The organism is Candidatus Blastococcus massiliensis AP3 (assembly GCF_000582785.1).
Taxonomy (GTDB): domain Bacteria; phylum Actinomycetota; class Actinomycetes; order Mycobacteriales; family Geodermatophilaceae; genus Blastococcus; species Blastococcus massiliensis.
Genome location: NZ_HG931173.1, coordinates 1,144,649 through 1,202,319 on the forward strand (window position 1 = coordinate 1,144,649; position 57,671 = coordinate 1,202,319).

The 57,671-nt window shown below is 73.1% G+C and carries 53 protein-coding genes and 1 tRNA gene (1 of these 54 cut by a window edge); 27 read left to right on the forward strand and 27 right to left on the reverse strand.

All coding sequences use genetic code 11. From position 1 onward, the window contains the following. From BN344_RS20160 to BN344_RS05755, 17 genes are all read left to right on the forward strand, one after another. On the forward strand, nucleotides 1–760 hold a 760-nt coding region (locus BN344_RS20160), incomplete at its 5' end, for a flagellar hook-length control protein FliK (protein ID WP_166518191.1). A gap of 16 nt (nucleotides 761–776) precedes the next feature. After that, a complete protein-coding gene (locus BN344_RS05680; protein ID WP_040337310.1) occupies nucleotides 777–1,235 on the forward strand; it encodes a flagellar hook assembly protein FlgD in 459 nt (152 codons plus the stop codon). A gap of 37 nt (nucleotides 1,236–1,272) precedes the next feature. Next, nucleotides 1,273–2,541 (forward strand): flagellar hook protein FlgE, encoded by a 1,269-nt coding sequence (locus BN344_RS05685; RefSeq protein ID WP_040337311.1) that lies wholly within the window; start codon nucleotides 1,273–1,275, stop codon nucleotides 2,539–2,541. Between the two features lie 214 nt (nucleotides 2,542–2,755). Further along, the gene (locus BN344_RS05690) at nucleotides 2,756–3,040 is read left to right on the forward strand and encodes a flagellar FlbD family protein (protein ID WP_040337312.1); all 285 of its coding nucleotides are present in this window, start codon (nucleotides 2,756–2,758) and stop codon (nucleotides 3,038–3,040) included. A 3-nt stretch (nucleotides 3,041–3,043) separates the two neighbouring features. Next, complete coding sequence (locus BN344_RS05695; protein ID WP_040337313.1) at nucleotides 3,044–3,814, forward strand: flagellar motor protein; 771 nt, start codon at nucleotides 3,044–3,046, stop codon at nucleotides 3,812–3,814. Continuing rightward, nucleotides 3,811–4,713, forward strand: coding sequence for an OmpA/MotB family protein (locus tag BN344_RS05700; protein ID WP_040337314.1), 903 nt, complete (start codon nucleotides 3,811–3,813; stop codon nucleotides 4,711–4,713). The genes BN344_RS05695 and BN344_RS05700 overlap by 4 nt, the downstream gene beginning before the upstream one ends. Further along, entirely contained in the window at nucleotides 4,710–5,171 is a 462-nt protein-coding gene (locus BN344_RS05705; RefSeq protein ID WP_040337315.1) for a flagellar basal body-associated FliL family protein, read from the forward strand. The genes BN344_RS05700 and BN344_RS05705 overlap by 4 nt, the downstream gene beginning before the upstream one ends. Before the next feature lie 155 nt (nucleotides 5,172–5,326). Continuing rightward, nucleotides 5,327–6,310, forward strand: coding sequence for a flagellar motor switch protein FliM (locus BN344_RS05710; protein WP_040337316.1), 984 nt, complete (start codon nucleotides 5,327–5,329; stop codon nucleotides 6,308–6,310). Continuing rightward, nucleotides 6,307–7,050 (forward strand): flagellar motor switch protein FliN, encoded by a 744-nt coding sequence (fliN, locus tag BN344_RS05715; RefSeq protein WP_040337317.1) that lies wholly within the window; start codon nucleotides 6,307–6,309, stop codon nucleotides 7,048–7,050. The genes BN344_RS05710 and fliN overlap by 4 nt, the downstream gene beginning before the upstream one ends. Continuing rightward, complete coding sequence (locus tag BN344_RS05720; protein WP_040337318.1) at nucleotides 7,047–7,505, forward strand: FliO/MopB family protein; 459 nt, start codon at nucleotides 7,047–7,049, stop codon at nucleotides 7,503–7,505. Before fliN ends, BN344_RS05720 begins: the two co-directional genes overlap by 4 nt. Continuing rightward, entirely contained in the window at nucleotides 7,502–8,359 is an 858-nt protein-coding gene (gene fliP, locus BN344_RS05725; RefSeq protein WP_040337319.1) for a flagellar type III secretion system pore protein FliP, read from the forward strand. The genes BN344_RS05720 and fliP overlap by 4 nt, the downstream gene beginning before the upstream one ends. 2 nt (nucleotides 8,360–8,361) lie before the next feature. Further along, entirely contained in the window at nucleotides 8,362–8,637 is a 276-nt protein-coding gene (fliQ, locus tag BN344_RS05730) for a flagellar biosynthesis protein FliQ (RefSeq protein WP_040337320.1), read from the forward strand. Nucleotides 8,638–8,640: 3 nt separating this feature from the next. Then, nucleotides 8,641–9,405 (forward strand): flagellar biosynthetic protein FliR, encoded by a 765-nt coding sequence (gene fliR / locus BN344_RS05735; RefSeq protein ID WP_040337321.1) that lies wholly within the window; start codon nucleotides 8,641–8,643, stop codon nucleotides 9,403–9,405. 16 nt (nucleotides 9,406–9,421) lie between these two features. After that, on the forward strand, nucleotides 9,422–10,588 hold the full coding sequence (locus BN344_RS05740; RefSeq protein ID WP_040337322.1) for an EscU/YscU/HrcU family type III secretion system export apparatus switch protein: 1,167 nt from the start codon (nucleotides 9,422–9,424) through the stop codon (nucleotides 10,586–10,588). 167 nt (nucleotides 10,589–10,755) lie between these two features. Continuing rightward, on the forward strand, nucleotides 10,756–12,792 hold the full coding sequence (gene flhA / locus BN344_RS05745; protein ID WP_040338011.1) for a flagellar biosynthesis protein FlhA: 2,037 nt from the start codon (nucleotides 10,756–10,758) through the stop codon (nucleotides 12,790–12,792). Between the two features lie 94 nt (nucleotides 12,793–12,886). Continuing rightward, nucleotides 12,887–15,667, forward strand: a complete 2,781-nt coding sequence (locus tag BN344_RS05750) for a hypothetical protein (protein WP_155858763.1) — start codon at nucleotides 12,887–12,889, stop codon at nucleotides 15,665–15,667. Then, nucleotides 15,664–15,927, forward strand: coding sequence for a hypothetical protein (locus tag BN344_RS05755; RefSeq protein ID WP_155858764.1), 264 nt, complete (start codon nucleotides 15,664–15,666; stop codon nucleotides 15,925–15,927). Before BN344_RS05750 ends, BN344_RS05755 begins: the two co-directional genes overlap by 4 nt. Nucleotides 15,928–16,016: 89 nt before the next feature. On the opposite strand, the gene BN344_RS05760 is transcribed toward BN344_RS05755, so the two are convergent. The 4 genes from BN344_RS05760 to BN344_RS05775 form a co-directional block, all read right to left on the reverse strand. Beyond that, nucleotides 16,017–17,312, reverse strand: coding sequence for a PhoH family protein (locus tag BN344_RS05760; protein WP_040337324.1), 1,296 nt, complete (start codon nucleotides 17,310–17,312; stop codon nucleotides 16,017–16,019). 266 nt (nucleotides 17,313–17,578) lie between these two features. Next, a complete protein-coding gene (locus tag BN344_RS05765; protein ID WP_040337325.1) occupies nucleotides 17,579–18,013 on the reverse strand; it encodes a hypothetical protein in 435 nt (144 codons plus the stop codon). Beyond that, nucleotides 18,010–19,236, reverse strand: a complete 1,227-nt coding sequence (locus BN344_RS05770) for a hypothetical protein (protein WP_040337326.1) — start codon at nucleotides 19,234–19,236, stop codon at nucleotides 18,010–18,012. The genes BN344_RS05765 and BN344_RS05770 overlap by 4 nt, the downstream gene beginning before the upstream one ends. A 23-nt stretch (nucleotides 19,237–19,259) precedes the next feature. Then, nucleotides 19,260–20,039: an isoprenyl transferase gene (locus BN344_RS05775; RefSeq protein ID WP_040338013.1), complete on the reverse strand. Its 780-nt coding sequence runs from the start codon at nucleotides 20,037–20,039 to the stop codon at nucleotides 19,260–19,262. A 115-nt stretch (nucleotides 20,040–20,154) separates the two neighbouring features. On the opposite strand from BN344_RS05775, the gene trhA reads away from it, so the two are divergent. Next, entirely contained in the window at nucleotides 20,155–20,970 is an 816-nt protein-coding gene (trhA, locus tag BN344_RS05780; protein ID WP_040337327.1) for a PAQR family membrane homeostasis protein TrhA, read from the forward strand. Between the two features lie 4 nt (nucleotides 20,971–20,974). Here the strand turns inward: trhA and BN344_RS05785 are convergent, their stop codons facing one another. Beyond that, nucleotides 20,975–22,225 carry a geranylgeranyl reductase family protein gene (locus tag BN344_RS05785; protein ID WP_040337328.1) on the reverse strand — a complete coding sequence of 417 codons (1,251 nt, stop codon included), beginning with the start codon at nucleotides 22,223–22,225 and terminating at the stop codon, nucleotides 20,975–20,977. 158 nt (nucleotides 22,226–22,383) lie between these two features. Between BN344_RS05785 and BN344_RS05790 the strand changes: the two genes are divergently transcribed. Next, on the forward strand, nucleotides 22,384–22,971 hold the full coding sequence (locus tag BN344_RS05790) for an AMIN-like domain-containing (lipo)protein (RefSeq protein WP_040337329.1): 588 nt from the start codon (nucleotides 22,384–22,386) through the stop codon (nucleotides 22,969–22,971). A 30-nt stretch (nucleotides 22,972–23,001) separates the two neighbouring features. On the opposite strand, the gene BN344_RS05795 is transcribed toward BN344_RS05790, so the two are convergent. Next, on the reverse strand, nucleotides 23,002–23,328 hold the full coding sequence (locus tag BN344_RS05795) for a hypothetical protein (protein ID WP_040337330.1): 327 nt from the start codon (nucleotides 23,326–23,328) through the stop codon (nucleotides 23,002–23,004). Then, entirely contained in the window at nucleotides 23,325–24,212 is an 888-nt protein-coding gene (gene mca / locus BN344_RS05800) for a mycothiol conjugate amidase Mca (protein WP_040337331.1), read from the reverse strand. The genes BN344_RS05795 and mca overlap by 4 nt, the downstream gene beginning before the upstream one ends. 246 nt (nucleotides 24,213–24,458) lie before the next feature. On the opposite strand from mca, the gene greA reads away from it, so the two are divergent. Both greA and BN344_RS05810 read left to right on the forward strand, forming a co-directional pair. After that, nucleotides 24,459–24,962 (forward strand): transcription elongation factor GreA, encoded by a 504-nt coding sequence (gene greA / locus BN344_RS05805; RefSeq protein WP_081788380.1) that lies wholly within the window; start codon nucleotides 24,459–24,461, stop codon nucleotides 24,960–24,962. A gap of 7 nt (nucleotides 24,963–24,969) precedes the next feature. Next, nucleotides 24,970–25,302 carry an RNHCP domain-containing protein gene (locus BN344_RS05810; protein WP_040337332.1) on the forward strand — a complete coding sequence of 111 codons (333 nt, stop codon included), beginning with the start codon at nucleotides 24,970–24,972 and terminating at the stop codon, nucleotides 25,300–25,302. Between the two features lie 46 nt (nucleotides 25,303–25,348). On the opposite strand, the gene BN344_RS05815 is transcribed toward BN344_RS05810, so the two are convergent. The 4 genes from BN344_RS05815 to ilvA all read right to left on the reverse strand — a co-directional run bounded on the left by BN344_RS05815 (nucleotide 25,349) and on the right by ilvA (nucleotide 30,706). Further along, nucleotides 25,349–27,406, reverse strand: a complete 2,058-nt coding sequence (locus BN344_RS05815) for a M3 family metallopeptidase (protein WP_040337333.1) — start codon at nucleotides 27,404–27,406, stop codon at nucleotides 25,349–25,351. A 147-nt stretch (nucleotides 27,407–27,553) separates the two neighbouring features. After that, entirely contained in the window at nucleotides 27,554–28,360 is an 807-nt protein-coding gene (locus tag BN344_RS05820; protein WP_040337334.1) for an ABC transporter permease, read from the reverse strand. After that, the gene (locus BN344_RS05825; protein WP_040337335.1) at nucleotides 28,357–29,358 is read right to left on the reverse strand and encodes a daunorubicin resistance protein DrrA family ABC transporter ATP-binding protein; all 1,002 of its coding nucleotides are present in this window, start codon (nucleotides 29,356–29,358) and stop codon (nucleotides 28,357–28,359) included. Before BN344_RS05825 ends, BN344_RS05820 begins: the two co-directional genes overlap by 4 nt. 133 nt (nucleotides 29,359–29,491) lie before the next feature. Further along, nucleotides 29,492–30,706 (reverse strand): threonine ammonia-lyase, encoded by a 1,215-nt coding sequence (gene ilvA, locus BN344_RS05830; RefSeq protein WP_197022238.1) that lies wholly within the window; start codon nucleotides 30,704–30,706, stop codon nucleotides 29,492–29,494. 61 nt (nucleotides 30,707–30,767) lie between these two features. On the opposite strand from ilvA, the gene BN344_RS05835 reads away from it, so the two are divergent. The 5 genes from BN344_RS05835 (at nucleotide 30,768) to BN344_RS05855 (ending at nucleotide 37,628) form a co-directional block, all read left to right on the forward strand. Beyond that, nucleotides 30,768–32,222 carry a sigma 54-interacting transcriptional regulator gene (locus tag BN344_RS05835; protein ID WP_040338016.1) on the forward strand — a complete coding sequence of 485 codons (1,455 nt, stop codon included), beginning with the start codon at nucleotides 30,768–30,770 and terminating at the stop codon, nucleotides 32,220–32,222. A gap of 2 nt (nucleotides 32,223–32,224) precedes the next feature. Further along, nucleotides 32,225–34,213 (forward strand): VWA domain-containing protein, encoded by a 1,989-nt coding sequence (locus BN344_RS05840; protein WP_040337336.1) that lies wholly within the window; start codon nucleotides 32,225–32,227, stop codon nucleotides 34,211–34,213. 45 nt (nucleotides 34,214–34,258) lie between these two features. Further along, nucleotides 34,259–35,080, forward strand: coding sequence for an alpha/beta fold hydrolase (locus tag BN344_RS05845; RefSeq protein ID WP_051515577.1), 822 nt, complete (start codon nucleotides 34,259–34,261; stop codon nucleotides 35,078–35,080). 172 nt (nucleotides 35,081–35,252) lie between these two features. Beyond that, nucleotides 35,253–36,272 carry an SGNH/GDSL hydrolase family protein gene (locus BN344_RS05850; protein ID WP_040337337.1) on the forward strand — a complete coding sequence of 340 codons (1,020 nt, stop codon included), beginning with the start codon at nucleotides 35,253–35,255 and terminating at the stop codon, nucleotides 36,270–36,272. A 135-nt stretch (nucleotides 36,273–36,407) separates the two neighbouring features. Further along, a complete protein-coding gene (locus tag BN344_RS05855) occupies nucleotides 36,408–37,628 on the forward strand; it encodes an acetyl-CoA C-acetyltransferase (RefSeq protein ID WP_040337338.1) in 1,221 nt (406 codons plus the stop codon). A 146-nt stretch (nucleotides 37,629–37,774) separates the two neighbouring features. On the opposite strand, the gene BN344_RS05860 is transcribed toward BN344_RS05855, so the two are convergent. From BN344_RS05860 to BN344_RS05910, 11 genes are all read right to left on the reverse strand, one after another. Then, a complete protein-coding gene (locus tag BN344_RS05860; RefSeq protein ID WP_040337339.1) occupies nucleotides 37,775–38,587 on the reverse strand; it encodes a Bax inhibitor-1/YccA family protein in 813 nt (270 codons plus the stop codon). 106 nt (nucleotides 38,588–38,693) lie between these two features. Continuing rightward, nucleotides 38,694–38,767 (reverse strand) — tRNA-Leu (locus BN344_RS05865). A gap of 42 nt (nucleotides 38,768–38,809) precedes the next feature. Beyond that, nucleotides 38,810–39,577, reverse strand: coding sequence for a uracil-DNA glycosylase (locus BN344_RS05870; protein ID WP_197022239.1), 768 nt, complete (start codon nucleotides 39,575–39,577; stop codon nucleotides 38,810–38,812). Between the two features lie 2 nt (nucleotides 39,578–39,579). Further along, the gene (locus BN344_RS05875; RefSeq protein ID WP_040337340.1) at nucleotides 39,580–40,530 is read right to left on the reverse strand and encodes a Ppx/GppA phosphatase family protein; all 951 of its coding nucleotides are present in this window, start codon (nucleotides 40,528–40,530) and stop codon (nucleotides 39,580–39,582) included. Then, the gene (locus BN344_RS05880) at nucleotides 40,527–41,030 is read right to left on the reverse strand and encodes a DUF501 domain-containing protein (RefSeq protein WP_040337341.1); all 504 of its coding nucleotides are present in this window, start codon (nucleotides 41,028–41,030) and stop codon (nucleotides 40,527–40,529) included. Before BN344_RS05880 ends, BN344_RS05875 begins: the two co-directional genes overlap by 4 nt. Then, complete coding sequence (locus BN344_RS05885; RefSeq protein ID WP_231486514.1) at nucleotides 41,027–41,533, reverse strand: FtsB family cell division protein; 507 nt, start codon at nucleotides 41,531–41,533, stop codon at nucleotides 41,027–41,029. The genes BN344_RS05880 and BN344_RS05885 overlap by 4 nt, the downstream gene beginning before the upstream one ends. A gap of 100 nt (nucleotides 41,534–41,633) precedes the next feature. Next, nucleotides 41,634–42,914, reverse strand: a complete 1,281-nt coding sequence (gene eno / locus BN344_RS05890) for a phosphopyruvate hydratase (protein ID WP_040337343.1) — start codon at nucleotides 42,912–42,914, stop codon at nucleotides 41,634–41,636. A gap of 50 nt (nucleotides 42,915–42,964) precedes the next feature. After that, nucleotides 42,965–43,876: a nucleoside triphosphate pyrophosphohydrolase gene (locus tag BN344_RS05895; RefSeq protein ID WP_040337344.1), complete on the reverse strand. Its 912-nt coding sequence runs from the start codon at nucleotides 43,874–43,876 to the stop codon at nucleotides 42,965–42,967. Between the two features lie 4 nt (nucleotides 43,877–43,880). Further along, nucleotides 43,881–44,894: a peptidylprolyl isomerase gene (locus tag BN344_RS05900; protein ID WP_166518192.1), complete on the reverse strand. Its 1,014-nt coding sequence runs from the start codon at nucleotides 44,892–44,894 to the stop codon at nucleotides 43,881–43,883. Between the two features lie 36 nt (nucleotides 44,895–44,930). Further along, entirely contained in the window at nucleotides 44,931–48,485 is a 3,555-nt protein-coding gene (mfd, locus tag BN344_RS05905) for a transcription-repair coupling factor (RefSeq protein WP_155858766.1), read from the reverse strand. A 156-nt stretch (nucleotides 48,486–48,641) separates the two neighbouring features. Then, nucleotides 48,642–49,100: an adenylyltransferase/cytidyltransferase family protein gene (locus BN344_RS05910; RefSeq protein ID WP_040337346.1), complete on the reverse strand. Its 459-nt coding sequence runs from the start codon at nucleotides 49,098–49,100 to the stop codon at nucleotides 48,642–48,644. Nucleotides 49,101–49,460: 360 nt separating this feature from the next. Here BN344_RS05910 and BN344_RS18925 point away from each other — a divergent pair, with 360 nt between their 5' ends. Next, entirely contained in the window at nucleotides 49,461–50,729 is a 1,269-nt protein-coding gene (locus tag BN344_RS18925; RefSeq protein WP_051515578.1) for a YveK family protein, read from the forward strand. On the opposite strand, the gene BN344_RS05920 is transcribed toward BN344_RS18925, so the two are convergent. From BN344_RS05920 to BN344_RS05940, 5 genes are all read right to left on the reverse strand, one after another. After that, complete coding sequence (locus BN344_RS05920) at nucleotides 50,726–52,006, reverse strand: O-antigen ligase family protein (protein ID WP_155858767.1); 1,281 nt, start codon at nucleotides 52,004–52,006, stop codon at nucleotides 50,726–50,728. The genes BN344_RS18925 and BN344_RS05920 overlap by 4 nt on opposite strands. Nucleotides 52,007–52,094: 88 nt before the next feature. Then, on the reverse strand, nucleotides 52,095–53,237 hold the full coding sequence (locus BN344_RS05925) for a glycosyltransferase family 4 protein (RefSeq protein ID WP_040337347.1): 1,143 nt from the start codon (nucleotides 53,235–53,237) through the stop codon (nucleotides 52,095–52,097). A gap of 119 nt (nucleotides 53,238–53,356) precedes the next feature. After that, the gene (locus tag BN344_RS05930; protein ID WP_040337348.1) at nucleotides 53,357–54,127 is read right to left on the reverse strand and encodes a 2OG-Fe(II) oxygenase; all 771 of its coding nucleotides are present in this window, start codon (nucleotides 54,125–54,127) and stop codon (nucleotides 53,357–53,359) included. Nucleotides 54,128–54,223: 96 nt separating this feature from the next. Further along, nucleotides 54,224–55,540 (reverse strand): MATE family efflux transporter, encoded by a 1,317-nt coding sequence (locus tag BN344_RS05935; RefSeq protein ID WP_197022240.1) that lies wholly within the window; start codon nucleotides 55,538–55,540, stop codon nucleotides 54,224–54,226. 73 nt (nucleotides 55,541–55,613) lie between these two features. After that, a protein-coding gene (locus BN344_RS05940) for a PKD domain-containing protein (RefSeq protein ID WP_231486516.1) crosses the window boundary here: on the reverse strand, nucleotides 55,614–57,671 show its final stretch. Its footprint extends 2,511 nt past the window's final position; 2,058 of the gene's 4,569 nt are visible here — the last part of the coding sequence; its start codon lies off the right edge, out of view — the gene reads right to left on this strand; it ends in the stop codon at nucleotides 55,614–55,616.

A 57,671-nucleotide genomic window follows, 5' to 3' on the forward strand; every position in this document is an offset into this window, starting at 1 on the left:
GCCGCAGCCCGCCGGGACCACGGGCCCCTCGACACCGGGCCCCTCGACACCGGCCACCGACCCGTCGGCCTCCACCGCTCCGGGAGGCGCGCCCGCGACCGCCCCGACGGGTACGGGCGGTGCGCCGTCGGCCGGATCGGGCGGCGCCGACCAGGGCGCCGGCACGGGCACCTCCGCCCCTGCACCGGCTCCGGCTCCGGCTGCCGACGGCGCAGAACCGACCGTCTCCACCGCCGCCGCGGCGGCCCCGGCGGCCGCCCCGACCGCGACGACCGCCGTCCAGAGCGCCACCGGTACCGCGGCGGCCCTGCCGGTCGCCGGGCAGGTGGCGCAGCAGGTCGCCGTCCTGCGGGGCGCCCCCGACGGCTCGCACACGATGACGCTCGTGCTCACCCCCGAGACCCTCGGCCCGGTCGAGGTCTCGGTGACGGTCACCAAGGGCACGGTCGACCTCCTCCTGCGGGGGGCGAACGAGCACGGACGGGCCGCCCTGCTCGACGCGCTGCCCGACCTGCGCCGCGACCTCGAGGCCGCCGGCCTGACCACGTCGCGCCTGGCCGTCGACCGCGAGGCCGGCGGCTCCTGGCTGGCCCGGCACGGAGCCGAGCAGCAGGCGCAGCAGCACGCCGGGCAGCGACCCGGCCAGCAGGAGCAGGGCGACGGACGGTCACGACCCTGGCTGCGCTCTGCCGATACCGGGAACAGCGCAACCGTTCCCACCACCCGAGCCGCGTCCTCGGGCGTGGACGTCCGCGTCTGAGAAGGAGAGCGAACCCATGCCTGACGCAGTCAGCGGATCCCCGGCCCCGGCCGCCAGTTTTTCGGCGACCCAGCAGGTCGAGCGCAAGGATCAGATGAACAAGGACACGTTCCTCAAGCTCCTCGTGGCCCAGATGCGGTACCAGGACCCGGCCAACCCTGCCGACACCAACCAGATGATGGCCCAGACCGCGACCTTCGCCCAGGTGGAGAAGCTCGAGGAGATGGCCAAGTACAGCGCCACCTCGCTGATCCTCCAGGAGCACGCGACGGCCGGCGCCATGGTGGGCCGCCAGGTCACCTACACCGACACCAACGGCGCGTCGGTCACCGGCGTCGTCTCCTCCGTCCGCCTCGCCTCCGGCAAGTCCGAGGCCGTCGCCGTCGTCGACGGCAAGGACGTGCAGGTCGGGCGCATCACCGCCGTCTCCCTTCCCACGCCGAGCTCAGGGACGAGCTCCTCCGCGGCGTCCTGATCCCCACCTTCCCCCGACACGCGAGGAGATCCTCCGCATGCTCCGCTCCATGTTCTCGGCCATCTCCGGCCTCAAGGCGCACCAGACCAAGATGGACGTCACCGGCAACAACATCGCCAACGTCAACACGGTCGGCTTCAAGAGCAGCTCGACCGTCTTCCAGGACACGCTGTCCCAGGTCGTCCGGGCCGGCGGCGCTCCCGCTGCCGACCGTGGCGGCACGAACCCGGCCCAGGTGGGTCTCGGCGTGAAGCTGGCCGCGATCACCACCAACTGGACCAACGGCGCCGCGCAGTCCACCGGCCGGTCGACCGACTTCATGATCGAGGGCGACGGTTTCTTCGTCACCCGTGGTCCCGGCGGCGAGCAGCTCTACACCCGCGCCGGTTCGTTCGACTTCGACGCCAGCGGCCGGCTGGTGACGCCGGACGGCAGCATCCTGCAGGGCTGGCAGGCCGACCCGCTCACCGGCGTGGTCAACCCCAACGGCCCGATCACCGACCTGACGGTCCCGTACGGCGCCCAGGTGCGGCCCACCGCCACGGCTGCCTCCGCCCTCGACGGCAACCTGAACACCGACGCCGACGTCGGCGCCTTCGTGCAGACGCCGGTGAAGATGTTCGACCAGATGGGTGTCCGTCAGGAGGTGGCGTACACGTTCGTCAAGACCGCCGACAACACCTGGCAGCTGTCGGTCACCAACGGTGACGACGACGGCGATCCCACCACGCCGATGCCGACCCTCGCCATGCTGGACGAGAACGGCGACCCCTACGGCGGCGTGATCGTGTTCGACGACAACGGCGCCATGCTGTCGCCGACCGGACCGATCAGCTTCGACCCGGCCATGGCCAGCTGGCCGGGGCCGGTCCGGATCGACCTGTCCTCGATCAGCCAGTTCGGCGGGAAGAGCGAGGTCGTGCCGAGCGACGTCGACGGCTACGCGATGGGCTCGCTGCAGGGCTTCGAGCTGACCAACGACGGCACGATCATCGGCACCTACTCCAACGGGCTCCGGCAGAACCTCGGCCAGCTGGCCATGGGGGCCTTCAACAACCCCAGCGGCCTGCAGAAGGCGGGCAACTCCTCCTTCCGCGTGGGCGAGAACTCCGGGGAGCCGGTGATCGGCGTGGCCGGCACCGGTGGCCGCGGCATCCTCTCCTCCGGTGCGCTGGAGATGTCGAACGTCGACCTCTCCGAAGAGTTCACCAGCCTGATCGTCGCCCAGCGCGGCTTCCAGGCGAACAGCCGCGTGATCACCGCCTCCGACGAGCTCCTCCAGGACCTGGTCAACCTGAAGCGCTGATAGCCGGCCCGCCGCTCTCCGGGACTTCCCGCACCGGAAGTCCCGGAGAGCGCGGGCCTCCCGCACCGACTGCTCCCTCACCCCGGCGAGCTCGCCCCTCCGGGTGAGCGGCCCGCGTCCCGCTCGGCTCAAGTGCCCACCTCAGGGAGCCGATGGTGACAGTGACGATTTCCGCCCGTTCCGATGTACGCCCCCCGAGCAAGAGGACCGACCCGTGATCCGTGTGACGCGCCTGAACGGGGAGCAGTTCGCGCTCAACCCCGACCTCATCGAACGGGTGGAGGGCCACCCCGACACGGTCGCCTTCCTGGTGGACGGCACCAAGTACGTGGTCAAGGAGACCGTGGACGAGGTGCTCCGCGACATCCTCGAGTACCGCGCCGGCATCCTCGCCACCAGCTACGAGATGGATCGGGGCGAGTACCGGTCCCCGGGGCCGCAGACGCCCGGCACGGACGGCTCCTCGGTGGTCCCGTTCCCCGTGCGAGAGGAGCGCTGACCGATGGACCCGGTGACCCTGCTCGGGTTCGTCATCTCGATGGCGGCCCTCCTCCTCTTCATGGTGCTCGAGGGCGCCGACCCGATGTCGCTGCTGTTCCTCCCGGCGATCGTGCTCGTCATCGTCGCCACCTTCGGCGCGGCCCTGGCCAGCCAGACGATGAACGACCTGAAGAAGCTCCCCCTCTGGTTCAAGATGGGCCTGCTCCCCGCCAAGGTCGCGCCGCCCACCCAGCAGATCCAGACCCTGGTGAGCCTCGCGGAGAAGGCGCGCAAGGAGGGCCTGCTGGCCCTCGAGGCACAGGTCAAGGCGATCGAGGACCCGTTCCTCAAGCGCGGCCTGCAGATGGGCATCGACGGGACCGACCCCGAGGAGCTGCGCACGGTCCTCGAGGGTGAGATCTCGGCGAAGAAGTCCGAGGACAAGGTCGCCGCGAAGTTCTTCAACGCGATGGGCGGCTACTCGCCGACGATCGGCATCATCGGCTGCGTCGTGGGCCTGATGAACGTCATGGGCAACCTGAGCGACCCCGAGGCGATCGGCCCGATGATCGCCGCGGCGTTCGTCGCCACGCTCTGGGGCGTCATGGCCGCCAACTTCTGGTTCCTGCCGATGGGCGCCAAGATCCTGCGCGTCAGCGAGCTCCAGGCCGCCCAGATGGAACTGCTCGTCGAGGGCATCGCCGAGATCCAGGCCGGCACCAGTCCGCGCGCGGTCCGCCAGAAGCTCAACGCCCTCGTCCCGCCCAGCGAGCTGGCCAAGGACGCCGCGTGAGTGCCGGCCACGGCGGAAGCCGCCGGCCGAAGAAGCACGAGGAGGAGGAGCACGAGAACCACGAGCGGTGGATGGTGTCCTACGCGGACATGGTGACGCTGCTCCTCGTGACGTTCATCGTCCTGTACGCGATGAGCTCGGTGGACAAGGACAAGTTCGCCGCCCTGGCCAAGGGGCTCGCCTCGAGCTTCGGCGGGCCGATCGCGGTCACCACCGGCCCCACCCCCGAGGGCTCGGTGCTGGACGGGCTGCCCGGTGCCATCGACATCGCCTCGGCGATCCCGCCCGACCCCACCGTCTCCACCGCGCAGGTGGACGCCGCGGCCGCCGCCGCGGCCGCCGAGCGCGCCTCCCGGATCGCCAACGAGGCAGCCGCCGCCTACGAGAACCTGGCCGCGGCCCAGGCCAAGCTGGAGGCGGCCCTGGCCGCGGCCGGCTACTCCGGCGCGGCCCGCTTCGAGATCGACGAACGCGGCCTCGTGGTGCACATCGTCGCCGATGCCGTCCTCTTCGACGCCGAGGAAGCGGCCCTGCGGCCCGAGGGCCGCGCCATCCTCGCCGCGGTCGCCCCCACGCTGATCCAACTGCCCAACGCCCTGCGCGTCGAGGGCCACGCCAACCACCTGCCGGTCACCCGCCCCGGCCCCTGGCCGTCGAACTGGGAACTGTCCGCGACCCGCGCCACCACCGTGCTGCGGGCCCTGAACGGTGAGGGCGTCCCCGAGGCGCGCATCTACGCCGCTGCCTACAGCTCCACCCAGCCGCTCGTGCCGGAGGCCGACCCCACGTCGATCAGCGTCAACCGGCGCGTCGACGTCGTCGTCCTCTCCACCGCCTCGGCAGAGGCCAACGCCCTGCTGCCGGGCATCGCCGCAGCACAACAGGAGGCCACGCCATGAGCACCGACAAGAAGACCGAGACCGACGACGACGCCGCCCCCAAGGGCAAGAACAAGACGATGCTGATCATCGGCATGGCCGTGCTGGCCGTCGCCGGGGCGGCGTACTTCTTCCTGTTCTCCGGTGGCGACGCCGAGGCCGCGGCCCCCCAGCACGGTGGCTACACGGCGCTCGAGCCCATCGCGGTCAACCTGGCCGGGGGCGGCTACCTGAAGATCGGCATCACCCTGGACTACACCGCGGCTGCCGCGGGAGGCGGCCACGGCGGAGGAGGTGTCGACGGCGCCAAGGCCTACGACGCGATCATCTCCACGTTCTCGCAGGCCAACCCGGCCGACGTGACCGGCGCCCGCGACGCCCTCAAGGCAGCGCTGGAGCAGAAGATCATCGAGAAGTACACCGAGGACGGCGTCCCGATGGTGATGGGCATCTACTACACCGAGTACGTCACCCAGTGAGCCGGCGTCGGCCGGCCCCGCCGAGGGGCCGGCCGACGGTTCCGACCCGGTCACGCCGCGACGCCCCCCGCACCATCCGTCACAGTTCTCCCGCCTGACCGGCGGCCCGCAGAGCCCCGGTCAGGGTCCCGGCCCCCTCCGCCGATGAGTGAGGGGTGACCACCCCTGAGACCGGCCCGGCCCCCCGCGCGGCGGCCGCCCAGCCTCCGGCGGGCTCACCGGTCAGCGGCTCCCGGAGCCGACGGGGTGAGCCCCGCACGTACGACTTCCGCCGCCCGACGAAGCTCTCCCGCGAGCACGTCCGGGTCCTGCAGATCGCGCAGGAGGCCTTCGCCCGCCAGGCGACGACGATCCTCACCACGTTCCTCCGGGCCGGCGCCCGCCTGGAACTAGCCAGCATCGAGCAGTTCTCCTACGACGATTACGTCCAGACGCTGCCCGACCCGGTCTTCATCACGACGTTCACCCTCGAGCCGCTGGCCGGCAAGGGCCTGCTGGCCTATCCGCTGGACATCGCGATGGCGATCGTCGACCACCTGCTCGGCGGCTCCGGCGCCGCCGCCCAGCCGAACCGGCCGATGACGGCGATGGAGACCACCATCTCCACCCATCTCCTGGACCGGCTGCTCACCGAGTTCGCCGCCGCCTTCGCCCACATCACCGAGCTCCAGCCGGCGATGACCGGCTTCGAGTACAACCCGCAGCTCGCGCAGGCCGCCTCCGGTTCCGACACCGTCATGGTCGCGAGCTTCTCGATGGCCGTGGGCAGCCGCGAGGGCGAGGCGACGCTCGTCCTGCCGTTCTCCTCGTTCGCCCAGTCGCTGAACAACGCCGCCTCGCCGCAGCTGTCGGAGTCCGCACTGCGCAAGCGCAAGAAGGCCGCCGAGGCGCTCGCCGCCCGGCTCAACCTCGTGCCGGTCGACGTCAGCGTGCGGTTCGCGCCGCTCACGGTGTCCTCGGCCGACCTGCTCTCCCTGGCCGTCGGCGACGTCCTCCTGCTGCGCCACCCGCCCGACAGCCCCCTGGAGGTGACGACCAACGACGTCACCTTCGCCTACGCGATCGCCAGCAACCACCGGCGCCGTCTGGCCGCCACCGTCGTCCCCACCCCGCAAGCCGCCGTGAAGGACACCGCATGACTGCGCCCCGCACCGCTGACAGCACCCAGGACTCGCAGACCGTGACCGCCGTCGTGGTCGCGGCGGCGCGCGCCGCGGCCACGCTGGTCCCCGCGACGACCCAGCTGGTCGCCGGCGCCCCGGTCAGCGATCCCGACACCGTCCCGCTCCCGCCGTCGGCCGCCTCGGCGGTGACCGCCGGCCTCTCGGGCGAGGTCAGTGGCGACGTCGTCCTCGTGCTCTCCGCCGACGTCGTCGAGGCGCTGAACAACTCCCCCGTCGGCAAGATGGACGTCGCCGCGGCGCTGCGTCCGGCACTGGAGGCCGCCGCGGCCACCCTCGGCCGGGTGCGCGTGGCCTCCGAGCGGGTCGAGGAGCCGGTGGCGGCCCTGGACGGGCTGCGGGACAAGGGCATGTTCGTGGCCGTACCGCTCATGGCCGACGGCGAGCACCAGGCCACCTTCGCGCTGCAGGTGAACCTGCCGGCCGCCCGCGCCCAGAGCGGCAGCCTCGACCTGCTGCGCCACGTGGCCATGGAGGTCACCGTGGAGATCGGGCGCACCCGGATGACGGTGCAGGAGCTGCTGTCGCTGCACCCCGGCGAGGTCGTGGAACTGGACCGCGCCGCCAGCGCACCGGCCGACCTCCTGGTCAACGGCACCCTGATCGCCCGCGGCGAGGTCGTCGTCGTCGACGAGGACTTCGGCCTGCGGATCAGCGAGATCGTCAGCGACGCCGCCGAACTGGGGGTCAGCGCATGACGTGGATGGTCATCCGGCTGATCCTGTCCCTGGCGTTCGTCGCCGCGGTGCTGCTGTTCGCAGCGCGGCTGGCGAAGAAGCGGGGCCTGGGCCGGGGCAACGACCTCATCGAGATCGTCAGCCGCCAGCGCCTCGGCCGGACCAGCACGGTGAACGTCGTCCGCATCGCCGACGTCGTCCTCGTCGTCGGCGCCACCGAGGAGCAGGTCACGCTCCTCGCCGAGGTGGACGCCGAGAGCGTCGCCCACGCGATGGGCGAGGAACCGCCGGTCCGCCGGCCGGCCGCCGCACCCCAGGACGAGCACGAGCAGTACGCCGCGTACGACGCGTACGACGAGCCGCACCTCTCTTCCGGACGGTCGGCCTCCCCCGCGCTCGCCGGATCGGTCCTCGACCGCGACGGCTGGGGCAACCTGGTCCACGAGCTGCGCGAGCGGACGGTCCGCCGGTCATGACCGCCCTGCTCCAGCGGAGGTCGCCGGCATCGGCGATCCGGTGGCGCGCGACCGTCGTCCTGCTGCTCACCGTGCTGGCGGGTCTCGCCGCGATCGTGGCCGCCGGCCCCGCCGCCGCGGTCCCCACCGATCCCACGGCGCCCGTGGCGCCGACCGCTCCGGTGGTGCCCGGTGCCGTGGGCGGAGCCGACGGTGGCGTGGACATCTCCATCGGCGGCGGATCGGCCAGCACGTCGATCACGCTGATCCTCGCGATCACCGTGCTGTCGGTGGCGCCGTCGGTGCTCCTGCTGGCGACGTCGTTCACCAAGATCATCGTCGTCCTCGGCATCACCCGGAACGCCCTCGGGCTGCCGACCTCCCCGCCGAACCAGGTGCTCACCGGCCTGGCGCTGTTCCTGACGCTGTTCGTGATGGGGCCGGTGTTCGGCGACATCAACGAGGTGGCGGTCCAGCCCTACATGGACGGCGCGCTGTCGGTCTCCCAGGCCTACGACGCCGGCGTCGTGCCGCTGCGGGAGTTCCTGCTCAGCAACACCCGCGAGGACGAGCTCAGGCTGATGATCGGCCTGTCCGGCGAGGAGGCCCCCGCCGACGCCGCCGCGGTCAGCATGACCACGCTCGTCCCGGCCTTCGTGCTCTCCGAGCTCAAGAGCGCCTTCATCATCGGGCTGGTCGTCTTCATCCCGTTCCTGGTGCTCGACATGCTCGTCAGCGCCTCGCTGATGTCGATGGGCATGATGATGATGCCGCCCACGATCGTGTCGCTGCCGTTCAAGCTCCTGCTGTTCGTCGTGGTCGACGGCTGGTCGCTGATCACCACGGCGCTCGTCGGCTCCTACGGGGGTGGCTAGGCATGAGCGACGCAGACGTCACCGAGATCGCGCTCGAGACCATGCTGCTGGCGGCCAAGGTCGCCGCCCCGATCCTGCTCACCGCGCTCGCCGTGGGCTTCCTGATCTCGCTGTTCCAGGCGGCCACGCAGATCCAGGAAGCGACCCTGTCCTTCGTGCCCAAGATGATCGCCGTCGCGATCGCCCTGCTCGTCACCGGGAACTGGGTCCTGGCGTCGCTGGTGGACTTCACCCACCACCTGTTCGACCAGCTACCGCGACTGCTCGACCGGACCTGAGCCATGGACCTCTCGGTCCCCGCCGTCACCCTGGTCGCACTGCTGCTCGGCACCGCCCGGGCCGCCGGGTTCGTGCTGCTGGCCCCGCCGTTCAACTCGCGGACCATCCCCGGGCCGGTCAAGGGCGCCCTGGCGATGGCGCTGTCCCTGCTGCTGTCGACCCAGATCGCGCCCTCGCTGCCCGAGCCGACCGCCGGGTTCATCGTCGTCGCGGCGGTCACCGAGGTGGTGATCGGGGCGGCACTGGGCTTCGTCGTCCAGGTGCTGTTCACCGCCGTGCAGATGGCCGGTGACCTCATCGACCTGACCGGTGGCTTCGCGCTCCAGCCGGCCTACGACCCGCTGTCGATGACGCAGAACTCCTCGATCGGGCGGCTGCACTACCTGCTGGCCAGCACGCTGCTGTTCACCAGCGGCGGCCACCTGCTGATGGTCAAGGGGTTCGCGACCTCCTACGAGGGCCTGCCGGTCGGCGGCGACGTGCCCGTCGACCAGCTCGGCGCCGTGCTCATCCAGGCGGTGTCGATGATGTTCCTGGCGGCGCTGCAGATCGCCGGGCCGATGGTCGCGGTGCTGCTGCTGGCCGACGTCGCCCTCGCCCTGCTCAGCCGCGCGGCACCCGCGCTCAACATCTTCGCCATCGGCTTCCCGGTGAAGATCATGCTGACGCTGATCATGCTGGGGCTGACGTTCCCGCTGCTCCCGCCCGCGCTGGACGCCCTGCTCGAGCACGGCGTCCAGGCCATGACCTCTCTCCGGAGCGGCTGAGCGATGGCGGTGACGGGTGGCTAAGGACGGTCCCGGTGGTGAGAAGACCGAGAAGCCCACTCCCCAGCGCCTGAAGAAGGCGCGCAAGGACGGGCAGGGGATCGCACGGACCGAGGAGCTGGGCACGTGGGCGGGCATCGCGGCGGCCAGTGCCCTGCTGCCGATGGTCGTCGGGAACGGGTTCGACGAGGCCCAGGAGCTGTTCCTGCAGATCCGCGCGGTCGCCGACAAGCCGGAGACCACGAAGATCACCGCCCTGCTCGGTCAGGCGCTGAGTGCTTTCATGTGGACGGTGCTGCCGCTGGCGCTGGGCCTCATGGTCGTCGGCGTCGTCTCGTCGGCGTCGCAGGGCGGGGTCGTCTTCTCCGGCAAGGCCATGAAGCCGAAGCTGAAGAAGTTCAACCCCTTCCCCGGCTTCAAGCGGATGTTCGGCACCCAGGGCCTGTGGGAGGCGACCAAGGCGCTGATCAAGACGACGGCTCTCGCGGTGGTCGTCATCACGACCAGCGACCGGGCGCAGACGCTCGTCTCCTCGGCGGGGGCGCTACCGCTCTCGGCGGTCATCGACACGTTCGTCGACTCGGCCATCCTGATGTTCCGCGTCGTCGCGGTCGCCGGCCTGGTCATCGCCGTCCTCGACTACCTCGTCGTGCGCAAGAAGATGTTGAAGCAGCTCAAGATGAGCCACTACGAGATCAAGCAGGAGTACAAGCAGTCCGAGGGCGACCCGTTCATGAAGGCGCACCGCCGCGGGGTGCAGCTGTCCATGTCGCGCAACCGCATGATGGCCGAGGTCTCCGAGGCCGACGTCCTCCTGGTCAACCCGACGCACGTCGCCGTGGCGCTGAAGTACGAGGCCGCCAAGGGCGCGCCACGGGTCGTGGCCAAGGGCGCCGGCGAGGTGGCGGCCAAGCTCCGCGAGATCGCCGCGGAGGCGCGGGTGCCGATGGTGCAGGACATCCCGCTGGCCCGTGCCCTGCACGCCTCCTGCGAGCTCGGTCAGGAGGTCCCGCCGCAGCTGTTCACCGCCGTGGCCCGCGTCCTGGCCTTCGTCATGCACCTGGGTGCGCGCGGCGTGCGCGGCGGTCTGCACCGCCCCGGGTTCGAGGCACCCGACACGAGCGACCTGCCCAAGGCCGGCCGCCGCCGCACACCCGCCCCGGAGGCGGCCGGGATCAGGTGACCTGATCGTCGAGCGTCCTCCCACGTGGTGCGCGGTGAGGGAGGACGCTGCACGGTCAGGGAGGACGACGGCGCGGGCCGGTACCGGAGGTGCCGCGGGCTGCCGATGTAGGGAGACGTGAGCACCCGTCCGTCGTCCGCATCCCCGGTCGTGGACCGGTGAAGGGCATGGGCAAGGCAGCCGTCCCCATCGGCGTGGTCGCCATCGTGCTCATGCTGGTGGTGCCGGTGCCGGCTGCCTTCATGGACCTGTTCCTCGGGCTGAACCTCGCCGTCTCGCTGCTGATCCTGCTGGTCGCGATGCAGATCAAGAAGCCGCTGGACTTCGCGGTGTTCCCCTCGCTGCTGCTCATCGCGACGCTGTTCCGGCTGGCGCTCAACGTCTCGTCGACCCGGCTCGTGCTCACCGACGGCTACGCCGGCAAGGTGATCGAGGCATTCGGGCACATCGTCATCGCCGGCTCGCTCGTCGTCGGCCTGGTGATCTTCCTGATCCTCACCATCGTGCAGTTCGTGGTGATCACCAACGGTGCCGGCCGCGTCGCCGAGGTGGGCGCGCGCTTCACCCTCGACGCCATGCCCGGCAAGCAGATGGCGATCGACGCCGACCTGAACGCCGGCCTGATCAACGAGGACCAGGCCCGCAAGCGCCGCCACGAGGTCACCGCCGAAGCGGACTTCTACGGCTCGATGGACGGCGCCTCGAAGTTCGTCAAGGGCGACGCGATCGCCGGCATCGTCATCACGCTGATCAACCTCATCGGTGGGTTCGCGATCGGCATGATGCAGCGCGGCATGCCGCCCGGCGAGGCGGTGTCGACGTACTCGCTGCTGAGCGTCGGGGACGGCCTGGTCTCGATGATCCCGGCCCTGCTGATGTCGACGGCGACCGGCATCATCGTCACCCGGTCGGCGACCGAGGGCGACATGGGCACCGACCTGATCGCCCAGCTCGGCCGGTTCAAGCAGCCGGTGCGGATCGCCGGCGGCGCCTCGCTCGCCCTGTGCCTGCTCCCGGGCCTGCCGAAGCTGCCGTTCCTGCTCGTGGGCTCGCTCTTCCTCTTCCTCGCCACCCGGCTCACCGACGAGCCGGAGGTCGACGAGGCGGCGGCGGCAGCGGCCGCCGCGGCTGCCGACGAGCCGGCGCCGGACTCCCCCGAGGCGATCGTCGAGAAGATGCGGGTGGACCCGCTGGAGCTCGAGGTCGCCTACGACCTGGTGGAGCTCGTCGACACCTCCCGTGGCGGCGACCTGCTGGACCGGGTCAAGGCGCTGCGACGGAAGGTCGCGATGGAGACCGGCCTGGTCATCCCGCTGGTGCGCACCCGCGACAACCTCGACCTCCCCGGCTCGCAGTACGTCATCTGGCTCAACGGCGTGCCCGCTGCCAAGGGCATCTCCCCCGCCGGCACCGTGCTCGCCATCGGCGACAACCTGGACGGCCTGCCCGGCAAGCCCACCCGCGAGCCGGTGTTCGGGCTCGCCGCCAAGTGGGTGCCGGTCGAGCTCCAGCGCGCCGCGGAGATGGCCGGCGCCACCGTCGTCGACCGCTCCTCGGTGATCACCACGCACCTGGCCGAGGTCGTCCGGCAGAACGCCGCGGACCTCCTCGGCCGCGAGGACGTGCGCCTCCTGGTCGAGATGGTCCGCCGCTCGCACCCCGTCGTGGTCGAGGAACTGACCCCCACCCTGCTCACCCTGGGGGAGGTGCAACGCGTGTTGCACGCGTTGCTCGAAGAGGGTGTGTCGATCCGGGACCTGGTCCGCATCTTCGAGGCACTCTCTGTGCGTGCGAAGCAGTCGACGGAGCTGGACGGCCTCGTGGAGGCCGCACGCGCCGCACTCGGCTCGGCGATCAGTCACCCGTACGTGACGCCCGACGAGCGACTGCACGTCTTCACCCTCGAGCCCGGCTTCGAGCAGCGTCTCCTGGAGTCGGTGCGGCCGAGCGAGGGTGGGGCGGTCCTGGCCCTGGACGCCGGCGCCGTCGACGCGCTGGTCATGGGGTGCGGCGGTCTGCTCGAGGAGGCCGAACGCCAGGGCCTGTCACCGGTGCTCGTGTGCTCGCCCCAGGTCCGGGCGGCCCTGGCCCGGCTGATGCGTCAGATCCTTCCCCGGCTTCCGGTGATCTCCTACGCCGAGGTCTCCCGGACAGCGCAGATCGAGTCGCTGGGAGTTGTGAGCGGTGCCGTTGCGATCCGTTGAGGCTGCCACCCGCGACGATGCGATCGCGGCTGCACGCGAACAGTTCGGCCCGGCCGCCCGGGTGGTGGGCGTCCGACGCGTCCGCTCCGGTGGCGTGCTCGGGTTCTTCGCCACCGAGCGCTACGTCGCCGAGGTCGCGCCCGACCCGATCGGCGTCGCGGGCGTGCCGGTACCTGCTCCCGCCCGTCCGGCCGGCGCGCTGACGGAGGACCCCGACACCGGCTCGCTGGCCGCCTTCGGATCGCCGCTGGCCTCGGCCGCACCGGCCCGGGCGCGCACCGCACCGGCCCGCAACGGGGCCGCGGCGTGGGCCGAGGCCGGACGGTCGAGCGCGCCGGCCGTGCCCGCACCGCGCAGCGAGGCGCCCTCGTCGTTCTCCGCAGCTCTCGCGGCGTCCACGGACGCGTCCCGGCGGACGGCGACCCGACCGGCCGCCGTCGAGCCGGACGATGCCCGCCTGGACGAGCTCGCCGGGCTGCTGGGCGTCGCCGAGTCCGCCGCGGCCGAGCCCGCGGCCCCCTCCCGCACCCCCGTGGCGCGGGCCAGCTTCCCGCGGGCCACCCGCGAGAGCACCCCGCTCGCCCATCCGGCCGCCGACCACACCGGGGACGTCGTCGACGACGCCGCGGCCACGGCGGCACCCTCGCCGTTCACCGCCGCGCTGGCGCGGATGGTGGCCGGCGACCGGGACGTCCAGCACGCGGTGCGGGAAGCGCTGGAGACGTCCGACGCGGCGCGCTCCGGCGAGGACGACGGCGAGGACGACTGCGGGGCCGAGCGCGTCCGGCCCGAGCACGAGGCAACGAGTCAGCCAGCGGTGTGGTCGCGTGCGACCCGCCAGAAGGAGGAAACGGTGGGAGACCAGGTCATCGCGCCGCCCTCCACGTCGATCGACGAGCGCACGGAACTCGACTCCTGGACCGCCGAGCCGGCGTTCCTGGACGAACCGCCGTTCCTGGACGAGTCTGTGTTCCTGGACGAGATGCCGTTCCTGGACGAGTCGCCGCTCCTGGACGAGCCTGTGTTCCTGGACGAGATGCCGATCCCGGACGAGGTCGCGGTCGAGCCGGCCGAACCCGCCCGCGCCGGCGAGCCGGCCGTCGCCGTGGAGCAGGCGGCCGCGACCGAGCCGGCCGCGTCCCGCGAGGAGGCGATCGCCGAGGTGCTGCGGGCCGCCCTGGCCGAGGGGCACTCGGACGAGGCGCTCGCCGGGATCCTGCGCAAGGTCGTCGCCGGCGACTCCCCGCAGGCCGCGCTGGTCGAGCCCTCGGCCGCCGACGAGCCGGCTCCCGTGGTGGAGGAGCCGGCCGCCGAGACGCCGGCGCCCCCGGTGACGGCTACCGGGTCGGCCGCGGCGTCCGTCGCCGCACCCACTCCCGTCGAGCCGTCCGCCCGGCCGATGCCCGAGCTGCCCGCCCGTGCCGTGGTCGAGGCGCCCTTCGAGCTCTTCCCGTCGGTGGCGCCCGCTGCGCCCTCGTCGGCCGGGGTGTCGCTCTGGGGCGAGCCCTCCGCCGCGACGACCGCGGCCCTCAGCACGAGCGCCGACGTGACCCCGGCGTCCCAGGGCGCGCGCATCTGGGGCGAGGCGCAGCCCGAGGCGGAGCCCGACCAGCCCGAGGTGCCGACCGAGGTCGAGATCGAGGTCGAGATCGAGGCCGAGATCGACGCCGAGATCGAGGCCGGGGTCCAGGCCGAGGTCGAGGCCGAGGTCTCCGTCGCCGAAGCCACCGAGGAGGCCGCCGCCCTCGACGTCGAGCCGGCGCCGCTGCTCGCGCGGACCGCCAGTGACCCGGCCCCCGTCCAGACGCCGCGACCGTCGATGTCGATGGACGCCACGACGGTCATGCCGCCGCTGTCCCTGCTGCCCGGGGCGCCGTCCCGGGGCCGCGGGCTGCCCCCGGTTCCGCCGCGCACCTCCCGCCCGCCCGTCCCCCCGCCGTCCTCCGCGACCCGTACGCCGGCCGCACCGCCGGCCGACGGCGCCGACGTCCCCTCCCCCGCGCGCCCCGCACCGGAGCTGCTGGCCACGGTGACCCGGCTGCCCGTCGCCCCGCTGATGGCCACGCCGGAGACGCCGGACATGCCCGAGCTCGCCGATCTGGCCGAGCTGATCGAGGACGACGCCACCAGCCTCTTCGGCTCGCCGGAGCCGCCCGCCGTCCCGGCCCGGCCGGCGCGTGTGCGCATCGCTCCGCCGAGCACGCCGGAGGAGGTGGTGTCCCGGCTCGCCGCCCTCGGGGTGCCGGCCGACCTGCTCGACTCCGGGTTCACGGCCGACGTCAGCACCGGCGGCACCTACTCCGCGCTCACCCGGACGCTCGGTGACCGGCTGCCGGAGGCACCGGAGCTCCCGACCGGCGCCGGCGACGTCCTCTTCGTGGTGGGGCCCGGCGTCGAGACCCTGCGGGCGGCGCGGTCCCTGGCCGCGACCCTGCGGCTCGACCCGGACCGCGTGCAGTGGGCGACCCGCGGCGACCTGGTGGGCCTCGCGCCGGAGTCCAGCCGGATGAGCACCATCGACACGGCGCTGAGCCGTCGCCAGGACGCGTCGGCCTCCGGGACCGTGACGATCGTGGCCGTGGACGCGCCGCTGCGCACCGACGCCTACTGGATGTCGCAGATGCTGGCGATCTGGTCGCCGGTGGCCGTCTGGGCCGTCGTGGAGGCCACCCGCAAGCCCGAGGACATCGAGCACTGGGTCGACGGCCTGGCCCGTGTCGACGCGCTGATCGTGCAGGACACCGACCTGTCGGCCGACCCGGCCGCTGTGCTCTCCCGCCTCACCGCGCCGGTCGCCGTCGTCGACGGCGTCCGGGCCACTCCCCACCGCTGGGCCTCGGTCCTCTGCGAGCGGCTGGAGACCGCACCGGCATGAGCCCGCTGCGCTGGGACGTGCTGCTGGTCGGCTTCGTGCTGGCTCTGCCGGTGCTCGCACTCGGCCTGCGCGGCGACTTCACCGCCGAGGAAGTGACCCTCCGCCTGCCCTGGTGCCTCGCGGCGGGGTGGGCCGTGGTGGCGATGCTGAGGTTCGCGACCACCCCGCGGACGCCGGCCCGCGCCGCTGCCACCCGGGCACACCGCGACGACGTCGCTCACGAGTCCGCCACGGACGACGCCGAGTCGTCCGCCCCGTAACCCGCCGTCTCCGTTCGCGAGGCGGTTCTCCTGCTCCCGGGGTCCTGCAGGACCCCGGGAGCAGGAGAAGCACCTGGGGGCGCCAGCACTCAGAGCGGGAGGTCCTCCAGCATCTCGGTGACCAGCGCGGCGATCGGGGACCGCTCGGACCGGGTCAGCGTGACGTGGGCGAACAGCGGGTGCCCCTTGAGGTTCTCGACCACCGCCGCGATGCCGTCGTGCCGGCCCACCCGAAGGTTGTCGCGCTGGGCGACGTCGTGGGTGAGGACCACCCGGGAGCCCGCACCCAGCCGTGACAGCACGGTGAGCAGCACCCCGCGCTCGAGCGACTGCGCCTCGTCGACGATCACGAACGAGTCGTGCAGGGACCGGCCGCGGATGTGGGTGAGGGGCAGCACCTCGATGAGCCCGCGGTCGGCGATCTCGTCGAGCACGGCGGGCGAGACGAGCGCGCCGAGCGTGTCGTAGACCGCCTGCGCCCACGGCGACATCTTGTCGCCCTCGTTGCCGGGCAGGTAGCCGAGCTCCTGCCCGCCGACGGCGTACAGCGGCCGGAAGATGACGACCTTCTTGTGCGCCCGTCGCTCCATCACCGACTCCAGCCCGGCGCACAGCGCCAGCGCGGACTTGCCGGTGCCGGCCCGGCCGCCCAGCGAGACGATGCCGATGTCGGGGTCGAGGAGCAGGTCCAGCGCCACCCGCTGCTCCGCCGAGCGGCCGTGCAGGCCGAACGCCTCCCGGTCACCGCGCACCAGCCGCACGTGCTTGTCCGGCAGCACCCTCCCGAGGGCGGAGCCACGCGAGGAGAGCAGCACCAGTCCGGTGTGCGTCGGCAGCTCCGCCGCTGCCGCGAGGAAGACCTGACCGCTCTCGTACAGCTCGTCGAGTTCGGCGTCGTCGACGGCGACCTCGGCCGTGCCGGTCCACCCGGTGTCGACGGCGTCGTGCACGCGGTACTCGTCGGTGTCCAGGCCCACCGCGGCGGCCTTGACCCGCAGCGGGACGTCCTTGGTGATCAGGCAGACGTCCCGGCCCTCGGCGCGCAGGTTGAGGGCGACCACCATGATCCGCGAGTCGTTGCTGTCGTTGCGGAAGCCGGCCGGCAGCACCGACGGGTCGCTGTGGTTCAGCTCGACGTGCAGCGTGCCGCCGTCCTCACCGATGGGGACCGGTGCGTCGAGCCGGCCGTGCCGGACCCGCAGATCGTCGAGCATGCGCAACGACTGGCGGGCGAACCAGCCCAGTTCGGGGTGGTCTCGCTTGTCCTCCAGCTCCCCGATGACGACGAGCGGGAGCACCACGTCGGAGGCCCCGAAGCGCAGCAGCGCGCCGGGGTCCGAGAGCAGGACGGAGGTGTCGAGGACAAACGTGCGGCGAGTGTTCACGTGTCGACTCCCGTGGGGCGCACAGCGCGCCCCGACTCGATGGCGGCCGGGCCCCGGCGCGGAGGCCGGGTTCCGGCCCCCCTGGTCGACGAACTCGTCAGCACCAACCGGGCCTCCCGTGAACGGCCCGGGCAACTCCGGGTCGTTCACAGCGGACGCTAGATCGGGCCACCGACGAAAGCGCCACGACCACCCCGGACGGAACACAACGTTCACCTGTTGGGGTCACATCCACCCCGTCCGTCACGCACAGCGAGCAGCCGCGTTCAGCCGCGGTGGGGTCCGTCCCAGCGGTCGTCGCGGAACGGGCGGCGGACCGCCGGCCGCTCCACGGTGTCGGTGCGGTCCTCGGGTCGCGGCAGCACGCCGGGATACCGGTCCTCGGGATACCGGTCCTCGGGAGGCCACCGCTCGGCGTCCTCGTCCCAGGCGTCCCCGTCCCACGCGTCCCCGTCCCAGGAGTCCTCGTCCCAGGCGTCCCCGTCCCAGGATTCGTCCGGGTCGTCGTCCCGGACCTCCTCCCAGGCCGGCCGTCGACGGGGGCGCAGGGCGATCAGCGCCCACAGCAGCGGGACGGCGAGCACCGGCCACTGCACCGCCAGGTCGCCGAGCCGGAGCACCCCGGCGAGGAGGAAGGCGGCGAGCCAGGACGCCGTCCACACGCCGAGCACCCGCGCCCGTCGCGGGTCGCGGCGGCTCACGGCGTCCCGGCGGCCGCGAGCTCGACGGTGACGGCGGCCGGCGTCAGCGGCTCGTCGAGCAGGCGGAGGAAGCGGTCGGCGGCCGACTGCCCGGCCGGGCGCGCGCCCAGCCACCGCGACAGCAGCCCGAAGCCCTCGACGTAGGTGGAGATGTAGGCCCGCCACAGCGGGTCGGTCAGGAACCGGATCTGCTGGCGGGCCCGCTCCGCGCTGACCAGGGACCAGCGCTGCAGGAACGCGGCCACCTCGTCGACGTCGGCGCCGCGGTCGTGGAGCAGGATCGCCGCGTCCTGGCGCACCCGGTTCAGCGGCGCCGCAGCGGCGGCGACCCGCTCCGCGAGGTGCCCGTCGAAGCGCAGGCCGAGATCGCCCAGGATCTCGGCCGACCACGGGCCCCATCCGTCGCCGATCGCGGCCTCGACGCCGAGGTCGGCCAGCCCCTCGGCCATGAGGCACTCGGGGGTGTTGACGAGGAAGACGGTGTGCTCCGCGCGGCCGGCCCGCTCGACCAGCCCGCGCTCCTTGCGGCAGTGCTCGGTGTGGTGGCCCGGATAGGACTCGTGGGCGACCAGGTGGGCCAGCTGGGAGAGCCGGTGCGGCAGGTCGGCGTTGATCGCCACCCGCGAGCGGTAGTCGCCCTCGTAGTAGTTGAAGCCCGACCACGGCTTGTCGGTGACCACCTCGTAGCGGACGGTCTCGACCTCGGGCAGCCCGTACTGTGTCCGCGCCCGGTCGCGCAGCGCGCTGGACAGGGCGTGCACCGCGGCCTCGAGCCGGTCGGGCGGGCACTCCTCGCGACGTCGGTGCGCGTCGTACCGCTCGGCCAGCGACCCGCCGCCGGGCAGCAGCGCGTCCAGCTCGGCGTGCGCCGCGGCGTAGCCGGCCTCGTCGCCCAGCTCCACGTCCACCTGGAAGTAGCTGCGGACCTCCTCCACGAAGCCGACCGGCTCGCCGCCCAGCTTGCGGGCGCTGCACTCCAGCCCGGTGAGCTGGCCCCTCAGGAAGTCGGCCCGGTCGGCGGCGAGCCCGGCGCCGTCGAGCTCGCGGAGCAGGTCGCGGGCGCGGTTCCGCAGCTGCTGCGGGCTCGGGGCCGGCTCGTCGGCGACCTGCGCCCGGACCCGCGGGTCTCCGGTGTAGGCGTCGACGAACCCCGGTTCCAGCCGGTCGAAGCGCAGCCCCAGCCGCACGTACTCCCCCGGCAGGTCGAGGGCTCCGGCGCTCATGCGGGCAGTCTTCCAGCCGCCGGCTACCCGCCGAAGCGGCGGTGCCGGGCCGAGTAGTCGCGCAGCGCGCGCAGGAAGTCCACCCGGCGGAAGTCCGGCCAGTACACGTCGGTGAAGTAGAACTCCGAGTGCGCCGTCTGCCACAGCAGGAACCCCGACAGCCGCTGCTCCCCGCTGGTGCGGATGACCAGGTCGGGGTCGGGCTGGCCGCGGGTGTAGAGGTGCTCGGAGATGTGCTCGACGTCGAACTGCTCCACGAGCTCGGGCAGCGTCGTCCCCCGCCCGGCGTGCTCGGCGAGCAGCGAGCGGACGGCGTCGGCGATCTCCCGCCGCCCGCCGTATCCGACGGCGAGGTTCACGCTGGCACCCGGCCGGTCGCGGGTGTCCTCCTCGGCCTCCTTGAGGACGGCGACCGTCTCGGCCGGCAGGAGTTCCAGGGCACCGACGGCCCGCAGCTGCCAGTTCCGCCCCGGTCCGGCGAGGTCGCAGGCGACGCCCTCGATGATCCGCAGCAGCGGGGTGAGCTCTGGTTCGGGCCGCTGGAGGTTGTCGGTCGACAGCAGGAAGAGGGTGACCACCTCGACACCGGCCTCGTCGCACCAGCGCAGCAGGTCCACGATCTTGTCCGCACCGACTCGGTGCCCGGCGTTGACGTCCTCGAGGCCGATCGCGCGCGCCCAGCGCCGGTTGCCGTCGATGATCACGCCGACGTGGCGCGGGACGTCCGCCCCCACCAGTGCGCGAGCGAGCCGACGCTCGTAGATCCGGGTGAGACCGTCCCGGACCGTCTGGCGCAACCCCACGCGGGTCACCCTAGGCCCCTGCCGGGGCTCCGGCAGGCACCCCCGGAGCACCGGTGGCAGCAAGCTCACAGGCCGCCGGGATGACGCCGCACCTACGGCTCCGTAACCTCGGGCCATGAGCCGCCCCTCCCCATCCCCGAACGAATCCGTCCGGGTGGAGGCCGACAGCGCGGAGCTGGAGGCCCCCCGCGCACAGGCGGTCGCCACCGTCCTGGGTGAAGGCGAGCGCGTCGAGCACGAGTGGACCGCCGAGGACTTCGGGGACAGGGACTGGAACCACCCCGACACCCGGCCGCGCATGCGCGGCTGGCTGCACCTGTTCTCGTTCTTCGGCGCCATCGTCTCCAGCGCCGTGCTCATCCCGCTGGCCTACGTGGAGAGCGCGCGGGCCGGCATCTCGGTCACGGTGTACTGCCTGACCATCTGCGGACTGTTCGGCGTCAGCGCCCTCTACCACCGCCGTCGCTGGTCACCGCGCGGCTGGCGGCTCATGAAGCGTCTCGACCACTCCATGATCTTCCTGTTCATCGCCGGCACGTACACGCCCTTCGCGCTGCTGGCCGTCGACGAGGCCACGGGCTTCCTGGTGCTCGCCGTCGTCTGGGCGGGCGCGCTCGGCGGGGTCACCCTGAAGATGACGTGGCCGACGGCTCCCCGCTGGGTGGGCGTCCCGCTCTACATCGCGCTCGGCTGGGTCGCGGTCTTCGTGCTGACCGACATCCTGCACTTCGCGGGCGTCACCTCGCTGGTGCTGCTCGCGGCCGGCGGCGTGCTCTACACCCTGGGTGGGATCGCCTACGGCATCAAGCGGCCGGACCCCTGGCCGGGCACCTTCGGCTACCACGAGGTCTTCCACGCCATGACCGTCGTGGCCGCGATCTGCCACTACATCGCGGTCTACTTCGCGATGTACAACTCGCCCTTCAACTGACGGGTCAGCTGAACGGCGGGCGGTCGTCCAGCCGGACCGAGAGCCGCCCCGCGGCGCGCCACAGCCGTGCGGTGAGGTCGCGGTCGGAGTCGGTGACCAGGTTGCCCATCACCCGCAGCGCCACGGTCATCAGCGGGCGGGAGCGCATGCCCACGGGGCCGGCGGCGGGAAGCAGACGAGGCAAGGTGAGGAGCCCGGCCAGCCGGCGGGCGATGGAGAAGGCCTCGCCGTAGTGCCGCCGGAGCGTGGCCGGCCACGCCGCCGACCAGTCCGGCTCGTCCAGCATCCCGGCGATCGACCGGCCCGTCTCGAGCCCGTAGTCGATGCCCTCGCCGTTGAGCGGGTTCACGCAGCCGGCGGCGTCCCCGATCAGGGCCCAGTTGCGCCCGGCCACGCCGGACACCGCCCCACCCATGGGCAGCAGCGCCGAGGTGACGTCGCGGACGGCGCCGTCCAGCTGCCACTCCTCGCGGCGGCTCTCGGCGTAGAACTCGAGCAACGACTTCAGCTGCACCCCGGCCGGACGGCGCGAGGTCGCGAGCGTGCCGACCCCGAGGTTCACCTCGCCGGCCTCCCGGCCCAGCGGGAACACCCAGCCGTAACCGGAGAGCAGCTCCCCCTCGGTGCCGCGCAGCTCCAGGTGCGAGCTGATCCACTCGTCGTCGCTGCGCCCCGAGCGGGCGTAGCTGCGGGCCGCGACCCCGTAGGCGGTGTCCCGGTGCCATGCGCGACCGAGCACGCGGCCCAGCGGCGAGCGCACCCCGTCGGCGACGACGAGGCGCCGGCAGGCCACGGTGGACCGCGCGCCATCAGCGTGCTCGAACACCACCCCGCGGACCTGCGCGCCGTCGCGCTCGACGTCGATCGCGCGGGCGCCGTCCATCGGGCTCACCCCCGCGTCCAGCGCCACCTGCCGGATCCGGGCGTCGAGCTCGGTGCGGGGCACCGCGCTGCCGTGGTCCGGAAAGGCGCCACCCGGCCAGGGCAGCTGCCACTCACGGCCGAACCCCGCCGCCCGCAGGCCCCGGTTGCGCGCCTTCGAACGCGCCCAGTCGCCCAGCCCGAGCAGGTCGAGCTCGGCGATCGCCCGCGGGGTCAGGCCGTCACCGCAGGTCTTGTCGCGCGGGAAGACGGCGGCATCCGCGAGGACGACGTCCCGCCCCTCGCGCGCGGCCCACGCGGCGGCCGCGGAGCCGGCGGGACCCGCCCCGACCACGAGGACGTCGGTCGTCACTGGCAAGGCATCGACGGGCACGGGACCAGTCTCCCTGGCCGGCCCGGCGTCGCTCGTGCGGCCACCCGATCCCGGACCGCATGACGGCTTCGTGACGGTGCTGTGGCTTCAGCACCGCGGCGCCCGGACGGGGTACTGACGACGACATCAGCGACGCACGGGGCCTGTGGGAGGTAGTCATGGAGCGACCAGGCAGACGGTTCCTGACGGCGATCGCCGGCGCCCTGCTCACCGCCGGCCTGCTGACCGGCCCGGCCCAGGCATCGCCGACACGTACCGGCGATCAGCCGTTCTGCGGACAGGTCTGGGGGTCGCTGCCCGAGGCGCAGCCCATGTCCACGGCCCCGGAGGTCCTCACCGACGTGCGCGCCGGCCGGCACGTCTGCTTCGACCGCCTGGTCATCGACCTGCGCGGACCCGCGGACCGGGCACCGACCTACGACGTCCGCTACGTCAGCGAGGTGTCGGAACAGGGCTCGGGTGCCGACGTGCCGCTGCGCGGGGGCGCGACCCTGCGCATCCTGGTCGGCGCGCCGGCATACGACGACCGCGGACGGCCCACCTATGCGCCGGACCACGCGGAGGTCGTCGACGTCAGCTCCTTCGAGACCTTCCGGCAGGTCGCCTGGGCCGGCTCCTTCGAGGGGCAGACCAGCATCGGCCTGGGAGTCCGGGCGCACCTGCCGTTCCGTGTCTTCACCCTGCTGGGCGAACCCGGCGACGACCGGGCCGTGCGACTGGTGATCGACGTCGGCCACATCTGGTGACCTCGGCCGGCCGGGTCGGGCCCGGCCGGGTCAGACCCGACCGGCGGAGCCGTCCGGCCGTCCGTCGTCGTCCCGCGGCGGCTCGATGGCCAGCGGACGGCTCCGCAGGTCGTCGAGGACCTCCCCGCCCGGCCTCCGCTCGACGAGCCCGGCGGGCGAGTCGGGCACCCGCGGGACGTCGTCGGCGGGGTCGAAGCTGGGCGGCAGGTTCTTCAGGTGCCCGGACATCGACCGCACCAGGAGCACGACCGCGATCAGCAGCACGACGATCAGCAGCAGCCCGAAGGGGCCGGACTTGCCGATGTCCTCCGGCAGCTGCTCCTCGACGGCGAGGAGCGTTCCCCAACCGGTGCTCATCGGACTCCCACCTCACTGCGCAGGCCGGCGAACAGGTCGTCCTCCGGCACCGGGACGTCGACCAGCGACCGGGCGAGCTCGTAGTCCTCGGTCGGCCACACCTGCTGCTGGGTCTCCAGCGGGCAGGCGAACCAGCGGCCCAGCGGGTCGATCTGCGTGGCGTGCGCGATCAGGGCGGCATCCCGGACCCCGAAGTACTCGCTGCAGGGGACCCGCGTGGTCACCCGGTGGGAGATGTCGCGGGCGGGGTCCCAGTTGGCCAGCCACTCGGTGTACGGGGACTCCGCACCCGTGGCCAGGATCGCCTCGTGCAGCGCTTTCGTGCGCGGGAGCGTGAAGGTCATGTGGTAGTAGAGCTTGCTCGGCTGCCACGGTTCTCCGAGCTCCGGGTACCGGTCGGGGTCGCCCGCCGCATCGAAGGCGTACATCGAGATCTCGTGCGTCTTGATGTGGTCGGGGTGCGGGTAGCCGCCCCGCTCGTCGTAGGTGGTGAGGACCTGCGGCTTGAACCGGCGGATCAGCGCCACGAGCGGAGCTGCTGCCTCCTCGAGCGGCACCAGGGCGAAACACCCCTCGGGCAGCGGCGGCAGCGGGTCGCCCTCGGGCAGCCCGGAGTCCACGAAACCGAGGAACTCCTGCTCGACGCCGAGGATCTCGCGCGCCTTGTCCATCTCCTCGGCCCGGATCTGGGGCAGTCGCTCCCACACCTCGGGGCGGTCCATCGCCGGGTTGAGCACGGAACCGCGCTCGCCGCCGGTACAGGTGGCCACCATCACCTGCACGCCTTCGGCGACGTACTTGGCCATGGTGGCGGCGCCCTTGCTCGACTCGTCGTCCGGATGGGCGTGCACGGCGAGCAGGCGCAGCTGGTCGGGTCGGGTCACCGGTGCATTGTCCCCCGACGGCCGCGGGCGCCGGTGACACGCCCCGGCACCCGCTCCGGAAGGGGCCGGCTCAGCGCCGCGGAGGAGCTGGTTGTGCACGTCGTCACGTCGGGACCGGTGCGGTCTCGTATCCCCGGAGCGACTCCCCGGATCCGTGCATCCGGTCACTCACCGGTGTTAGCTTGACCGGAGCGACCCACGGCCGTCCCCGTTCGGGGGCGGCCTCCCGAGTTTCAGGAGTACGTCGTGTCCACCCCCACTGACGAGCAGGACCAGGGCATCTGGTTGACCCAGGACGCCTATGACCGGCTGAAGGCCGAGCTCGACCAGCTGGTGGCGAACCGCCCGGAGATGGCCGCCGAGATCAACGCCCGTCGTGAAGAGGGCGACCTCAAGGAGAACGGCGGGTACCACGCCGCCAAGGACGAGCAGGGGAAGCAGGAGGGCCGGATCCGGCAGCTGACCGACCTGCTGCGCAAGGCACAGGTGGGCGAGCCCCCGACCAAGGTCACCCACGCCGTCACCGGGACCGTCATCACCGTGAAGTTCGCCGGTGACGACGACACGGAGAAGTTCCTCCTCGGCTCGCGCGAGATCGCCGGGACGACGGACCTCACGGTCTACTCCCCCGAGTCGGCGATGGGTGCGGCGATCATGGGCGCGAAGCCCGGCAAGAAGGTCACCTACCAGGCGCCGAACGGCCGGGACATCACCGTCGAGGTCGTCGGCATCGAGCCGTTCGTCCCCTGACCGTTCGGTGACCGCACCTCGCGGCCGCTCCCGACGCGCGGAGAACACCGGCTTCCCGTGCGTGCACTGCACGGCTCCGGTGCCGGCGAACACCGACGGGCACTACCGGAACCACTGCCCGTACTGCCTGTGGTCGCTGCACGTCGACGACCTGCCCGGCGACCGCGCGAGCGAGTGCCGGCAGCCGATGGAGCCGATCGGCCTGGTGGAGAAGTCCGGCAAGGGCTGGCAGGTGGTGCACCGCTGCACGGCGTGCGGCCACCGCCAGCCCAACCGGCTCGTGCGCGACGGCGACGCCCCCGACGACCTCGACCTGGTGCTGTCCCTTCCGTGGCTGTGACGCGGCGTCGGACCGGCGCCTGGCCCTGATCGCTTGCCGGGAGCGGCTAGGCGGCCAGGCCGCGACGGCGCAGGAGCGGACCGGGATCGGCGTCCCGGCCGCGGACGGCGCGGAAGGCGGCGAGCGGGTCCACCGAGCCGCCGACGGCGAGCAACCGCTGCCGGAAGGCGTCACCGTTCTCGCGGCGCAGGCCGCCGTTCTCCTTGAACCACTCCACGGTGTCGGCGTCGAGCACCTCGGACCAGATGTAGGAGTAGTAGCCGGCCGAGTAGCCACCGGCGAAGACGTGGTTGAAGTACGTCGTCCGGTACCGGGGTGGCACGAGCTCCGAGGCGACGCCGGCCTTCTCCAGCGCGACCCGCTCGAACTCCACCGGGTCGCCGATCTCGGTGTCCGGCGTGATCCGGTGCCAGGCCTGGTCGAGCAGCGTGGCCGCCAGGTACTCCAGCGTCGCGAACCCCTCGCCCCACAACCGGGCTGCCTCGATCGCCTCCACCACCGAGGACGGGATGGGCTCGCCGGTCTCGACGTGCCGCGCGTAGTGGGCCAGCACCTCCGGCCACATCGCCCACATCTCGTTGACCTGGCTGGGGAACTCCACGAAGTCGCGCGGAACGCTGGTGCCGGCGAACCGCGGGTAGGTGACCGACGAGCTGAGCCCGTGCAGCGCGTGCCCGAACTCGTGGAACAGCGTGTCGACCTCGTCCAGCGTCAGCAGCGCGGGCTGTCCGGCGGGCGGACGCGAGACGTTGAGGTTGTTCACGACCACCGGTGATGTCCCGAGCAGGCGCGACTGGGTCACGAACGAGTTCATCCAGGCGCCGCCACGCTTCCCCTCACGGGCGAAGAAGTCGCCGAGGTAGAGCCCCACCGCGGTGCCATCGGCGTCGGCGACCTCCCAGACCCGCACGTCGGGGTGGTACCCGGCCAGGTCGGGGCGCGGGGTGAACCGGAAGCCGTAGAGCAGTTCGGCGGCGTGGAAGACGCCGTCGGTCAGCACGCGGTCCAGTTCGAAGTACGGCCGCAGAGCCGCGGTGTCGACGGCGTAGCGCTCCGCCCGCACCTGCTCGCTGTAGAACGCCCAGTCCCAGGGGGCCAGCTCCACCCCGTCCCGGGCGGCCGCCTCGGCCAGCACCGCGGCCTCGGCCTCCGCGTTGGCCACCGACGCCGGAACCATGGAGGCGAGCATCGCGTCGACCGCCTCGGTGGTGCGGGCGGTCTGGTCGGCCAGCACCAGGTCGGCATGGGTGTCGAACCCGAGCAGCCGGGCCCGCTCGGCCCGCAGTTCCGCGATGCGTACCGCCACCGGCCCGTTGTCGTGCTCACCGGCCGAGGCCCGGCTCACCGAGGCCTCGTGCACCCGGCGGCGCAGCTCCCGGTTCCGGAGCTTGGACAGCACCGGCTGCCGGGTGGGCAGCAGCAGCGGCAGCATCCAGCCCTCGACCCCGCGCTCCCCGGCCGCAGTGGCGGCCGCGGCGATCTCCTCGGCGCTCAGGCCCTCCAGCTGGGCGGCATCGGTGACGTGCACGGCGGCCGCCTCCGAGGCCAGCTGGAGGTTCTGCCCGAACGTCGTCGACAGGCCCGACAGCTCCTGGTTGAGCTCGGTGAGCCGGGCCCGCCCCGCCTCGTCGAGCTGGGCGCCGGCCAGGACGAAGTCCAGGTGGTAGCGCTCCACCAGGCGGACCGACTCGTCATCGAGCCCCGAGTCGTGCCGGGCCGCGTGGACCGCGGCGATGCGCCCGAAGAGTGCCGGGCCCAGCCGGAGGGCGTCGGAGTGGGCCGCGGCCAGCGGCGCGATCTCCCGTTCGATCTCCCGGAGCCGCGGTGAGGAGACCGACGAGACGAGGTTGCCGAAGACGCTCCACGCCCGCGCGAGCAGGCGGCCGGACCGCTCCAGTGCGACGACGGTGTTCTCGAAGTCCGGCGGCTCCGGCGCCGCGACGATCAGCGCCACTTCGGCACGCTGCTCGGACATCCCGGCGAGCAGCGCCTCCCGGCAGTGCTCGGGGGTGATCTGCCCGAACTGCGGCAGCCCGAACGGCAGCGGCGAGGGGCAGAACAGCGGATTGGCGGGGGTCACCGGTGCGGTGTCGGCGGCGCTCATCGCCGCTATTGAACCGCGATCCTCCGGATCGCACCGCAACCAGGAGCCGTCCCCGGGCTGAGCTGAGCCGTTTCGTCGCACCTGCGCGGAGCCCTCCGGGCCCCACTCGGCACGACCGTCGTCAGCTCAGTCCGAGATCCGAGACGGTCAGCGGCCGGCCGTGCGGCGGTAGGCGCGCACCGACAGCGGCACGAACACCGCCAGGATGATCGCCGTCCACAGCAGCGTGTACAGCGCCGGGTTCTGCAGCGGCCAGGCGTCGGACACGGGGGCTCCCGGCACGGTGTTGCCGAACAGCTCCCGCGCCGCCTGGACCACGGTGGACACCGGGTTCCACTCCGCGAAGACCCGCAGCACGGACGGGAAGGACTCCAGGGGCACGAAGGCGTTCGACGCGAAGGTCAGCGGGAAGATGACCATGAAGCTGGCGTTGTTCACCACCTCCGGCGTGCGCACCAGGAGGCCGACCATGGCCATCAGCCAGCTGATCGCGTAGGCGAAGACCAGCAGCAGCAGGAATCCGCCGATCGCCTCGATCACCGACGAGTTGATCCGCCAGCCGACCGCCAGCCCGGTCAGCGCCATCACCGTGATCGAGATGACGTTGAGCCCGGCGTCGGCGACGGTCCGGCCGATGAGCACCGCCGCGCGGGACATCGGCAGCGACCGGAACCGGTCGATCAGCCCCTTCTGCAAATCCTCGGCGATCGAGGCGCCGGTGACCGTGGACCCGAAGACGACCGTCTGCGCGAAGATGCCCGGCAGCAGGAACTCGGCGTAGTTGATGCCGTCCGGCAGGTTGATCGCCCCGCCGAACACGTAGCGGAACAGCAGCACGAACATGATCGGCGACAGGGTGGCGAACACGATCAGGTCGGGCACGCGCTTGACCTTGATCAGGTTGCGCTTGGTGATGACGACGCTGTCGGACAGCGTCGCGGACAGGGCGCTCATCGAGCTCCTCCGGTCGGGACGGGCGCCTCGTGCGGCTCCTCGTCGTCGGTGGCGACCTCCTCGGCGGCGTGGCCGGTGAGGGCGAGGAAGACGTCGTCGAGGTCGGGGCGGCGCAGACCGACGTCGAAGATCTGCGCGGTGGAGCCGTCGAGCCTGCGCAGCGCGTCGGCCAGCACCTCGGCGCCACCGCTGACCGGCATCGAGAGGCGCCGGCTGGCCAGGTCGACGAGCGGCTCGTCGACCGCCAGCGGCCGCAGCGCCTCGACCATCCCCGGCAGGGCGGTCGCATCGGTGACGGTGAACTCCAGCCGCTGACCGCCGACCTGGGCCTTGAGCTCGTCGGCGGTGCCGCGGGCGATGACCCGGCCGCGGTCGATGACGACCATCCGGTCGGCCAGCCGGTCGGCCTCCTCCAGGTACTGGGTGGTGAGCAGGATCGTGGTGCCACCGTCGGCGAGCTCCGCGATGAACTCCCACATGGCCAGCCGGCTGCGCGGGTCGAGACCGGTGGTCGGCTCGTCCAGGAAGAGCACCCGGGGGTTGTTGATCAGCGAGGCGGCGATGTCCAGCCGGCGCCGCATGCCGCCCGAGTAGGTCTTCGCCGGCCGGTTCGCGGCGGCCACCAGGTCGAACCGCTCCAGCAGTTCCCCCGCCCGCTTCCGCGCCTCGATCTTGGGCAGCCGGTAGAGCCGGCCCACCATCTCCAGGTTCTCGAAGCCGGTCAGGTACTCGTCCACGGCGGCGTACTGACCGGTGAGGCCGATGGCCGCCCGGACCGCGTCGGCGTCGCGGACCACGTCCAGGCCCGCCACCTGAGCGCGCCCCTCGTCGGCCTCGAGCAGCGTCGTCAGGATGCGCACCACCGTGGTCTTGCCGGCGCCGTTGGGGCCGAGGAGCCCGAGCACGGAGCCCTCGGTCACGGTCAGGTCCACTCCGTCGAGCGCGGTGGTGGCGCCGAAGCGCTTCACCAGCCCCTCGACGACGATCGAGTCGGTCATGCGCGGAACGCTAGGGCCGGGCACCGACAGTTTCCGAGTGTTTTTCGCGCTGGGCTGACGACGTCAGGGAAAGAAGGACGAGGCACGGGAGCGTGGACGGCGCGACGCTCCGGAACTCATCGGTGGGGCGCGCTCAGCCGGCGCTCACCGCGTACCCGGCGGAGGACAGGGCCGCCAGAACGTCGTCGGCGTGTGCGGGCCCGCGCGTCTCGAGCACGACGAAGATCTCCACCTCGCCCAGGTGCAGCCGCGTCTCCGTCCGCTGGTGCTCGACCTCGAGCACGTTCGCGCCGATCGCCGCCAGCTCGGCCAGCACCCCGGCCAGCGACCCGGGGCGGTCGGGGACGCGCACCTTCAGCGACAGGTAGCGCCCCGCAGCGGCCATGCCGTGCTGCACCACCTTCAGCAGCAGCAGGGGATCGATGTTGCCGCCCGACAACACGGCGACCACCGGTGGCCTGAACGCGGCCGGGTCGGCGAGGACGGCGGCGACGGCGGCCACTCCTGCGGGCTCGACCACGAGCTTGGCCCGCTCCAGGCAGAAGAGCAGCGCCCGGGACAGGTCCTCCTCGCCGACCGTGCGCACGTCGTCGACCAGCCGCTGCGCGTGCGCCAGCGTGAGCTCGCTGGGAGCGGCGACGGCGATCCCGTCGGCCATCGTGGCCGTCTGCGTCAGCGCGACGGGCCGGCCGGCCGCGAGCGAGCCGGGGAACGCCGCGGCCCCCTCGGCCTGGACGGCGACGACGCGCACGTCGGGACGGCGCTCCTTCACGACGGTCGCGACACCCGAGAGCAGCCCTCCCCCGCCCGTGGCGACCACCACGGAGCCGACGTCGGGGCACTGGTCGAGCAGCTCGAGCCCCACGGTGCCCTGTCCGGCGATCACGTCCGGGTGGTCGAAGGGGTGGATGAACACCGCGCTGGTGCGCTCGGCGTGGTCGGCGGCGGCGAGAAGCGCCTCGCCCAGCGTCTGGCCGCCCAGCCGGATGTCGGCGCCGTAGGCGCGGGTGGCGGCGATCTTCGGCAGTGGCGCGGTTTCCGGCATGAACACGGTCGCCGCGCAGCCGAGCAGGCGCGCGGCCAGCGCGACACCCTGGGCGTGGTTGCCAGCGCTGGCGGCGACGACGCCCTGGGCGCGCTCGGACACGGTCAGACGTGCCATCCGGGTGTACGCACCGCGGATCTTGAACGATCCGGCCCGCTGCAGGTTCTCGCACTTGAGCCACACCGGGCCGCCGACCCGGTCGGCCAGGCCGCGCGAGTGCTCCAGCGGCGTGCGGCGGACGACGCCCTCGAGCAGCGCGGCGGCGGCCTCGACGTCCGCCGCCCGGACCAGAGGCATGGCCATGCGGCGATCATGGCAGCTCCGGAGGCTCCCTCGCGGCCGTGATCGTCGTACCGTGTTCGGGGTGACGGACACTGCCGCACCGACCACCCCCTCCCCCGCCGCCACGACGCTCGGCGAACTTCGCGCGAGCGGCGTCGTCCCCCGGCCGGTCAAGGCCGAGATCCGCGCCAACCTGCTCGCCCGCCTCGGGCGCGGCGAGCCGAGCCTGCCGGGCATGGTGGGCTTCGAGGACACCGTCCTGCCCGAGGTCGAGCGGGCCCTGATCGCGGGCCACGACCTCGTCCTGCTCGGCGAGCGCGGGCAGGGCAAGACCCGGCTGATCCGCACGCTCGTGGGGCTGCTCGACGAGTGGACCCCGGTGCTGGCCGGCAGCGAGCTCAACGAGCACCCGCTGGCGCCGATCAGCGTCTGGGCGCACCGCCGGATCGCCGAGCACGGCGACGACACCCCCGTGGGCTGGCTGCACCGCAGCGAGCGCTTCGGCGAGAAGCTGGCCACCCCCGACACCAGCGTCGGCGACCTCATCGGTGACGTCGACCCGATCAAGGTGGCCGAGGGCCGGACGCTCGGGGACCCCGAGACGGTGCACTACGGGCTGGTCCCGCGCACCAACCGCGGCATCTTCAGCGTCAACGAGCTCCCCGACCTCGCCGAGCGCATCCAGGTGGCCCTGCTCAACGTGCTCGAGGAGCGCGACATCCAGATCCGCGGCTACCGCGTGCGGCTGCCGCTGGACCTGCTGCTCGTCGCCAGCGCCAACCCCGAGGACTACACGAACCGCGGCCGCATCATCACCCCGCTCAAGGACCGGTTCGGCGCCGAGGTGCGGACCCACTACCCGATCGAGCTCGCCGACGAGATCCGGTTGCTGCACCAGGAGGCGCAGACCTCCGCGCTGGGCGGCGACGCCCAGAGCGCTCCGCTGGTCCCCGAGCACCTGGTCGAGATCGTGGCCCGGTTCACCCGGCTGGTCCGCGAGTCCACGCATGTCGACCAGCGCTCCGGCGTCAGCGCTCGCTTCGCCATCGCCGGCCTGGAGACCGTGGCCGCCTCCGCCGTCCGCCGGGCCGCGATCGCCGGGGAGACCCGGCCCGTGGCCCGCGTGGTCGACCTGCCCAGCGTGGTGCCCGCCAGCCGCGGCAAGGTCGAGTTCGCCGACGCCAGCAGCGACAACGACGACGACCGCGAGCTGGAGATCCTCGACCACCTGCTCCGGCAGGCCACGGCGCAGACGTTCCGCGCACGGTGCGCCGGGCTGGACCTCACCGGTCTGCAGGAGCATTTCACCGGCGGGGAGACCGTCGAGTCCGGGGAGCTGGTCAGCGCTCCGGCGCTCCTCGGCCAGCTGGGCACGATCCCGAAGCTGGCCGAGCTCCTCGGCCGCCTCGGCGTCCCCGAGGGCGAGCAGTCCGCCGAGCAGGCGGCCGCGGCCGTGGAGTTCGCGCTGGAGGGCCTGTACCTGACCCGCAGGCTGGCGAAGGACACCGACGGCGGCCGCACGATCTACGGGGCCTGACGGTGACGCGGGGTCGCACGCCCAGGGGGTACCGCTACGGACGCTGGCGCGGCGGGCCCGATCCCCTCGCCCCGCCCTACGACCTGGGCAACGCCATCGACGAGATCGGCGACTCGGTGCTCGGCGGCAGCGGGGTCCGGGAGGCGATGCGCGAGCTCCTGCGGCGCGGCGCCGAGGGCCGTCGCGGGCTGGACGAGCTGCGTCGCTCGGTGCGCGAACGGCTGCGCAAGGCGCGCACCGCCGGCCGCATGGACGGCACGCTCCAGGAGGTGCGGGAACTGCTCGACCGGGCGGTGGAGGCCGAGCGCCGCGCGCTCTTCCCCGACCCGGACGACGCCGCCCGGCTGGCCGAGGGAGAGCTCGACGCGCTCCCCGAGGACACCGCCGGGGCGGTGCGCGCGCTCAAGGACTGGCAGTGGCGGTCGGAGGAGGCGCGGCAGGCCTACGATCAGATCCAGGACCTGCTCCGTCGCGAGGTGCTCGACAGCTCCTTCTCCTCGATGAAGCAGGCCCTGCAGAACGCCGGCGAGCAGGACATGCAGGCGGTCAAGGACATGGTCGCCGACCTCTCCCAGCTCGTCGACGCGCACAACCGCGGCGAGGACACCGACGAGCGCTTCGCCGACTTCATGGAGAAGCACGGCCAGTTCTTCCCCGACGACCCGGGGACGGTCGAGGAGCTGATCGACTCGCTGGCCCGGCGGGCCGCCGCGCAGCAGCGGATGATGGCCGGGCTGTCCGCCGAGCAACGGGCCGAACTGGCCGACCTGATGGCGCAGACGATGGAGGACATGGGCCTGGCCAGCGAGATGGCCCACCTGTCCGATGCCCTGCGTCAGGCGCGCCCGGACCTCCCGTGGGGCCAGCGCGGCCAGGTGCCCGACGGGGAGCAGTCACTGGGCATGGGCGACGCCACCTCCGCCGTGGCCGAGCTCGCCGACCTCGAGGCCCTGTCCAACCAGCTCGCCCAGGGCTACGCCGGCGCTTCGCTGGCCGACATCGACGAGGAACTGCTGGAGCGTGCCCTCGGCCGGCCCGCCGTCGACGACCTCGCCGCCCTCCGGCAGATGGAGGCCGAGCTCGAGCGGCAGGGCTACCTCAACCGGTCCGGCGGGAAGCTGGAGCTCTCCCCCAAGGCCGTGCGCCGGCTCGGCGCGACAGCGCTCCGGCGGGTCTTCGCCCAGCTCGACGCCACGGGCCGCGGGGAGCACGACGTCGCCGATGCCGGAGCCGCCGGCGAGCTCACGGGGAGCTCCCGGGAGTGGCGGTTCGGCGACGAGCAGCCGCTGGACGTCGTGCGCACCGTGCGCAACGCCGTCCTGCGCACCGCCGGCGAGCCCCGCACCGACCACCAGCGCCGGGTCCGCATCGCCGTCGAGGACTTCGAGGTCGTGGAGACCGAGCGGCGCACCGGTGCGGCGGTCGCGCTGCTGGTCGACCTGTCCTACTCCATGGCGCTGCGCGGCACCTGGGGTGCGGCGAAGTCGACGGCGATGGCGCTGCACTCGCTGGTCACCACGCGCTTCCCGCAGGACGCCATCGAGATCATCGGGTTCGCCTCGACCGCTCAGGTGCTGGCGCCGTCGACCCTCGCCGAGCTGTCGGTGGACACCCTCCAGGGCACCAACCTGCAGCACGGACTGATGCTGGCGCGACGCTTCCTCGCGAAGCACCACGACGCCGAGCCGGTCGTCCTGGTGGTGACCGACGGCGAGCCGACGGCGCACCTCGAGGACGACGGGACGCCGTTCTTCTGCTGGCCCCCGATGCCCGAGACGATCGCCCGCACGGTCGCCGAGGTGGAGCGGGTGGCCCGGTCGGGCGCCACGGTCAACGTGTTCGCGCTCGACCCCGACCCGGGGCTGGTGCACTTCGTGCACGACCTCACCGAGCGAGCCGGTGGACGGGTGTTCACCCCGGACAGCGACCGGCTCGGCGAGTTCGTCGTCGCGGACTACCTGCGCACCCGGCGGGGCCGCCGGGCCCGCTGAGGACGGCGGGCGCTGAGTTCCGGCGCCACGGCCGGTCTGCACGACATGACCGACTACGTGCGGGCTCCGGACGGCACCCGGATCGCCTTCGACCGCGAGGGCTCCGGCCAGCCGCTGATCCTGGTCGGCGGGGCCGGCCAGTTCCGCGCCGTCGACCCGGACACCCGGGAGCTGACCACCGCCCTGGCCCACCTCGGTTTCGACGTCCTCCACCCCGACCGGCCCGGACGGGGCGACAGCGGTGGCGACCCGCCGTTCGACCTGGACCGGGAGGTCGCCGCGGTGCAGGCGCTGCTGCACGCAGTCGGAGGGCGTGCGTGGCTGTACGGCAGCTCCTCCGGCGGCGCGATCGCCCTGGCCGCGGCCGCCCGCCTGCCCGGCATCGAGCGGCTGTTCCTCTGGGAGGTGCCCCTCGGCCCGGAGTGCGGGACCGACGGCGCCGAGTACCTGGACGCCGTCCGCGAACTCGTGGCCGCCGGCGACCCGGAGGGCGTCTGGCGGCTGTACACCGACGGCATGCCGCCGGAGTGGTTCCGGGACATGCGCGACGGACCGCGGTGGCCGCTCTTCGAGCGCATGGCGGCCACCCTCGAGGCCGACGCCGAGGCACTCGCCTGGACGCAGTCCGCGCCGAGGAGCCGGCTGTGGGCCTCGGTCACCGCACCGGCCGTCGTCCTCCTGGGGACCGACACCTTCCCGTTCATGGCCGACGCCGCCGCGTCGCTCGTCCGGTCCCTCCACCGCGCCGAACGGGTGGAGATCCCGGGGTCCGGGCACCGCTGGCGGGTCGCCGACCTCGCCGAGCGGCTCGCCGGGTACCTCCCCGCCGAGGTCAGGGGCTCGTCGGAGGCGCCCGGCTCGCGCTGAGGCCCGGCTTCCCGCCGGTCGACGGGGACGTCCACGACCGGCCGGTCCCGGCCGCCCGGCAGTGTGAACTGGGTCATACCTGCGAGGGAGAAGGCCACAGGTTGCGTCGGAGGAGGCCGATAACCTCGGTGAGGATGGACCAACGGCCCGGCGACCAGCGGACGGAGGCACCGTGACCCGAGCGGCGACAGCGCGACGGCTGGCGACCGGCGCCGCCTACGGGGGCGGCGGGGTCGGGCTGGCAGGTGCCGTCCTCGTGGCACTGCTCCGGGAGGAGGCGCGGGCCGCGCGCCGCCGCGTCGACGCCCATCGACAGCCCGATCCGCCGTCCGGTGACGGGATCTACGGCCGCGGACGCGGCAAGCCCATCTCCTTCACCGTTCTCGGCGACTCCAGCGCCGTCGGCCTCGGCGTCGACCGGGCGGCCGAGACGCCGGGCGTGCTCATCGCGGCGGCGCTGGCCGAACTGGCCGAGCGGCCGGTGCGGCTCACCCGGCTGGCCGTGTCCGGCGCGAAGTCACCCCAGCTCGACGAGCAGGTCGACGCCGCGCTCGAGGACCCGCCCGACGTCGCGCTGATCATGATCGGCGCGAACGACGTCACCAGCCGGACCAGGCCGGCGGTCTCGGTCCGCCACCTCGGGGACGCCGTCCGCCGGCTCACCGAGGCCGGCGCGGAGGTCGTCGTCGGCACGTGCCCCGACCTGGGCACGATCCGGCCGATCGCGCAGCCGCTGCGCACCCTCGCCCGCCGCTGGAGCAGGCAGATGGCGGCCGCGCAGACCATCGCCGTCGTCGAGGCCGGCGGACGCACCGTCTCGCTCGGCTCGGTGCTCGGCCCCTCGTTCGCCTCCGACCGCTCGCTGTTCAGCCGGGACGAATTCCACCCCAGCGCCGCGGGCTACGCGCACGCCGCCGCCGTGATCCTGCCGTCGGTCGCCGATGCCCTGGGCGTCTGGCCGGCCTCGGCCGACCGCGGCCGCGGTGCCCGGCACCGAGACTCCGTGCGCCCCGTCGCGAGCGCCGCGGCCCGGGCGGCCAGCCGGCCCGGCACCGAGGTGCAGAGCGCGGAGATCGACGGGTCGACGGTCGGGCCCCGCGGTGGCTGGGCGTTGCTGCGCCGCCGTCGTCCCCCGGAGATCCCGACACCCGCCGAGGCGGCGGAGGCCGAGCGGGAGCCGGTCGCACCCTGACCCACCCCGTGATGCGGGCCACACCGGGCCCAGCCGTGTGCCGCGGCTCATAGCCGGAGAAACGACCGGGGTAGCTTCAGGGGTGACCTCACGTCCGGCGATTCCGCGACCGGACCCCCTCATCGTGGAGGACCCATGCCCGAAGCAGTCATCGTTTCCACCGCGCGCTCCCCGATCGGCCGCGCCTTCAAGGGCTCGCTGAAGGACCTGCGCCCGGACGACCTCGCCGCCACCATCGTGAAGGCCGCCCTGGACAAGGTCCCGGCCCTGGACCCGCGCGACATCGACGACCTCATCCTCGGCTGTGGTCTCCCCGGTGGCGAGCAGGGCTACAACATGGGTCGCGTCGTCAGCGTCCTCATGGGCATGGACCACCTGCCCGGCACGACGATCACCCGCTACTGCTCCTCCTCGCTGCAGACCACCCGCATGGCCATGCACGCCATCAAGGCCGGCGAGGGCGACGTCTTCATCTCCGCGGGCGTGGAGATGGTGTCGCGCTTCGTGAAGGGCAACAGCGACGGGCTGCCGGACACGAAGAACCCGGCGTTCGAGGACGCGCAGGCCACGGCCGCCAAGGCCGCCGAGAGCGGCGCCGACAGCTGGACCGACCCCCGCGAGAACGGCGCTCTGCCCGACGTCTACATCGCGATGGGCCAGACGGCCGAGAACCTGGCCCTGCTCAAGGACGTCTCCCGCCAGGAGATGGACGAGTTCGCCGCCCGCAGCCAGAACCTCGCCGTCGAGTCGATCGACAACGGCTTCTGGGCCCGCGAGATCACCCCCGTCACGACGCCGGACGGCACCGTCGTCAGCCAGGACGACGGCCCCCGCCGCGGCACCACCGTCGAGGGCCTGGCCGGCCTGAAGCCTGCCTTCCGCCCCGACGGCCGCGCCACCGCCGGCAACGCCTGTCCGCTCAACGACGGTGCGGCCGCCGTGGTCGTCATGAGCGACACCAAGGCCGCCGAGCTGGGCCTGACCCCGCTGGCCCGCATCGTCTCGACCGCGGTCACCGGCCTCTCGCCGGAGATCATGGGCTACGGCCCGGTCGACGCCTCGAAGCTGGCCCTCAAGCGGGCCGGCATGAGCATCGACGACATCGACCTCGTGGAGATCAACGAGGCCTTCGCCGCTCAGGTCATCCCCAGCTACCGCGACCTGAACATCGACATCGACAAGCTGAACGTCAACGGTGGCGCCATCGCCGTCGGCCACCCGTTCGGCATGACCGGCGCGCGCATCACCGGCACGCTGATCAACGGCCTGCAGACCCGGGACAAGACCTTCGGGCTGGAGACCATGTGCGTCGGTGGCGGCATGGGCATGGCGATGATCATCGAGCGCCTCTCCTGATCCGGCGCTGACACAGCGGCCCGGCCCCCTCACGGGGGCCGGGCCGCTGTGCTTCCCGGGCCGGCCCTCTCGGGCACCGGCTCCGGACATGACAGTGGCCCGGCCCCCGAGGGGACCGGGCCACCGTCAGTGGTGCGGGAGTCAGGTTAATCGCGCAGGTAGCTGAGCAGCCGCAGGATCTCGATGTACAGCCAGATCACGGTGAGCAGCAGGCCGAAGGCGATGTACCAGGCGAACTTCGCCGGGGCGCCGCGACGGATGGCCTCGTCGGCCATGTCGAAGTCCATCAGCAGCAGGAACGCGGCGATGCCGATCATGACGACGCTGAACAGGATGCCCAGCGGGCCGTCGGTGCGGATGCCGAGACCGTCGTCCATGAAGAAGTAGGCGACGAAGTTGACGACCATCAGCACCAGGGCGCCGACGAGCGCGCCGAGGACCCAGCGGGTCAGCTTGGGCGTCACCCGGATGGCGCCGGTCTTGTAGACGATCAGCATGCCGCCGAAGACACCGAACGTGCCGATCAGCGCCTGCATGACGATGCCCGGGTAGACGGTGTTGAACGCCTCGCTGATCGCGCCCAGGGCGACGCCGTAGAGGGCGCCGTAGGACAGCGTCGCGATCGGGTTGGCGATCTGCTTGAACGCGATCACCAGGCCCAGCACGAGCGCCACGAGGACGGCCGGCATGGCCAGACCCCACGCGGCGTCACCGGGGAGCGACCAGACGACGGCGGCGGACAGGACCGTGACCAGGAAGGACAGACCCGTCTTGGTGACGACGTCGTCCATCGTCAGGTACTTGGTGGTCGTCGCCGCGTAGGGCGACGGAGCGGCATAGGGGTCCTGCGTGGGCGCGCCGTACTGGCCGGGCTGCTGCTGGGCAGTGCCCCAGCCCGCGTACTGCTGGCCGCCGCCGGCGCCGCCGAGCCCCCGGAACGCCGGGTTGTTGCTTGGCATTGTCATCTCCTCGAGGTGACCTGTGGGTCGTGGCCTACACGGTGGTGCACTCCACTCGGTCTGGTCAACGCTGCGGCGCCCCAGGTAGTTCCGCGTGTCGCCGCCGTGCCCCCGGTCGGGATCGAACCGACACTGGGACCCTTTTAAGGGGCCTGCCTCTGCCTGTTGGGCTACGGGGGCTGTCCGAGGTGCGAACGCCTGCACGGTAGTTGGCGGCGGGGCTCACCCGGCCGACGTGGCCAGCTCTGTCGCCCGTGAGAGCACGGCGTCGAGCATCGGCTCGGTCAGCTTGCCGGTGAAGGTGTTCTGCTGGCTGACGTGGTAGCTGCCGAGCAGCGTGAGCGGCCCGCGTGGGCCGGTCAGCTCCACCTCAACACCGTGCCCGAACACCGGCCGGGGCCGCGGCACGGCGTAGCCGGCGGCGGCGAGCACCGGCCACAGCGCCGTCCAGCCGAAGCCGCCGAGCACCACGACGACCCGGAGCCGGGGCAGCAGCTCCAGTTCGCGGGCCAACCACGGCGAGCAGGTGTCGCGCTCCTCGGGGGTGGGCGCGTTGGCCGGCGGGGCGCACCGCACGGAGGCGGCCACCCGGACGTCGGTGAGCTCGAGGCCGTCGCCGAGGTGGGTGGACGTCGGCTGGTTGGCGAGGCCCGCCCGCCAGAGCGCGGCGAAGATCCAGTCCCCGCTGCGGTCGCCGGTGAACACCCGGCCGGTGCGGTTGCCGCCGTGCGCGGCAGGCGCCAGCCCGACGACGGCGATGCGCGCGTCGGCCGGCCCGAGCCCCGGCACCGGCCGGCCCCAGTAGTCCTCGTCGCGGAACGAGGCCCGCTTGACCCGCGCCACCTCTTCCCGCCAGGCCACGAGCCGGGGGCAGGCGTAGCAACCGGAGATCCGCTCGTCGAGGACGGCGAGGTCCCGGGTGGCCCGGGCAGAGCGCACCACTCCGGCAGGCGTGCGGGTGACCGGGAACCCCCCGTCGTCCAGCGCCACGGCTAGCTCCTGGCGAGGCGCAGCGCGATGCCGTCGAGGATGTCGTGCTCGCTCACCACGACCTCGTCGAGGCCGAACTCGTCCATGATCACCCGCAGGATGAGGGCGCCGGCGCCGATGACGTCGACCCGGCCGGGGTGCATCACCGGCAGGGCCGCCCGCTGCTCCCGCGGCATCGCGAGCAGGTCGTCGCTCACCCGGCGCACGTCGGCCCCCGGGATCCGCGAGCCGTGGATGGCGAGCGGGTCGTAGCCGGGCAGGTCGAGCGCCAACGCCGCCACGGTCGTCACCGACCCGGCCAGCCCGACCAGCGTGGCGGCTTCCCCCACCGGCACCTCGGCGGTCACGAGCGCCAGGGCCGCCCGGATGTCCGCGACGGTGGCCTCGACCTCGGCAGGCGACGGCGGGTCCCCGTGCAGCCGGCGCTCGGTCAGCCGCACGCAGCCGATGTCCACCGAGCGCGCAGCACGCAGGCCGGCGTCGTCACCGAGCACGAACTCCGTCGAGCCACCGCCGATGTCGACGACGAGGAAAGGCGAGCGTGGTGCGGGACTCCCCTGTGCGGCCGCGGCCGCTTCGAGGGACGCCGTCGCACCGAGGAAGGACAGCTCGGCCTCCTCGCGCCCCGGGACGACGTCCGGCAGCCGGCCGAGCGTCGTCAGCACCATCTGCTCGAACTCGGCACGGTTGGCCGCGTCGCGGGTGGCGCTGGTCGCCACCATGCGGACGTCCACGGCACCGAGCTCGCGCGCGGTCGCGGCGTACTCGGCCAGCACGACGCGGGTGCGCTCGATCGCCTCGGCGGCCAGCCTCCCGGTGGCGTCGACACCCTGGCCCAGGCGCACCACCTCCATGCGGCGCACGAGGTCGGCGTGCCCGCCCACCGGAGGCACGTCGGCCACCAGCAGTCGGATGGAGTTGGTCCCGCAGTCGATGGCGGCGACCCGTCTCACGCGTCGTCCCCCTCGGGCGGGGCGCAGGGGCCCTTGGCCCACCACTCCCCCATGCCCTCGACGGCGCGGTCACCGATCGGGTTCACGCCCGGACCGGCGGCCAGCGCGTGCCCGGCCAGCGCGTGCAGGCACTTGACCCGGTCCGGCATGCCCCCGGCGGTGGCCCGGGTGGGCAGCACGTCCTTGGCGTCCCGCTCGGCGAGGTAGGCCTCGTGCGCGGCGCGGTACCCGGCGGCGAGCTGCGGATCGGTGCCGAGCTCCTCCTGCCACTCGCGCATGCGTCCGGCCGCCTCCAGCCGGCTGGCGGCTGCCGACGCCCGCGGGCAGGTCAGGTAGTACAGCGTCGGGAACGGGGTGCCGTCCTCCAGGCGCGGTGCGGTCTCGACGACGTCGGGCTGTCCGCACGGGCAGCGGTGCGCGACGCCGACCAGCGCACGCGGCGGCCGGCCCAGCTGCCGCTCCACGACGGCGCGGTCGGCCGGGCTGATCGGTTCGCTCACTCGGTGGGCTCCTCGGGCAGGTCGCCGTCGGCGCGGGCCACCGACTCCAGCAGCCCCTCGTACCAGGTCTGCGGAACCGGCGGCGTGGCCGCATCGGAGAGGGTGCCGGCGTCGCCCTCCACCGCCTCGCCGTCGACGACGACGATCAGCCGGTCACCGGGCAGCACGTAGGTGAGCCGCTCGCGCGCCTGGCGCTCGGTCCACGCCGGGTCGTCCTGGCGCCGGAGCTGCTCCTCGAGCTCGGCCGCCCGCCGGTCGAGGGCCTGCCCCTCCGCGCTGAGCTCCACCAGCTCCTGCTGCCCGGCCAGGTACTGGCGGACCGGCCCGGCGAGGGTCAGCGCCAGCAGCAGGACGAGCGAGACGAGCAGGACCGCCCGGCCGGTGAACAGCGGCCGACGCCGTGCGGCCGGAGCCGGCGTCGTGCGGGCGGGCCGGCGGGCTGCCCGGCGCTCCCCCGGACGCCGGGTCGGATGAGGCGTCCCGGCGCGCAGCCCCGTCCGCACCGGCCGGGTCGTGTGGACCCGCGGTACGCGAGCGCTGCTGCGGTGTCCCGGGGGCGGTGACCCGCCCCGTCGGCCGCGGACGCTGCTCATCGGCGTCCGGTCAGCCCCGGGCCAGCCGGGGGAAGGCAGCGGCGCCGGCGTAGCGCGCGGCGTCGTCGAGCTCCTCCTCGATGCGCAGCAGCTGGTTGTACTTGGCCACCCGCTCGCTGCGGGCCGGGGCGCCGGTCTTGATCTGCCCGCAGTCGGTGGCGACGGCGAGGTCGGCGATCGTGGTGTCCTCGGTCTCGCCGGAGCGGTGGCTCATCATGCTGCGGTACCCGTTGCGGTGGGCCAGGTTGACCGCGTCCAGGGTCTCGGTGAGCGTCCCGATCTGGTTGACCTTGACCAGCAGCGCGTTGGCGGCACCGCGGTCGATCCCGTCGGCGAGGCGGGTCGGGTTGGTGACGAACAGGTCGTCGCCGACCAGCTGCACGCGGTCGCCGAGCGCCTGGGTCAGCCCGATCCAGCCCTCCCAGTCCTCCTCGTCCAGCGGGTCCTCGATCGAGACGATCGGGTAGGCGTCGACCAGCTCGCGGTAGTAGTCGGTCAGGTACTGCGCCGACCGCGACTGCCCCTCGAAGTCGTAGGAACCGTCGGCGTGGAACTCCGTGGCCGCGACGTCGAGGGCGAGGGCGATGTCCGTGCCCAGCGAGTACCCGGCCTTCTCGACCGCCTCGGCGATGAGGTCCAGGGCGTCCCGGTTGCTCGGGAGGTCAGGCGCGAAGCCGCCCTCGTCGCCCAGGCCGGTGGACAGGCCGCGGCCCTTCAGCACCGCCTTCAGCGCGTGGTAGGTCTCGGTGCCCATCGCGAGCGCCTCGGCGAAGGTGGGCGCGCCGATCGGGGCGATCATGAACTCCTGCACGTCGACGTTGCTGTCGGCGTGGGCGCCACCGTTGAGGATGTTCATCATCGGCACGGGCAGCAGGTGCGCCGAGGGGCCGCCGACGTAGCGGAACAGCGGGAGGCCGGTGGAGTCGGCCGCGGCCCGGGCGACGGCGAGGCTGACACCCAGGAGGGCGTTGGCGCCCAGGCGCGACTTGTCCGGCGTGCCGTCCAGGTCGATCAGCCGCTGGTCGACGAGCCGCTGCTCGGTGGCCTCGTACCCGACCAGCTCCGGGCCGATGACGTCGAGGACGCCGTCGACGGCCTTGGTCACGCCCTTGCCGCCGTAGCGGTTCCCTCCGTCACGGAGTTCCACCGCCTCGAAGGCGCCGGTGGAGGCGCCGCTGGGGACCGCCGCGCGGGCGATCGTCCCGTCGTCGAGGGCGACCTCGACCTCGACAGTGGGGTTTCCGCGCGAGTCGAGGATCTCCCGCGCGCCTACGGCATCGATGCTCGGCACGGGAGCAGCCTAACCAGCCGCTCCCCGGTCGTCGGCTCGCCTCGCCCCGATCAGGGGACAGCGCGCTCCGCGGCCTCGGCGTCGAGCTCCCCGGCGTACCGGCGGACGGCCTCCCGGAGGGCGTCCTCCACGTCCCAGCCGCGCTGCTCCGCGGCGGCGACGACGGCCAGCAGCCGCTCCCCCAGCTCCTCCGGGCTCCGGGCGGTCAGCTCCGCCGGCTCGGGCGTGCTCAGGCCCGCCCGGCCGGCCCGGCGCACCAGCGCGGCCCCCCAGGAGGCGGACGGTTGCGAGCGGGAGACACCCTCGGTCGGCGAGCGGCGCTGCTTCTCCGCCTGCTTGATCTCCTCCCAACCGGCCTCGACCTGGGCGACATCGCGGGGACCGGCGTCGCCGAAGACGTGCGGGTGCCGGCGGACCAGCTTGTCCACCAGGTCCCACGCCACCTCGTCCACGTCGAAGCGGCGCTCCGACGGGGCCTCGGCGGCCACCCGGGCGTGGAAGACGACCTGCAGCAGCACGTCGCCGAGCTCCTCGCGCATGCCGGCCGGGTCGTCGTCGACGATCGCGTCGTAGGCCTCGTGCGCCTCCTCCAGCAGGTAGCCGCGCAGCGAGGCGTGGGTCTGCTCGGCGTCCCAGGGACAGCCACCGGGCGAGCGGAGCCGGTCCATGACGGCGACCACGTCGAGCAGGCGGCTGCCGGCCGGCATGCCGACGGACGCCAGACCCGGGAGCGCCGACAGCTCGGCGGCGGTGCCGAGCACGACGACGTCCTCGGTCCGCTCCTGCGCCGACTGCGGGTCCGCGTCCTCGACAGTCACGCCGGCGCGGCGCAGCTCCTCGGCCGTCGCGGCCGCTCCGGGCAGCGCCAGGACGGGGACGTCCTCGCTGACGGCCCGCCAGGCGGCCGGGCTCAGCAGGGAGGGGGCGTACGGGCTGACTTCGACGGCGAGCGCGACGGGCACCGGCTCAGTCTCCGGGACCGCTCCGGTCCGCGGCGTCCGCCCCGGTCGCGCCGGCGAGGAGCTCGACCACGCCGCCCTCGCCCCGCACCAGCCGGCCCTCCTCGGAGAGGACCCCGTACCGCGGGTTCACGGTGACGTCCAGGTCCTCGCGCACGTCCTCGACCAGCGCGGCGCCCGCCTCCTCGGCCTCCCGGCGGGCCTCGGCCTCGAGGTCGGGACGGACCTCCTCGAAGGCCGGGGTCGCCGTGCCGGTCGTGAACCCGACGACGATGCCGCCGGCCACCTCGAGCGGGACCACGAACCCGCTCCCCGGCGGGGTCGCGTCGAACCGCTCGGCCAGCACCGGGACGATCTCGGCCGGATCGCCGCGGGTCAGCTGCGGCAGCGTGGAGGGGCCGGCGTACCGGGCGGCCACGGTCGGATAGGCGGCCGGGTCGGCGGTGAGCTCGGCGAGCACGGCCTCGGCCGTGGCCTGGTCGGCGACCGTGATGACGCCGAACTCCGGCTGGGCGAGGCTCTCGCTCACCTCGGCGTAGCGCGCGCGCAGCGCCTCCTCGGACAGCGCGTCGGTCTCCCCCGCGGCCTCGGCGATCCGCTCCCGCACCAGCTGCTGGCGGACGCTGTCGGCGATGTCGGTCCGCGTGACGCCCTGCTCGGCCCACGAGGCGTAGATCGCTTCCGCGTCGTTGTCGCCGATGATCTCGTCGATGCGGGATCGGACCGCGCCGTCGGTCACGCGGACGTCGTAGCGCTCCGCGACCGCCTCGTAGACCTCCCGCTGGACGAGGAACTCCAGGACCAGCCGGGTGTAGTCGGCCTCCCTCGAGGCGGCGAACTCGGCGACGTCCTCGTCGGCGAGCCGTTCGTCGACGGCGCGCTCGAGCTCGGCGACGGTCACCCGGGCGTCACCCACGTAGGCCGCGACGTCCGGCGAGCTCCGGCACGCGGCCAGGGCGGGCAGGGCGAGGGCGAGCGACAGCCCGGCGGCCGCCACTCGGAGAGCACGAGGCTTCAGCACGCCGGGAGACTCCCACACCCGGGTGGGGCTCCGCCGCTAGGACGCGGCAGCGGCCTGCGGCTGGTCGAGAACAGCGGTCAGGGTGGCGTGCAGGGTCTCCAGCAGGGCGACGTCGCGCAGGGGTGTGCGCCGGTCGGGACCGACCGGCATCTTGAGAGCGATCGTCTGAACCGCGGCCTTGTACGAAGCACCCTCGGCCAGCCGGGCGAGGCGCATCTGCTTGGACTCCGGCAGCTCCACGGGGCTGACCCGCACCGCCCGGCCCTGCAGCGACACCTCGGTGATGCCCAGCGCCCGCATGGCGACCCGGAAGCGCGCCACGGCCAGCAGGTTGAGCACCGGCGCCGGCGGGGTGCCGTACCGGTCGGTCAGCTCGTCGAGGACGGCCTGCGCCTGCTCCTCGTCCTGGATCGAGGCCACCTTGCGGTAGGCCTCCATCCGGAGCCGCTCGCCGGGCACGTAGTCGTGCGGCAGGTGCGCGTCGACCGGCAGGTCCACCCGCACCTCCACCGGCTCGGCCGGTGCCTCCTCGCCGGTGACCTGGGCCCGGTAGTCGGCGACCGCCTCGCCGACCAGCCGGACGTAGAGGTCGAAGCCGACGCCGGCGATGTGCCCGGACTGCTCGCCGCCGAGGAGGTTGCCCGAGCCGCGGATCTCCAGGTCCTTCATCGCCACGGCCATGCCGGCACCCAGGTCGGTGTTGTTGGCGATCGTCGTGAGCCGGTCGACCGACGTCTCGGTGAGCGTGCGCGTGGGGTCGTAGGTGAAGTACGCGTAGGCGCGCTCCCGGCCGCGGCCCACCCGGCCGCGGATCTGGTGCAGCTGGGAGAGCCCGAAGGTGTCGGCGCGGTCGACGATGAGGGTGTTGGCGTTGGGGATGTCCAGGCCCGACTCGACGATCGTCGTCGCGACCAGGACGTCGTACTCCTTCTCCCAGAAGCCGACCATGATCCGCTCGAGCTCGTGCTCCTTCATCTGCCCGTGGCCGACGGCCACGCGCGCCTCGGGGACCAGCTGGCGGATCTTCGCCGCGGCCTTGTCGATGGACTGCACCCGGTTGTGGATCACGAAGACCTGGCCGTCGCGCAGCAGCTCGCGGCGGATCGCGGCGGCCATCTGCTTGTCGGCCCACGCGCCCACGTAGGTGAGCACCGGGTGCCGCTCCTCGGGCGGGGTGAGGATCGTCGACATCTCCCGGATGCCGGTCAGCGACATCTCCAGGGTCCGCGGGATCGGCGTGGCCGACATCGACAGGACGTCGACCGCCGTCCGCATCGTCTTCAGGTACTCCTTGTGCTCGACCCCGAAGCGCTGCTCCTCGTCGACGATGACCAGCCCGAGGTCCTTCCACCTGGTGGTGGGCTGCAGCAGGCGGTGGGTCCCGACGAGGATGTCGATCTCCCCGGCCGCGAGCTGGCGGAGGATCTCGGTGGTCTCGCGGTCGGACTGGAACCGGGAGAGCACCTTCACCGTCACCGGGAACTGCGCCACCCGCTCCGAGAACGTCTTGAAGTGCTGGTTGGCCAGCAGCGTCGTCGGCACCAGGACGGCGACCTGCTTGCCGTCCTGCACCGCCTTGAACGCCGCCCGCACCGCGATCTCGGTCTTCCCGTAGCCGACGTCGCCGCAGATGATCCGGTCCATCGGGACCGACTGCTGCATGTCGGCCTTGACCTCGTCGATCGCGGCCAGCTGGTCGGGCGTCTCCTGGAACGGGAACGCGTCCTCGAGCTCGCGCTGCCAGACGGTGTCCGGCCCGAAGGAGTGGCCCTGGGTGGCCATCCGGGCGGAGTAGAGGCGGATGAGCTCGCCGGCGATCTGCTTGACCGCCTTGCGCGCCTTGCTCTTGGTGTTCTTCCAGTCCGCGCCGCCGAGCTTCGACAGCGCCGGGGCCTCCCCGCCGACGTAGCGGGTGAGCTGGTCGAGGGAGTCGGTGGGGACGAACAGCCGGTCCGGCGGCTGGTTCCGGCGCGAGGCGGCGTACTCGACGATCAGGTAGTCGCGCTGCCCGCCGTTGACGGTGCGGCTGATCATCTCGATGTAGCGGCCGATGCCGTGCTGCTCGTGCACCACGAGGTCACCGGGCTGGAGCTGCACCAGGTCGACGGCGTTGCGGCGCCGCGCGGGCATCTTCACCGCGTCGCGCATCGAGGTGCCGCGCTGGCCGGTGAGGTCGTGCTCGGTGAGCAGCGCCAGCCCGATGCCGGGGAAGGCGAAGCCGGTCTCGATGTTCCCCTGGGTCACGTGGGTGACCCCGCCGTCGGGTGCGGCCACGAGGTCGGGCACGAGGCGGACGCCGAGATCGGCCTCGGCGAACTGGTCGGCGGCCCGCTGGGCGGGGCCCGGCCCGGCGAAGGTGACCACCACCCGCCAGCCCTCGCGGTGCCAGGTGCGCTGCTGCTCGATCGCCTTCCCGACGTCGCCGGCGAAGCGGTCCACGACCGTCGCGGCGAGATTGATCACGCCGTCGTCCGCCATGTCATCGGCTGTGACGGTGAACGACCCCGTCGTCCACCACGGCAGGCCGCGGCCCCGGGCGGCCGCCTCGACGTCGGCCAGGTCGCGGAAGGCCGACGCACCCAGGTCCAGCGGGGCCTCTCCCGCCTCCGCCGCGGTCGCCCAGGAGGCGGCCAGGAACTCGTCGGCGGTGCGCACCAGGTCCGCGGAACGGCTGCGGACCCGCTCGGGGTCGGCGACCAATACGTGCGTGCCGGCGGGGACGAGGTCGGTGAGCAGCTGCATCGCCGAGTCGCCGATGAGGGCCGGGGTCAGCGACTCCATCCCCTCGACCGCGATGCCCTCGGCCAGCTTGCCCGCGATCTCCAGCAGCCCCGGGTGCTCCTGCGCCAGCGCGGCGGCGCGGGCGCGGACGTCCTCGGTGAGGAGGAGCTCGCGGCACGGCGGCGCCCACAGCCGGTCGGGTCGCTCGTCGAGGGAGCGCTGGTCGGCCGCGGAGAAGTACCGCAGCTCGTCGACCTCGTCGCCCCAGAACTCGACGCGGACGGGGTGCGGCTCGGTGGGTGGGAAGACGTCGAGCAGACCGCCGCGGACGGCGAACTCGCCGCGCTTCTCGACCAGTTCCACCCGCGTGTAGGCGGCGTCGGTCAGGGCCCGGGCGACGTCGTCGAGGTCGGCGGCGTCACCGGCCTTCAGCTCGACCGGGACGAGGTCGCCCAGGCCCGGCGCCAGCGGCTGGAGCACGCTGCGGACCGGCGCCACCAGGACGTCGATCGTCCCGTTCTCGCCGGGGTGGGTCAGGTCGCGGAGCACGGCGAGCCGGCGGCCCACCGTGTCGGCCCGGGGGCTGAGCCGCTCGTGCGGCAGCGTCTCCCAGGCCGGGAAGGTGACGACCCGGTGCTCGGGCAGGAAGCAGCGCAGCAGGTCGGCGGTGACGTCGGCGTCCCGCTCGCCTGCGGTGACCAGCAGGACCGGTACGCCCGCGCCCGGCTGCCTCGCGGCCAGGGCGGCGGCGACCAGGGGCTGGACCGGCGGCGGCGCGGTGACGGCGACCTCGGCGCTCCCCGCAGACGCCACGACGCGGGCCATGCCGGGATCGCTGAGGACGACGTCGAGCACGCCGCGCAAGGTCACGCCTGTTCTCTCCTCGGATGCGGGGCCGCACCGCCGCCGCCCACTGCGGCGCGGGGCCCGTTCCCAGTGTAAGGACCCCGATGCCCCCCACGACTCGCTCCGCTCGCCGCGGGCCCCTGCACCGGGGCCACGATCAGGCGAGCGCGAACGGCCTGTTCAGGAGGTGAGGGCGCGGGCCACGCGCCCGACCGGCTCCTCGGCGTCGATCGCGGCCAGCGCCTTGCGCAGCAGCGTGCTCGAGGTGTGCACCGTGTACGGGAAGTACTGGACGGTCACGCCGACCCCGGCGAACTCCTGCTCGAGCCGCTCCCCCTTCGGCGTGCCCCGCCAGTCGTCACCCTTGAAGATCACGTCGAAGCCGACCTCGCGCCAGGTGTCGATCTTGTCGGGCACCACTTCGGCGTGGACGTCGTCCACGAACCGCAGGCTGCGCACGATCTCCATCCGCTCCGCGAGCGGGATGACCGGCGCGCGCCCCTTCGTCAGCACGAGCATCTCGTCGGAGACCACGCCCGCGATGAGGTGGTCGCAGTGCTCCGCGGCGTGCTTGAGGATGTTCAGGTGCCCGACGTGGAAAAGGTCGTAGGCACCGGGCGCATAGCCGATCACTGGCACAGTCGTCGTCCCCCGAGACTTGAAGATGAAAGCTCCCCGAGTCCACCAGCACGGCTACGAACTGTCACCACCCTGACGGTGGGCTTCACCGTATCGAGGCAGGTCAGCGCGGCAACCGTCGGAGCGTGCCGCGCCTCCGTGTCACGCTGTGTAGTCACGGCGAGGCGCAGGGTGCCTCCCGGCGCCGCCTCCGGCCGGCCGGACGCCGCGCAGCGGCCCTCGAGCCCCTCCCCTACGGGTGATACGCCTGGTCAGAGGGCCGCTTTTCCCGCGCGAGGGCCCCTAGCCTGGTGACAACGGGCCCGCCCGCGGGCGTCGTCGACGTGCACGACGGCGGGCCGACGAGAGCAGGCGGGGACGATGGAGCTGCAGGACTACATCTCGGCGCTGCGGCAGTACTGGCGCACCTGGGTCGCACTCACGGTCATCGGTGTGCTGGCCGCGCTCCTCGTCGTCGAGGCTTCTCCCAAGACCTACCGGGCCACCGCACAGGTCTTCGTCGCCAGCACCCTCGAGGGCACCAGCGGCGCACAGTTCATCAACCAGCGCGTGGGGAGCTACCCGGACATCGCGGAGAGCCTGGCCGTGCTCGGCCCGGTCGCGGAGGAGATGGAGCTGGACGACTCGTTCGAGGACCTGCGCGGCATCGTCACCGCCACCAACCCGGCCGAGACCTCCCAGGTCAACGTCTCGGCGACCACGGGGTCTCCCGAGGAGGCGGCCCGAATCGCCAACGCCGTGGCCGAGCGGTTCAGCGAGACGGTGGAGACCCTCGAGGCCCCCGCCGACGGGCGCTCGCCGGTCGACCTGACGGTCACCGACCCGGCCACGGTCCCGACCAGCCCCGCCTCCCCCGACGCCGTCCTGCTCGTGGCCCTCGGCCTGGTCGTGGGCCTGCTGCTGGGGCTGGCGCTCGCCATCCTCCGCAGCCGCCTCGGCACCACGCTGAGCACCGAGACCGACGTGCGCGAGCTCTGGGGCGCCGACGGTGAGCGGATCGAGGTCTACGCCGCCCGGTCCCGCGGTCGCTCCCGGACCGGGCGTCCCGCCGCACGTCTGGCCGGCCAGCTGGAGCTGATGGCGGAGTCGAGGCCGGTGCGCGTCTTCGCGCTCTCCGCCTCGCCGGACCGGTCCACCGCACCGCGGCGACTGCTGCGCGACATCGCCGACGTCCTGGCCGCCCGCGGCGTTCCGGCAGGAGTCGTCCGGGCCTCCGTCGAGGAGCGGCTGCCCACGTCGCAGCAGCCCCGGGTGCAGCTGGCGACGGGCCGGCGGCCCGTCGCGCTGCGCGAATGGCGTCAGCTGCTGCAGAACTACGACGCCGTGGTGATCGTGGTCGAACTGGGCCACGGGACGGTCGAGGAGCTGCGGGAGCTCCGCGCGATGGCCGCGGCCGCGGGGGTGCAGCCCCTGGCGGTGCTGCTCGTGCGCGGGCGGGGTTTCGCCGTCACGTCCGGTGCCACCATCCGCACGCGGGCGGATCGGTTCGGGGCGTCCACCACCCTGGACCTGCCGGCGAAGTCCACCACCGGCGCGCCGGGCGGGTCCTCGTCCCAGGAAGACGCCGCGTCCGGGGAACCGGTTCCGGTGGGCGCCCCGAGCGGTCTCCGGAAGCGTCCGGCCCGCTAGGCGGACCCCGGTCGGTCCGGCCCGACCGGCTGCTCGACCGGCTGCTCGACCGGCTGCTCGACCGGCATGGCCCCAGGCACACGGGGGCGCCCCGCTGCGTCCACCGCCGTTGCCTCGTCCCGCAGGCGCGCCCGCGAGCCACCCTCCGCCAGCAGCGACACGGTCATGAAGAGCAGGAACTCCGGGGTCGCCTCCACCAGTCCGCTCTCCAGGAGGCTGCGGCCGAGGAGGAAGGTCAGCACGCCGAGGAACAGGATCCGGTGCGGTCGAGGGGCGCGAACGGAGCCCACCACGGCCCACACGGCCCACACGACGGTCACGAGCAGTCCGAGGAGCCCGGTCTGCACCAGGGCGGACACCCAGCTGCTGTCGAGCAGCTGCTCGTCCCACCACTGCCCGTCGACCGGGATGTACTTGACCGACAGCCCGCCGCCGAACGCCCACTGCCACCACGACTCCGCCCACGACTGGGCGGCGCTCCAGGCCACGAAGCGCGACTCCAGCGTGCTGGTCCCCGTTCCGTCGCGCGTGACGAAGCCGGCGACCGCCCCCGTGACCACCACGGCCACGCAACCGAGGGCTGCCGTGACCAGGGCCCCGACCACGAGGCCGACCCGGGGCCGGCGCATGTGCAGCACGACGACCACGACCGCGAGCACGAGCATGAACAAGCCGGTCCTGGATCCGGTCAGCCACACCAGCGCGAGGAACCCGCCGCCCAGCAGCGCATTGCGCCACCGGGCCTCGCCCAGCGCCGTGCGCCACGTCGCCCAGAGGACGACGACGCCGGCGAGGAGGGCCAGGCCGTTCGGGTGGAGGGGCGGGATGCCGCCGAAGAAGCGTCCGTCGAGCAGGCTGGGCAGTCCGGTGGCGGCAGCCACCGCCGCGACCACACCGCACGAGCCGACGATCGCCCGGAGCACCCGGAACGCGGGAGCTGCCCGGAGCAGCAGGACGACCGTGGCGACGAGGATGGTGGTCCGCGCCGCGATCACCGCGCTGGGGACCAGGGTCCCGTGACCGAGCGCGCCGAGGAGCGACGCGGCGAGCATGACCCCGAAGAACCACAGGGAGCCGGTACCGACCCGGCGCCGGCCCGCACCCGCGGCCTGCGCCGCCGCGAACGCGAGCGCCAGGGCCAGGACGCCGCACACGGCTTTGCCGACGACCACCGGGTCCAGCGAACCGGAGAAGACGTCTCCCCGCCGCCAGACCACCGTGCTGGCGACCATCAGGAGACAGGCGACGCCCACCCGGGGGGAGGCAGTGGTGCTCATGACGCCTCCTGCGTGGCCGAGCTGCGGCGCAGGACAGCGCCGCTCGGGATGGTAGGTGCTCCGCGGCCGTCCCAGGCGCAGGCTGCGCTCACGCCCGTTGCAGGACCGCCTGCGACAGGGTGGCGGAGTACGCCTCCATCGAGAAGCGCGCGCGAGCGTCCGCCTGACCGGCCAGGCCGAGGCGCGTGGCGGTCGCCGGGTCGGACAGCAGCCGGATGATCGCGTCGGCCAGCGCACGCGGATCGTCGGGGTCCACGAGCAGGCCGGTGCGGCCGTCCTCGATGATCTCCTGCAGCCCGCCGACCCTCGAGGCCACGACCGGTCGACCGAGGAGGAGGGCTTCGACCGCGACGAGCCCGAAGGGCTCGACGCGGGAAGGCACCAGGACGACGTCGGCCGCGGCGACGTACTCCACCGGGTCCTGGAAGCCGACGAACTCGATCGCTTCCCCGACGTCTTCAGCGACTGCCAGCGCCCGCAGACCGTCGACGTAGTCCTCGTACCCCGGGTACCCGTCGCCGACGAGCGTGAGCTGCACGTCGTAGCCCGCGTTCCTGACCAGCGCGGTCGCGGCGATCGCGACGTCCTGGCCCTTCCGCGCGGCCAACCTGCCGACGACGACGACGCTCCGCCTGGTCGACGCCCGATCCGTGGAGGGAACCGCTTCCGGAGCCGGCTCGCGCACGCCGTTGTAGATGACCTGGCACCGGCGCGCGGTCCGCCTGCCCAGTGACGACGTGATCCACGTCAGGCAGTCCTCGCTGTTCGCGATCACCAGGTGAGCGGCCAGCAGGGGCGCCAGCAGCACCGCGCTGCTGATCCGCGACATCTGCGGTTCGCTCTCGTGCACGTGGCACACGACGCGCGCACCGCTCAGGCGCCCGGCGATGAGCCACTGCGGTGCGGCGACGGTGCTCACGTAGAGGACCGACGTCCTGCGCGACCGGAGCCAGGCCGTGGAGACGATCACCGATCGCACGAACTGGAGGAGGAAGACGAACACCTTCCACGGCGTGCGCAGCTCGACCTTGCGCAGGACGGGGAAGGGGCGCACCTCGTAGGAGAGGTTCCGCCCGTCGAGTTCCGTCAGGAGCGGCCCACGCTTGGGCAGCACGACCGTGGCTCCTGGCGCGAGGGTGGCGACGCTCTCCAGGAACATCCGGTCGCTGCCGTACAGGTCGGCGTGCGGGTGGACGGCGACGACGGCGCCGTCCGGTCGGTCGGTGCTCACGACGGGTTCCAATCGTTCGGCAGGACCGCGGCCGTGGACTGCCGATCGGTCCTGCGCAGTGCGACGGATCCGGGTCCCGCGAGACGTCTCGTGGAACCCGGATCCGATGTCAGGTCAGCTCACCGGTTCTGGGCCGTCGCACTGCCGAAGATCTTGGTCTTGACCTTGACAGCGGTGTCGTAGTGACGGGCGAACATCCGCTTGAGCGGACCGGCCGCCTCCGGCGACCACCCCGTGGTGCGGGCGACGGTGCTGCCCTCCGGCACCAGCTCGTAGGCATAGGTCGCGATGGACTTGCGGGTCACCCCCGGCGGGAGGCTCATCTTCTTGAACCCGTGGTAGGTGCGGTCGTCGGTGACCATGATGAGTCCGCGGTTGAACAGCGGCTCGATCGCCACGGGATCGCCGTCCGGGCTCGTCTTCACCAGCAGGCGTCCGTCGTACTCCGGCTTCCAGTCCTTGTTCACGTAGAAGAGGACGTTGAGCGTCCGCAGCCAGTTCGAGTGCAGCGGGTGCATGTTGAAGTCCACGTGGGTGTCCAGGAAGCCACCGTCGCCGCTCTGGTGGAAGCCCCCGCCGTGGAAAGCCGGGTCGACGAAGAGGTCCTTCCCCGTCAGCGTGCTGATGAACTGCTTGAACTGGTCGCTCATCAGGGCGTCGTAGAACGCCTTGCTGGTCGGCCCCTGCTCGGCGACGCTCGACAGCTCGTGCTTGTCGCCGAACACGTAGTCCCGCGACTTCGGCATCGCCTCCGGGGAGGGGAACTCCGCCAGCAGCTTCTCGGCGGTCTCGACGTCGAGGAAGTTGTCGATGATCAGGTGGGGAAAGGGCTCCGCGGACCGGAATTGGGCAGCGAGCTCCTCGCCGCGGTCGATCCATTCGTTGAACATGTCAGCTCCTAGTGGATGCCTGGTCAGCGGGCATTTCCAGTCCGCGAAAAACGGATCCCGCGCGCGATCGACATTAGTTATGGCACCCTCACCCGGCTACGGTCGCTGACCCTTTCGGGGGGCGTTCCGAAGGGCCCTGGGGAGCCGCTGTCCGACCACGGCGCCGGCTCGCGCCACGCGGTCCGGCCGACCCTGCGCGGCCGGCGCCAGGATCAGGCCGCGCACAGCGGCGGCGGCCAGCACGGGGCCCACGGCCAGCCCGAGCGGCGCCCACTGCGCCCCGCTCTCGACCGTGATCACCATGACGACGACCGCGGCGAGCCCGGCGAACTCGAGCGAGCGCAGGAGGAGCACTCGCCGCTGCTGGCGATGGACCGTGGCCAACGCGGAGTACGGCAGGAGGACGGCGCCCGCGACCGCATAGGCCGACCACCCGGCGACCGCCGGCAGGGGGACCTCGTACTGCCCTCCCGCCAGGAGCGGGCCGAGCCACGGCAGGAGCAGGCAGATGGCCGCGCCGATGAGTGCGACGCCCACGGCCAGGCCCGCGGCGACGCGGTCGGCCTTCCGCAGGGTGTCGCTCACCGGCCTGTCCCTGAGCGCCACGAAATGAGGGAGCAGGAACGAGCCCAGCCCGGCGACCAGCACCAGGGTGGGCGCGGTGAGGACCCGGGCGGCCTCGATCGGGCCGTAGGCAGCCGCCCCCGCCACGGCGACGACGACGACGCGCACCACGGTGAGCAGGGTCGGCCGGATCGTCTGGGCGGCGGCACGCCACACGCCGAAGGCGAAGACCGTGCGCAGCGCCGGGTTCCGCCACGGTCCCCGGGGTCGTTCGGCGTCCGGCAGCCGCCACCAGGCGACCAGTGAGGCGCCGGTCTGGCCGACCAGGACCGCCACGACGAACGAGGCCACGGTCAGCTCACCGTCGATCCGGAGGGCGACGAGCGTGGCCAGGGAGAGCAGGAGACTGCCGCCGTCGACCGCCGGCAGGGACCAGAAGCGCCCGGTGGCCATGAGCAGCCGCCGCAGCGTGTCCTCAACGATGAACACCGCCGTGGCGAGTCCGAGCAGGAGCCCCGCCCACACCGGGAGGACACCGGTCGCCAGTGCGGCCGCCGCACCCAGGACCGCGGCGGCCGTCGACACCAGCGCCGCCCACCCGTGCAGGCCCGCGCGGGTCCGCTCGTCCCCGCGGTCCAGCACGGTCAGCGAGTCCCCGACCAGTCCGCTGCAGACGGCCGTGGCCAGTACCACCAGGCCGTATCCGAGGGCGAAGGTGGCCAGCCCCGCAGCACCCAGGAAGCGGGCCGCCGCGACCTGGAGCACCAGGCCGGCGAGCGCCTGCGTCACTTGGCCGGCGACCGCTCCGGTGACCGGCCGTCGCAGGACGGACAGCGATCGCACCTTCACCGATCCATCCTCCCCGAGAGGGACGCCCGGCCGGATGGTGTTCCAGCCGGGCGTGCCCCTTCGGAGGGAGTGGTCAGCCGATCGCGCGCACCGCGAAGCCGGTGAACCGGACCGCGGTGGGCGCGGTGGCGCTGCCGGCGAGATAGGCGGAGATGCCCACGGCACCGGCTGCCTGCAGCGACGGAGTGGCGTCGGTCCTGGTGAGCGTGGGCGCGAGCGGCTCGGACTGACCGTCCGCCCACACGGTCGCGGCGAGCTGTGCCGTGCCGGTGCCCGCCACGCGCAGCCGGACGTTGAGCGGGGTGCCCGGCGCCGAGCTCACCCCCGGGACGACGACCTCACCACCGATGACCGTCTCGGTGAACGAGCCGGACAGCCGGGTGATGGCCAGCCGCACGGTGCCGTCGGTCAGGAACCGCAGGCGGGCCCGGTAGAGGTCGGTCGCACTGACCCGCCGCCCCGCGATGTAGACCGACGTCCCGCCGCCCGTGGGTGCCTGCTCCAGCGCGAGCGAGGCGTGCACGTCCACGTCGGAGAGCGACACCCCGGAGAGGAACGAGCCGGTGTTGTTGCCCGGCGCCGTCAGCTCCAGCCGCGCCGCACCCGGGGTGACCGACTGACGGTTGCCTCCGAACTGCACCGTCCAGTCGCCGCCGACGTCCGCGGTTCCCAGCCCCCCGGTGACCGTGCGGGCGAAGGTGTCGACCGCCACGGGAGCGGGGGCACCCGGGTCCTCCGGACCGTCGGGCGACACCACGGTGACGGACTCGGTGGCCGTGTCCGTCGCACCCTGCTCGTCGGTCACCGTCAGCGTCACCGTGTACGTCCCGGCTGCCGCGTAGGTGTGGTTCGCCGTCGCGCCGGTCCCCGTGGCGCCGTCTCCGAAGTTCCAGCCGTAGGAAGCGACGGTGCCGTCGGCATCGGAGGAGGCGGAGGCGTCCACGGACACCGCCAGCCCCTCCACGGCGGACGTGAACGTCGCCGTCGGCGCCTGGTTGGTCTCCGGAGCCGGCGCCGGAGCGCCCACCGGCACCGCGGTGAGCCCGGTGAACCGCACGACGACCGGACGGGTGGACGAGGCAGACAGGTAGCCGGACAGGCCGATCGAACCGGCGGCCTGCAGCGAGGACGTCGAGTCGGTACGGGTCACCGTCGGCTCGGCCGGCTCGTCGGTGCCCGCGGCCCACACGCTCGCCGCGAGCTCGGTGGTGCCGACGCCCTCAGCCAGGGCCCGGACGTTCAGCACAGTGCCTGCGGTGTAGGTCAGTCCGGGGACCACCTGCTCCCCGCCGATCACCGTCTCGCTGGCCGTGCCGGAGAGCCGGGTGAAGGCGACCCGCACCGAACCGTCGGCCAGGACCCGGACCCGCGTGCGGTACTCCTGGTTCGTCCCGACCCGCCGGACGGGGAGGTAGACCGACGCCCCGCCACCGGTGGGCACCTCGGCCAGCGAGAGCGCCGTCCGGAGGTCGACGCTCGTCTGCGAGACACCCGCGAGGTAGGAGCCCGTGTTGGTGCCCGGGGTCAGGTTCAGCACCGCCGCGCCCGGGGCCACCGACTGGCGGTTCCCGCCGGCGGACACCACCCAGGTGCCGCCCACGTCCGCGGCGCCCAGGCCACCGGTCGCGGTCCGTCCGAAGGCGTCCGCGGCCAGGACCGTCGCCTCGACGACCGACACGACCTGCTCGGACGTACCGGTCGCGCCGTCGTCGTCGGTCACGCGGAGCGTCACGGTGTACGTGCCCGCTGCCGCGTAGACGTGCTGCGCCGTCGCACCAGTGCCGGTCGACCCGTCACCGAAGTCCCACTCGTGGGAGGCGACGGTGCCGTCCGTGTCGGCGGAGGCCGTCCCGTCGACGGAGACCGTCAGGCCGGACGTGGCAGCGGAGAACGCAGCCGTCGGAGCGGCGTTCGGCGGCGGGTCGGTCACCGTCACCGGAGCCGACACCTGTGCGGTCGCACCGTCGTCGTCGGTCACCGTCAGCGTCACCGGGTACGTGCCGGCCGCCGCGTAGACGTGCTGCGCCGTCGCACCGGTGCCCGTCGACCCGTCACCGAAGTCCCACGCGTACGAGGCGATGCTGCCGTCCTCGTCGGTCGAGCCACGGCCGTCGAACGAGGCCTCGAGGTC

Bases quoted from the DNA above. Each gene is read 5' to 3' on its own strand.
- trhA (WP_040337327.1), top strand. From the start codon at position 20,155: ATGAGCCGCCCCTCCCCATCCCCGAACGAATCCGTCCGGGTGGAGGCC.
- BN344_RS05720 (WP_040337318.1), top strand. From the start codon at position 7,047: ATGACGTGGATGGTCATCCGGCTGATCCTGTCCCTGGCGTTCGTCGCC.
- BN344_RS18925 (WP_051515578.1), top strand. From the start codon at position 49,461: ATGGAGCTGCAGGACTACATCTCGGCGCTGCGGCAGTACTGGCGCACC.
- BN344_RS05795 (WP_040337330.1), bottom strand. From the start codon at position 23,328: ATGAGCACCGGTTGGGGAACGCTCCTCGCCGTCGAGGAGCAGCTGCCG.
- BN344_RS05685 (WP_040337311.1), top strand. From the start codon at position 1,273: ATGCTCCGCTCCATGTTCTCGGCCATCTCCGGCCTCAAGGCGCACCAG.
- BN344_RS05790 (WP_040337329.1), top strand. From the start codon at position 22,384: ATGGAGCGACCAGGCAGACGGTTCCTGACGGCGATCGCCGGCGCCCTG.
- flhA (WP_040338011.1), top strand. From the start codon at position 10,756: ATGGGCAAGGCAGCCGTCCCCATCGGCGTGGTCGCCATCGTGCTCATG.
- ilvA (WP_197022238.1), bottom strand. From the start codon at position 30,706: ATGGCCATGCCTCTGGTCCGGGCGGCGGACGTCGAGGCCGCCGCCGCG.
- BN344_RS05860 (WP_040337339.1), bottom strand. From the start codon at position 38,587: ATGCCAAGCAACAACCCGGCGTTCCGGGGGCTCGGCGGCGCCGGCGGC.
- fliQ (WP_040337320.1), top strand. From the start codon at position 8,362: ATGAGCGACGCAGACGTCACCGAGATCGCGCTCGAGACCATGCTGCTG.
- BN344_RS05755 (WP_155858764.1), top strand. From the start codon at position 15,664: ATGAGCCCGCTGCGCTGGGACGTGCTGCTGGTCGGCTTCGTGCTGGCT.
- BN344_RS05815 (WP_040337333.1), bottom strand. From the start codon at position 27,406: ATGAGCGCCGCCGACACCGCACCGGTGACCCCCGCCAATCCGCTGTTC.
- fliN (WP_040337317.1), top strand. From the start codon at position 6,307: ATGACTGCGCCCCGCACCGCTGACAGCACCCAGGACTCGCAGACCGTG.
- BN344_RS05695 (WP_040337313.1), top strand. From the start codon at position 3,044: ATGGACCCGGTGACCCTGCTCGGGTTCGTCATCTCGATGGCGGCCCTC.
- BN344_RS05920 (WP_155858767.1), bottom strand. From the start codon at position 52,006: ATGAGCACCACTGCCTCCCCCCGGGTGGGCGTCGCCTGTCTCCTGATG.
- BN344_RS05770 (WP_040337326.1), bottom strand. From the start codon at position 19,236: ATGAGCGCCGGAGCCCTCGACCTGCCGGGGGAGTACGTGCGGCTGGGG.
- BN344_RS05820 (WP_040337334.1), bottom strand. From the start codon at position 28,360: ATGAGCGCCCTGTCCGCGACGCTGTCCGACAGCGTCGTCATCACCAAG.
- fliR (WP_040337321.1), top strand. From the start codon at position 8,641: ATGGACCTCTCGGTCCCCGCCGTCACCCTGGTCGCACTGCTGCTCGGC.
- BN344_RS05855 (WP_040337338.1), top strand. From the start codon at position 36,408: ATGCCCGAAGCAGTCATCGTTTCCACCGCGCGCTCCCCGATCGGCCGC.
- BN344_RS05825 (WP_040337335.1), bottom strand. From the start codon at position 29,358: ATGACCGACTCGATCGTCGTCGAGGGGCTGGTGAAGCGCTTCGGCGCC.
- fliP (WP_040337319.1), top strand. From the start codon at position 7,502: ATGACCGCCCTGCTCCAGCGGAGGTCGCCGGCATCGGCGATCCGGTGG.
- BN344_RS05705 (WP_040337315.1), top strand. From the start codon at position 4,710: ATGAGCACCGACAAGAAGACCGAGACCGACGACGACGCCGCCCCCAAG.
- BN344_RS05845 (WP_051515577.1), top strand. From the start codon at position 34,259: ATGACCGACTACGTGCGGGCTCCGGACGGCACCCGGATCGCCTTCGAC.
- BN344_RS05930 (WP_040337348.1), bottom strand. From the start codon at position 54,127: ATGTTCAACGAATGGATCGACCGCGGCGAGGAGCTCGCTGCCCAATTC.
- BN344_RS05680 (WP_040337310.1), top strand. From the start codon at position 777: ATGCCTGACGCAGTCAGCGGATCCCCGGCCCCGGCCGCCAGTTTTTCG.